At 63.9% G+C, this 57341-nt stretch carries 55 protein-coding genes (2 of these 55 cut by a window edge); 27 read left to right on the top strand and 28 right to left on the bottom strand.

The genetic code is table 11. The features are described from left to right. The 5 genes from AB0I57_RS01950 to AB0I57_RS01970 all read right to left on the bottom strand — a co-directional run. Positions 1–400 carry the start of a S1 family peptidase gene (locus tag AB0I57_RS01950; protein WP_358329057.1) on the bottom strand. 905 nt of this gene lie to the left of the window's left edge, so the window shows 400 of its 1305 coding nt (coding positions 1–400); it begins with the start codon at positions 398–400; its stop codon lies off the left edge, out of view. 197 nt (positions 401–597) lie between these two features. Next, positions 598–1917, bottom strand: coding sequence for a S1 family peptidase (locus tag AB0I57_RS01955; protein ID WP_358329059.1), 1320 nt, complete (start codon positions 1915–1917; stop codon positions 598–600). Positions 1918–2024: 107 nt separating this feature from the next. After that, a complete protein-coding gene (gene galK / locus AB0I57_RS01960; protein ID WP_358329062.1) occupies positions 2025–3227 on the bottom strand; it encodes a galactokinase in 1203 nt (400 codons plus the stop codon). Continuing rightward, positions 3224–4390 (bottom strand): galactose-1-phosphate uridylyltransferase, encoded by a 1167-nt coding sequence (gene galT / locus AB0I57_RS01965; RefSeq protein WP_358329065.1) that lies wholly within the window; start codon positions 4388–4390, stop codon positions 3224–3226. The genes galK and galT overlap by 4 nt, the downstream gene beginning before the upstream one ends. Further along, positions 4377–5183, bottom strand: a complete 807-nt coding sequence (locus AB0I57_RS01970) for a DeoR/GlpR family DNA-binding transcription regulator (protein ID WP_358329068.1) — start codon at positions 5181–5183, stop codon at positions 4377–4379. Before AB0I57_RS01970 ends, galT begins: the two co-directional genes overlap by 14 nt. Positions 5184–5820: 637 nt before the next feature. Here AB0I57_RS01970 and dnaK point away from each other — a divergent pair. The 4 genes from dnaK to AB0I57_RS01990 are packed head-to-tail and all read left to right on the top strand — an operon-like array spanning position 5821 to position 9947. Continuing rightward, positions 5821–7665, top strand: coding sequence for a molecular chaperone DnaK (gene dnaK / locus AB0I57_RS01975; protein WP_358329070.1), 1845 nt, complete (start codon positions 5821–5823; stop codon positions 7663–7665). Continuing rightward, positions 7662–8348, top strand: a complete 687-nt coding sequence (gene grpE, locus AB0I57_RS01980; RefSeq protein WP_358329073.1) for a nucleotide exchange factor GrpE — start codon at positions 7662–7664, stop codon at positions 8346–8348. The genes dnaK and grpE overlap by 4 nt, the downstream gene beginning before the upstream one ends. A gap of 22 nt (positions 8349–8370) precedes the next feature. Next, positions 8371–9540: a molecular chaperone DnaJ gene (gene dnaJ / locus AB0I57_RS01985; RefSeq protein ID WP_358329076.1), complete on the top strand. Its 1170-nt coding sequence runs from the start codon at positions 8371–8373 to the stop codon at positions 9538–9540. After that, entirely contained in the window at positions 9540–9947 is a 408-nt protein-coding gene (locus tag AB0I57_RS01990) for a helix-turn-helix domain-containing protein (protein ID WP_358329079.1), read from the top strand. The genes dnaJ and AB0I57_RS01990 overlap by 1 nt, the downstream gene beginning before the upstream one ends. Before the next feature lie 55 nt (positions 9948–10002). On the opposite strand, the gene AB0I57_RS01995 is transcribed toward AB0I57_RS01990, so the two are convergent. The 3 genes from AB0I57_RS01995 to AB0I57_RS02005 all read right to left on the bottom strand — a co-directional run bounded on the left by AB0I57_RS01995 (position 10003) and on the right by AB0I57_RS02005 (position 11200). Continuing rightward, a complete protein-coding gene (locus tag AB0I57_RS01995) occupies positions 10003–10314 on the bottom strand; it encodes a hypothetical protein (RefSeq protein ID WP_358329082.1) in 312 nt (103 codons plus the stop codon). A 48-nt stretch (positions 10315–10362) separates the two neighbouring features. Then, positions 10363–10644, bottom strand: coding sequence for a hypothetical protein (locus AB0I57_RS02000; protein ID WP_358329085.1), 282 nt, complete (start codon positions 10642–10644; stop codon positions 10363–10365). Between the two features lie 91 nt (positions 10645–10735). Next, positions 10736–11200 carry a hypothetical protein gene (locus AB0I57_RS02005; RefSeq protein ID WP_358329088.1) on the bottom strand — a complete coding sequence of 155 codons (465 nt, stop codon included), beginning with the start codon at positions 11198–11200 and terminating at the stop codon, positions 10736–10738. Positions 11201–11461: 261 nt separating this feature from the next. Between AB0I57_RS02005 and AB0I57_RS02010 the strand changes: the two genes are divergently transcribed. The 4 genes from AB0I57_RS02010 to AB0I57_RS02025 all read left to right on the top strand — a co-directional run bounded on the left by AB0I57_RS02010 (position 11462) and on the right by AB0I57_RS02025 (position 16377). Continuing rightward, on the top strand, positions 11462–12091 hold the full coding sequence (locus tag AB0I57_RS02010) for a response regulator transcription factor (RefSeq protein ID WP_358333043.1): 630 nt from the start codon (positions 11462–11464) through the stop codon (positions 12089–12091). A 1-nt stretch (position 12092) separates the two neighbouring features. Further along, on the top strand, positions 12093–13307 hold the full coding sequence (locus tag AB0I57_RS02015; protein ID WP_358329091.1) for a sensor histidine kinase: 1215 nt from the start codon (positions 12093–12095) through the stop codon (positions 13305–13307). 215 nt (positions 13308–13522) lie between these two features. Continuing rightward, positions 13523–15100, top strand: coding sequence for an AMP-binding protein (locus AB0I57_RS02020; protein ID WP_358329094.1), 1578 nt, complete (start codon positions 13523–13525; stop codon positions 15098–15100). Between the two features lie 113 nt (positions 15101–15213). Further along, on the top strand, positions 15214–16377 hold the full coding sequence (locus AB0I57_RS02025) for an FAD-binding oxidoreductase (protein ID WP_358329097.1): 1164 nt from the start codon (positions 15214–15216) through the stop codon (positions 16375–16377). A gap of 9 nt (positions 16378–16386) precedes the next feature. Here the strand turns inward: AB0I57_RS02025 and AB0I57_RS02030 are convergent, their stop codons facing one another. Next, the gene (locus AB0I57_RS02030; protein ID WP_358329100.1) at positions 16387–17139 is read right to left on the bottom strand and encodes an FAD-binding oxidoreductase; all 753 of its coding nucleotides are present in this window, start codon (positions 17137–17139) and stop codon (positions 16387–16389) included. Positions 17140–17198: 59 nt separating this feature from the next. Then, a complete protein-coding gene (locus AB0I57_RS02035) occupies positions 17199–18350 on the bottom strand; it encodes a globin domain-containing protein (RefSeq protein WP_358333046.1) in 1152 nt (383 codons plus the stop codon). Between the two features lie 369 nt (positions 18351–18719). Here AB0I57_RS02035 and clpB point away from each other — a divergent pair, with 369 nt between their 5' ends. The 5 genes from clpB to pyrE all read left to right on the top strand — a co-directional run bounded on the left by clpB (position 18720) and on the right by pyrE (position 24693). After that, a complete protein-coding gene (clpB, locus tag AB0I57_RS02040; protein WP_358329103.1) occupies positions 18720–21272 on the top strand; it encodes an ATP-dependent chaperone ClpB in 2553 nt (850 codons plus the stop codon). 141 nt (positions 21273–21413) lie between these two features. After that, positions 21414–22385 carry a hypothetical protein gene (locus AB0I57_RS02045; RefSeq protein ID WP_358329106.1) on the top strand — a complete coding sequence of 324 codons (972 nt, stop codon included), beginning with the start codon at positions 21414–21416 and terminating at the stop codon, positions 22383–22385. Between the two features lie 88 nt (positions 22386–22473). Continuing rightward, positions 22474–23316, top strand: coding sequence for a hypothetical protein (locus tag AB0I57_RS02050; RefSeq protein ID WP_358333049.1), 843 nt, complete (start codon positions 22474–22476; stop codon positions 23314–23316). A 26-nt stretch (positions 23317–23342) separates the two neighbouring features. Further along, on the top strand, positions 23343–24143 hold the full coding sequence (locus AB0I57_RS02055; protein WP_358329109.1) for an SDR family oxidoreductase: 801 nt from the start codon (positions 23343–23345) through the stop codon (positions 24141–24143). A gap of 19 nt (positions 24144–24162) precedes the next feature. Then, positions 24163–24693 carry an orotate phosphoribosyltransferase gene (gene pyrE / locus AB0I57_RS02060; protein ID WP_358329112.1) on the top strand — a complete coding sequence of 177 codons (531 nt, stop codon included), beginning with the start codon at positions 24163–24165 and terminating at the stop codon, positions 24691–24693. A 55-nt stretch (positions 24694–24748) separates the two neighbouring features. Here the strand turns inward: pyrE and AB0I57_RS02065 are convergent, their stop codons facing one another. Then, on the bottom strand, positions 24749–25195 hold the full coding sequence (locus tag AB0I57_RS02065) for a hypothetical protein (RefSeq protein ID WP_358329115.1): 447 nt from the start codon (positions 25193–25195) through the stop codon (positions 24749–24751). Between the two features lie 216 nt (positions 25196–25411). Between AB0I57_RS02065 and AB0I57_RS02070 the strand changes: the two genes are divergently transcribed. Continuing rightward, complete coding sequence (locus AB0I57_RS02070) at positions 25412–26104, top strand: TrmH family RNA methyltransferase (RefSeq protein WP_358329118.1); 693 nt, start codon at positions 25412–25414, stop codon at positions 26102–26104. A gap of 56 nt (positions 26105–26160) precedes the next feature. Then, a complete protein-coding gene (locus AB0I57_RS02075) occupies positions 26161–27276 on the top strand; it encodes a glycoside hydrolase family 76 protein (RefSeq protein ID WP_358329121.1) in 1116 nt (371 codons plus the stop codon). Positions 27277–27311: 35 nt separating this feature from the next. Here AB0I57_RS02075 and AB0I57_RS02080 read toward each other — a convergent pair whose 3' ends face one another. The 4 genes from AB0I57_RS02080 to AB0I57_RS02095 form a co-directional block, all read right to left on the bottom strand. Beyond that, on the bottom strand, positions 27312–28199 hold the full coding sequence (locus AB0I57_RS02080) for a cytochrome c biogenesis CcdA family protein (protein ID WP_358329124.1): 888 nt from the start codon (positions 28197–28199) through the stop codon (positions 27312–27314). After that, positions 28196–28915 carry a thioredoxin domain-containing protein gene (locus tag AB0I57_RS02085; RefSeq protein ID WP_358329128.1) on the bottom strand — a complete coding sequence of 240 codons (720 nt, stop codon included), beginning with the start codon at positions 28913–28915 and terminating at the stop codon, positions 28196–28198. Before AB0I57_RS02085 ends, AB0I57_RS02080 begins: the two co-directional genes overlap by 4 nt. Positions 28916–29345: 430 nt before the next feature. Further along, positions 29346–30011, bottom strand: coding sequence for a DedA family protein (locus tag AB0I57_RS02090; RefSeq protein ID WP_358329131.1), 666 nt, complete (start codon positions 30009–30011; stop codon positions 29346–29348). Positions 30012–30037: 26 nt separating this feature from the next. Further along, on the bottom strand, positions 30038–30802 hold the full coding sequence (locus AB0I57_RS02095) for a VTT domain-containing protein (protein ID WP_358329133.1): 765 nt from the start codon (positions 30800–30802) through the stop codon (positions 30038–30040). A 177-nt stretch (positions 30803–30979) separates the two neighbouring features. Between AB0I57_RS02095 and fbaA the strand changes: the two genes are divergently transcribed. Then, positions 30980–32014, top strand: coding sequence for a class II fructose-bisphosphate aldolase (fbaA, locus tag AB0I57_RS02100; protein WP_358329136.1), 1035 nt, complete (start codon positions 30980–30982; stop codon positions 32012–32014). 58 nt (positions 32015–32072) lie between these two features. Here fbaA and AB0I57_RS02105 read toward each other — a convergent pair whose 3' ends face one another. Then, a complete protein-coding gene (locus tag AB0I57_RS02105) occupies positions 32073–32822 on the bottom strand; it encodes a hypothetical protein (protein WP_358329141.1) in 750 nt (249 codons plus the stop codon). A 127-nt stretch (positions 32823–32949) separates the two neighbouring features. On the opposite strand from AB0I57_RS02105, the gene AB0I57_RS02110 reads away from it, so the two are divergent. The 3 genes from AB0I57_RS02110 to AB0I57_RS02120 all read left to right on the top strand — a co-directional run bounded on the left by AB0I57_RS02110 (position 32950) and on the right by AB0I57_RS02120 (position 35497). Further along, positions 32950–33366, top strand: coding sequence for a DUF3151 domain-containing protein (locus tag AB0I57_RS02110; RefSeq protein ID WP_358329144.1), 417 nt, complete (start codon positions 32950–32952; stop codon positions 33364–33366). A gap of 64 nt (positions 33367–33430) precedes the next feature. Beyond that, on the top strand, positions 33431–34498 hold the full coding sequence (locus AB0I57_RS02115) for an FUSC family protein (RefSeq protein ID WP_358329147.1): 1068 nt from the start codon (positions 33431–33433) through the stop codon (positions 34496–34498). A gap of 72 nt (positions 34499–34570) precedes the next feature. After that, positions 34571–35497 carry a cation diffusion facilitator family transporter gene (locus AB0I57_RS02120; protein WP_358329149.1) on the top strand — a complete coding sequence of 309 codons (927 nt, stop codon included), beginning with the start codon at positions 34571–34573 and terminating at the stop codon, positions 35495–35497. Positions 35498–35535: 38 nt separating this feature from the next. On the opposite strand, the gene AB0I57_RS02125 is transcribed toward AB0I57_RS02120, so the two are convergent. Beyond that, the gene (locus AB0I57_RS02125) at positions 35536–36018 is read right to left on the bottom strand and encodes a pyridoxamine 5'-phosphate oxidase family protein (protein WP_358329152.1); all 483 of its coding nucleotides are present in this window, start codon (positions 36016–36018) and stop codon (positions 35536–35538) included. Between the two features lie 63 nt (positions 36019–36081). Here AB0I57_RS02125 and AB0I57_RS02130 point away from each other — a divergent pair, with 63 nt between their 5' ends. Next, a complete protein-coding gene (locus tag AB0I57_RS02130; protein ID WP_358329154.1) occupies positions 36082–37038 on the top strand; it encodes a WYL domain-containing protein in 957 nt (318 codons plus the stop codon). 34 nt (positions 37039–37072) lie between these two features. Here AB0I57_RS02130 and AB0I57_RS02135 read toward each other — a convergent pair whose 3' ends face one another. Next, complete coding sequence (locus tag AB0I57_RS02135; RefSeq protein ID WP_358329156.1) at positions 37073–37855, bottom strand: thioesterase family protein; 783 nt, start codon at positions 37853–37855, stop codon at positions 37073–37075. Beyond that, positions 37852–39258: an MFS transporter gene (locus tag AB0I57_RS02140; protein WP_358329159.1), complete on the bottom strand. Its 1407-nt coding sequence runs from the start codon at positions 39256–39258 to the stop codon at positions 37852–37854. Before AB0I57_RS02140 ends, AB0I57_RS02135 begins: the two co-directional genes overlap by 4 nt. Positions 39259–39312: 54 nt before the next feature. Between AB0I57_RS02140 and AB0I57_RS02145 the strand changes: the two genes are divergently transcribed. Then, positions 39313–39828, top strand: coding sequence for a helix-turn-helix domain-containing protein (locus AB0I57_RS02145; protein WP_358329161.1), 516 nt, complete (start codon positions 39313–39315; stop codon positions 39826–39828). 194 nt (positions 39829–40022) lie between these two features. Continuing rightward, entirely contained in the window at positions 40023–40619 is a 597-nt protein-coding gene (locus AB0I57_RS02150) for a GNAT family protein (protein WP_358329164.1), read from the top strand. A gap of 22 nt (positions 40620–40641) precedes the next feature. Here the strand turns inward: AB0I57_RS02150 and AB0I57_RS02155 are convergent, their stop codons facing one another. Together AB0I57_RS02155 and AB0I57_RS02160 are read right to left on the bottom strand one after the other, a co-directional pair. Then, positions 40642–41415 carry a site-2 protease family protein gene (locus tag AB0I57_RS02155; RefSeq protein ID WP_358329167.1) on the bottom strand — a complete coding sequence of 258 codons (774 nt, stop codon included), beginning with the start codon at positions 41413–41415 and terminating at the stop codon, positions 40642–40644. Between the two features lie 209 nt (positions 41416–41624). Further along, positions 41625–42278, bottom strand: a complete 654-nt coding sequence (locus AB0I57_RS02160; RefSeq protein ID WP_358333052.1) for a hypothetical protein — start codon at positions 42276–42278, stop codon at positions 41625–41627. Between the two features lie 326 nt (positions 42279–42604). On the opposite strand from AB0I57_RS02160, the gene AB0I57_RS02165 reads away from it, so the two are divergent. Continuing rightward, positions 42605–43894, top strand: coding sequence for an adenylosuccinate synthase (locus AB0I57_RS02165; RefSeq protein ID WP_358329170.1), 1290 nt, complete (start codon positions 42605–42607; stop codon positions 43892–43894). 125 nt (positions 43895–44019) lie between these two features. Next, entirely contained in the window at positions 44020–45504 is a 1485-nt protein-coding gene (locus tag AB0I57_RS02170; protein WP_358329173.1) for a PLP-dependent aminotransferase family protein, read from the top strand. Positions 45505–45545: 41 nt separating this feature from the next. Here the strand turns inward: AB0I57_RS02170 and AB0I57_RS02175 are convergent, their stop codons facing one another. The 5 genes from AB0I57_RS02175 to AB0I57_RS02195 all read right to left on the bottom strand — a co-directional run bounded on the left by AB0I57_RS02175 (position 45546) and on the right by AB0I57_RS02195 (position 52915). Continuing rightward, entirely contained in the window at positions 45546–46643 is a 1098-nt protein-coding gene (locus AB0I57_RS02175) for a CaiB/BaiF CoA-transferase family protein (RefSeq protein WP_358329175.1), read from the bottom strand. A gap of 153 nt (positions 46644–46796) precedes the next feature. Beyond that, positions 46797–48098, bottom strand: coding sequence for an MFS transporter (locus AB0I57_RS02180; protein ID WP_358329178.1), 1302 nt, complete (start codon positions 48096–48098; stop codon positions 46797–46799). A 345-nt stretch (positions 48099–48443) separates the two neighbouring features. Beyond that, positions 48444–49916 (bottom strand): carboxylesterase/lipase family protein, encoded by a 1473-nt coding sequence (locus AB0I57_RS02185; protein ID WP_358329181.1) that lies wholly within the window; start codon positions 49914–49916, stop codon positions 48444–48446. Then, the gene (locus tag AB0I57_RS02190; protein WP_358329184.1) at positions 49913–51442 is read right to left on the bottom strand and encodes a carboxylesterase/lipase family protein; all 1530 of its coding nucleotides are present in this window, start codon (positions 51440–51442) and stop codon (positions 49913–49915) included. Before AB0I57_RS02190 ends, AB0I57_RS02185 begins: the two co-directional genes overlap by 4 nt. A gap of 39 nt (positions 51443–51481) precedes the next feature. Continuing rightward, positions 51482–52915 carry an NAD(P)/FAD-dependent oxidoreductase gene (locus AB0I57_RS02195; RefSeq protein ID WP_358329187.1) on the bottom strand — a complete coding sequence of 478 codons (1434 nt, stop codon included), beginning with the start codon at positions 52913–52915 and terminating at the stop codon, positions 51482–51484. Between the two features lie 212 nt (positions 52916–53127). On the opposite strand from AB0I57_RS02195, the gene AB0I57_RS02200 reads away from it, so the two are divergent. Further along, positions 53128–53277 (top strand): hypothetical protein, encoded by a 150-nt coding sequence (locus tag AB0I57_RS02200; RefSeq protein ID WP_358329189.1) that lies wholly within the window; start codon positions 53128–53130, stop codon positions 53275–53277. A 10-nt stretch (positions 53278–53287) separates the two neighbouring features. After that, the gene (locus tag AB0I57_RS02205; RefSeq protein WP_358329192.1) at positions 53288–54652 is read left to right on the top strand and encodes an NAD(P)/FAD-dependent oxidoreductase; all 1365 of its coding nucleotides are present in this window, start codon (positions 53288–53290) and stop codon (positions 54650–54652) included. A gap of 40 nt (positions 54653–54692) precedes the next feature. Here AB0I57_RS02205 and AB0I57_RS02210 read toward each other — a convergent pair whose 3' ends face one another. Next, complete coding sequence (locus tag AB0I57_RS02210; RefSeq protein ID WP_358329195.1) at positions 54693–56069, bottom strand: hypothetical protein; 1377 nt, start codon at positions 56067–56069, stop codon at positions 54693–54695. 104 nt (positions 56070–56173) lie between these two features. Between AB0I57_RS02210 and AB0I57_RS02215 the strand changes: the two genes are divergently transcribed. Further along, a complete protein-coding gene (locus tag AB0I57_RS02215; protein WP_358329198.1) occupies positions 56174–56965 on the top strand; it encodes an FAD:protein FMN transferase in 792 nt (263 codons plus the stop codon). Position 56966: 1 nt separating this feature from the next. On the opposite strand, the gene pgi is transcribed toward AB0I57_RS02215, so the two are convergent. After that, positions 56967–57341, bottom strand: partial view of a glucose-6-phosphate isomerase gene (pgi, locus tag AB0I57_RS02220; protein ID WP_358329201.1) — the 3' portion only. It continues 1278 nt past the right edge of the window; 375 of the gene's 1653 nt are visible here — the last part of the coding sequence; the start codon falls outside the window, past its right edge — the gene reads right to left on this strand; the stop codon is at positions 56967–56969.

The following is a 57341-nucleotide window of genomic DNA, read 5'->3' on the forward strand; positions in this document are numbered from 1 at the left end:
TCTGAGCGTGAAGGCTGCTCTCGCTTTGCCTCGCCTCCTTGACCTGGAAGCCGGCGTCTTCGGCGGCGGCGAGGGCGGCCTCTCGTCCGGTCCCCTCGGTGAGCCCCACGGTCGGGGTGCCGGAGTTGTCGAGCCATGCGCCTGCGAAGACGTCGGGAAACTGGACTCGTGCGATTTTCGCGAACTCGGCCAGCTCTTGACCCAGCTCGGAGTGTTCCAAGTACTGCTCCGGGGTCAGGTTCAGATCGCGCTTCAGGGCGTGGGCAAGTTTCGTCGGCAGGTTGTCGGACCCGCCGGAAACCTCTGACGCTACTGGGTTGGCCGAGGCGTGGACCGGCCCGAGGAGCAGCACCGCAGCGGAACAGAACACGGCGGCACGACTTGCGATCGAGGTTCGCATGGGGGCCTTTCTCTCCTGATTGTTCGCATTCGCATCGCAGTGCATACGACGGCATCGGCGTGTGGGGTGCCGTAGGCAATCTGAGTAACTATACGGAGCGGGTCGTCTTTTTTCGCCGTTTCCAACACTCCACTCGCCGCCGAGGGCCCTTGGAACCGCGAAGGTCGGACGGAGGCCGCCGGCCTCTCAGTGAAGGACTAGTCGGAGATGGTGCGAACGTGCAGTCCGGACCCGAAGGTGGAGACGATATCCGCCACGGGGATTCCGAGGCTGGCCGTGCCACCTTCGGGTGCCAGCACCAGATTCGCCTCCGTGCAGTTGGGGGCACCGCTGGCATTCGAACCACTGGTGATACCCAGTGCGAGGGTTCCCGTGACGATTGCGCCGCCGCTGTCGCCGGCGAGGGTGCATGCGGTACCCGCGAACCCGTTGATCGTCCGACTGACCCCGTCCGCTACGTACAACTGCGTCTCGACATGGTCGGCTGCGACGATGCCGCAGGTGAACGACGAGGTCTGACCCGACTTGCAGATCGGTGCGCCGACCACGGGTCGAGCGATGCCGGTGATCTGCAGAGTGGTGCCGTTCGCGCCTCGGATCGCGGGACGATCCAGGCCGGCCTGCACTCCCGCCTCGTTGAGAGCGATGACCGAGTAGTCGAGCTTGTCGTTCGGGTCGCCCACCGACGAGTGTGCGAACGTGCCGATCTGGGTGCTGTCGTCGATGTTCTGCTCATTGGGGAGGAACACCGGTGACGGCTGGCCCTCGGCTGGGTTGCAATGCCCGGCGCTGATGTTGACGGCCTGGCCACTGCCGTCCACCCCGTTGAAGCCCAGTGAGCAGACACCGATCTCCGAAATCGGAGTTTCAGGCAGGTGGCCCGCGGTAGTGATGTATGTGTCGCCGCCGAGGGGGCCGCCCTCGACCGGACCGCCGTTACCGGGACTCAGCATGACCTTCACATTGGCGAGAAGGGTGGGCAGGTTGAGTGCCTGGCCGAGTGGGCTGTTGACGATATCGATGACGACGCGGTTCTCGAGGACGTCGATGGATGCCGAGTTGACCAGCGAAGCCAGTTCCCTCGGAAGGAGTGCGATCCAGCTGTTCAGCTCGGCCAGTGTCTGCTCGAGGCCGTCTGCCGAGACGGGAGCCATCCGGGTCGCGTAGCCATCATTCCGGGCTCTGTCGGCGGCCGCAGTTGTGGTCACCGCGACGACGGGTTGGCCATCTTCGCTGATCCAGGCGCCGGCGAAGTCTTCTGGATGCTGCGCCCGGAACTCCTCGGCGTAGCTGCCGAGCTCTTGTGCCATCGCGGCACGATCCAGGTATTCCTGTGGACTGATCTTCAGATCGCGGGCGATCGCGTCGACGAGGTCGGTCGGCAATTCGTCGGCGCTGAGCTGGGTTATCTGGGTTTGCGTAACGGGGTTGGCCTGGGCGGGAGTGGAAAACGGAACTAGAAGAAGCATTGCCGAGGCGCCTGCTAGAGCGGCGCGGCGCGCCAACACGTTACGCATGAAATCCCTTCTGCACGGGCCCCTTCACGACGGGACCCTTCTGGGGTGAGTACCAGCGACTACCTTAAGGCACTCGAGGCCGGGGTGTTAGGGAGGATGCAGCTTCTTTATCTCAGAGACAGGCGGTGGGCCGAGCGTGACGGCTCTGCGGCCAGGAACTGTGGTATGGGAAGTGAGGCCTGCGCGGCGGTGTGCATCACGTGCTCCACCACCGCTTCGACGCGGTCGTCGGGTACGAGCGCGAGGGCTGATCCGCCGAATCCGCCGCCGGTCATGCGGGCCCCCCACGCGCCCGCCTCTAGGGCGGCATCGACGGCGTTGTCGAGTTCGACCGAGCTGACTTCGTAGTCGTCGCGCAGTGAGAGGTGAGATGAGGTCAGAAGGGTCCCGATATCTGCGACCCGTCCCAGCGTCAGTAATTCGGCGACTTCGCCCACTCGCTTGATTTCGGTGAGCACGTGTCGGACCCGTTTCACCGATTCCGGTGCGGTCAACGATCCGAGCACGGCGTCCGCATCGTCTATATCCCGCAGAGTTTCCACCCCCAGTTCGGCGCAGGCCACCTCCAGGGCGGCACGCCGTTCGCCGTACTGGCCGTCGACGAGTCGGTGTGGCGCGTTGGTGTCGATTATGAGGAGTCGTCCGTTTGCCGACTCGAAGTCGACGGGCACAGGTCGGGTGTCGGCGCTGCGGCAGTCCAGCAACAGCGCGTGGCCCGGTTGCGCGAGCATCGCCACCGTCTGATCCATTCCGCCCGTGGGGGAGCCCGCGATTTCGTTCTCGGCGCGTATACATGCGTCGATCAGGCGAAGGCGACCGTCCGAGTCGGTCGGATGTCCGAGCAGATCGGCGACGGCCAGCGCAAAGGCGCATTCGAGGGCTGCCGAGCTCGACAGCCCGGACCCGACGGGAACAGAAGAGTGCACCGCCAGGTCGAATCCCATCCCTGCAGAGATGGTTCCCGAGTTACGCATCGCCCACACCACACCGGCGACATATGCCGCCCAACCGTCGGGATGGCCCGGTGCCACCTCCGAGAGGTTGCCGCGCCACTGTTCGTCGGTGTGGGTGGAGACGCAGTGCAGCTGGTCATCGTCTCGAGCGCGTACCGCTACTGTCGTGACGTAGGAAAGGGCGAACGGTAGGACGAGGCCTCCTGCGTAGTCGACGTGCTCGCCGATGAGATTGACCCGCCCCGGTGCGGCCCACACGCCATCAGCGGCTCCACCGAATGTGCTGTGGAACAATACTTCCGCGCGATCCGCAAGGGTATGAACCCCGATAGGGGCTACCCACGGTTGTGTCGTCACGAGGCCACCTCGCGAAGGCGATCGGCGATCTGCTCCGGTGTGGCGTCGTTGATCCATGCGCCCATCCCGGACTCCGATCCGGCCAGGTACTTCATCCGCCCGGGCGATCTCATCATCGAGAACAGCTGCAGGTGCAGACGGCCGTAGCGCCGATCTGCGCCGATCGGGGCTTGGTGCCACGCGGCGATATACGGTACGGCGTCGACCCCGTCGAAGAATCGATCGACGCGCTGTAGCAGTTCGAGGTACACGGAGGCGAGCTCGTCCCGTTCGGCTTCGTCGAGTTCGGACAGGTCACCCACGTCGCGGTGGGGTGCGAGGTGCACCTCGACCGGCCAGCGTGCGGCTGCGGGAACGTAGGCCGTCCAATGCTTTGCGGAAAGGACGACGCGCCGCCCCGAACGGCGTTCGGTGTCAAGCACGTCCGCCAGCAGCAGCCGACCGGTCCGCTCGGCATGCTCGCGTGAACGTCGGATCAGAACGGACGTGCGAGGGGGCAGATATGGGTACGCATAGATCTGGCCGTGCGGGTGTGTGAGGGTCACGCCGATTTCCTTGCCGCGGTTCTCGAAGCAGAACACCTGGCGAATCCCGGGCAGGGCCGACAGCTCGGAGGTGCGATCGGCCCACACGTCGACGACGGTGCGGACTCGGTCCACGCTCAGGGTGGCGAAGGTGACATCCGGGTCGCTGGTGAAGCACACAACCTCGCACCGGCCGGTTCCGGAGGCCAACGGCCACAGTGGTTCCTCGTCGACGTAGGCGGGTAGGTGCTGGTCGTTGCCGATCATCGAGAGCGAGGGGAATCGATTCTCGAAAACCACGACGTCGTAGTCGTCGGCGGGAATCTCGGTGGGCGCCTTGCCTTGTCGACTCGGTGCGAGCGGTGATTCGTTCATCGGTGGGTGGAACGTGCGATCCATCCGCTGTGCGGCGATGATCACCCACTCGCCGGTCAGCGCGTCGAACCGGATCTGCGACTGCGAAACCGCCGGCCGAAGTGGCCGAGAGTCGACCAGTTTCCTGGTGGCGGCACCTGAGACGTACGGTTCGGAGTCGTCGAAGTAGATCAGCTCGCGTCCGTCGGCGAGCTTCATGCGGGTCTTCCGCACTTTGCCGCCTGCCGGGGCATGCAGCGTTCCGGGTTCGTCACCCGTCGTCATCGAGGTTTCTCTCTCGCTCTTCGTGAGCTACCACCAGGTCACCGACATGGTCGGCGAGTGCTTCCTGTGCAGCCCGGTCGAGCCCGGCGTCGGTGACGAGAATGTCCACATCGGACAGGGGAACTGTGTTCGCCAGTGCGGTGACACCCCACTTCGTGTGATCGGCGAGCACGACGACGCGTCGTGACGATGCGACGAGAGCCTGATTTGCCTGTGCCTCCATCAGATTGGGGCAGGTAAGGCCGGTGTCGATGCCCAGTCCGTGCGTCCCGAGGAACAGCATGTCCATGTGAATCCCGCGTAGCGCGGCGACCGTGAGGGGACCGACGAGTGCGAACGACGGCGTCCGCTGGCCGCCGGTGAGCAGCACGGTCTGGTCGTCACGGCCGTCCTCGTGGAATGCGTCGGCGACAGGGATGGAATTGGTGACGATGGTGATGTCGGGGACGTCGAGTAACTCGTGTGCCAGGGCGTGCGTCGTCGTTCCGCCGGAAATCCCCACCGACGTGCCAGGGCGGACCAAAAGGGCTGCGGCGCGGGCGATCGCGCGCTTGGCTCCGAGGTTGAGACCTGACTTCGCCGAGAACCCCGGTTCGTGCACACTCGCGGATCGGGGGAGGGTAACCCCGCCATGCACACGGTCCACCAGGCCTTGTGCAACGAGTTCGTTGATGTCTCGTCGGATCGTCATACCGGAGACGCCGAGAGTGGCGCCGAGATCGGCCACTTTGACGGCGCCATGAGCGGTCACTTCGTCGAGGATCAACTGCTGACGTTGACGAGCGAGCATCATGCGAATGCCTCACCTTTTCGGACGCCGTTTTCGAGGTTGCAGCGGCCATCGAATTGCATGCTCAGCGGGTTCGTTGCAGGCTCCTTCACCGAGCCTCGCCCACTGTCCATGCTCATGATCTGGACTTGAATGTCGGAGAGTCAACAAGAACGAATAATTCTGCACTACCCGTTAGGTTGCCTGCTCAGTGCAACTGACAATACAGAATAGAGCGAATTCTTGTCATATGCGATGCTCCTGTGACGAGCGGCCTTGTCGGAAATGTGATCGAACTTGTTCGAATTCGAGTGAGAAGGAGTTCGGCTGCCGGAACCTCGATTTTGCCGACGAGGAACAGTGTTGCACTCGCCACGGGAGCAGCGTTGTGGCGACTGGTGATCGGTAGGGTTGGACGGGTTGCGCCGCGCCTGCGGCACCTGGATGTCCGCGAGGCGAAGTTTCGGGTGTCGGGAACAAATGCCGACGGCTCTCCGTTGAACTCTTTGGCAACATTGAGCGTACTAGACTCAAGTTGAAATTGACTCTCGACGCGGTCGGGGTGCAAACTTGAGCCGAGGGCGCTCACCAAGCGCAAGACTGCAGCCCAGCTACGGCACCAACTGCCAATCGGACTGCAAAGATGAAAGTGAGGAACACTATGGCTCGTGCCGTCGGTATCGATCTCGGTACAACGAACTCGGTCGTGTCCGTTCTTGAGGGCGGCGAGCCCGTAGTGGTCGCCAACGCCGAAGGTTCGCGCACCACCCCATCTGTCGTCGCCTTCGCCAAGAACGGTGAGGTCCTGGTCGGCCAGCCTGCCAAGAACCAGGCGGTCACCAACGTCGACCGCACCGTCCGTTCCGTCAAGCGCCACGTCGGCACTGACTGGAACGTGGAGATCGACGGCAAGAAATACACGTCTCAGGAGATCAGCGCGCGCACGCTCATGAAGCTCAAGCGCGATGCTGAGGCATACCTGGGTGAGGACATCACCGACGCTGTGATCACCGTCCCGGCGTACTTCGAGGACGCGCAGCGCCAGGCCACCAAGGAAGCAGGCCAGATCGCCGGCCTCAACGTTCTGCGCATCGTCAACGAGCCCACCGCGGCTGCGCTGGCCTACGGCCTGGACAAGGGTGACAAAGAGCAGACCATCCTGGTCTTCGACCTCGGTGGTGGCACCTTCGACGTCTCGTTGCTCGAAATCGGCGACGGAGTCGTCGAGGTCCGCGCAACCTCTGGTGACAACCATCTCGGTGGCGATGACTGGGACGAGCGCATCGTGACTTGGCTCGTCGACAAGTTCAAGGCTCAGAACGGGATTGATCTGACCAAGGACAAGATGGCTCTGCAGCGTCTGCGCGAGGCTGCCGAGAAGGCCAAGATCGAACTGAGCTCCTCGCAGAGCACGTCGATCAACCTTCCCTACATCACGGTCGACGCGGACAAGAACCCGCTGTTCCTCGATGAGCAGCTGACCCGCGCCGAGTTCCAGAAGATCACCTCGGACCTGCTCGACCGCACCCGCGCGCCGTTCCAGTCCGTGATCAAGGACGCGGGTATCAAGGTGTCCGACATCGACCACGTCGTGCTCGTCGGTGGCTCCACTCGCATGCCCGCCGTCACGGACCTCGTACGCGAGCTGACCGGCGGTAAGGAGCCCAACAAGGGCGTGAACCCGGACGAGGTCGTCGCCGTCGGCGCCGCTCTGCAGGCCGGTGTGCTCAAGGGTGAGGTCAAGGATGTCCTGCTGCTCGATGTGACCCCGCTGTCGCTGGGTATCGAGACAAAGGGTGGGGTGATGACCAAGCTCATCGAGCGCAACACCACGATCCCGACCAAGCGTTCGGAGACCTTCACCACCGCTGATGACAACCAGCCTTCGGTGCAGATCCAGGTGTTCCAGGGTGAGCGCGAGATCGCTTCGCACAACAAGCTGCTCGGTTCCTTCGAGCTGACCGGCATCCCGCCGGCTCCCCGTGGGGTGCCGCAGATCGAGGTCACCTTCGACATCGATGCCAACGGCATCGTGCACGTGACCGCGAAGGACAAGGGCACCGGCAAGGAGAACACGATCAAGATCCAGGACGGCTCCGGCCTGTCCAAGGAGGAGATCGACCGGATGGTCAAGGATGCCGAGGCGCACGCCGCCGAGGACCGGGCTCGCCGCGAGGAGGCCGAGACCCGCAATCAGGCCGAGTCGCTGGTGCACCAGACCGAGAAGTTCATCAAGGAAAGCGAGGACAAGGTCCCGGCCGACGTCAAGGAGAAGGTCGAGGCTGCCATCAAGGAAGCCAACGAAGCTCTCGCCGGCAGCGACATCTCGGCCGTCAAGACCGCGGTGGAAAAGCTGGCCAACGAGTCGCAGGCTCTCGGGCAGGCGATCTACGAGGCCGGTGCGGCTGACCAAGCCGCAAGCACCGATGGTTCCGGTCCGAGCGGAAGCGACGACGTCGTCGATGCCGAGGTCGTGGACGAGCCGTCCGACGCGGAGAAGAAGTGACGCCCGACAACACCGAGCAGGAGCCGGTTACTTTCGTGGACAAGCGGAAGATCGACCCCGAGACCGGTCAGATTCGGGACGCTGAACCGGTAGCGGAACCCCTTGCGGGCGACGCTACCGCTCCGCAGCCCGGCTCGGTGGATGAAGGGGCCTCGGTGGACGAGGGGACAGAGTCCGACAAAGGGACACAGCCCAGTGAGGCAGCGCCGAAGTCGGACGAATTGGCCGAGCGTACAGCGGATCTGCAGCGTCTGCAGGCCGAGTACGCCAACTACCGTCGTCGAGTTCAGCGGGACAAGCAGTCCGACATTGCCAACGCCAAGGCGTCTGTCGTCGGCGAGCTCATCGGAGTGCTCGACGACCTCGACCGTGCACGCAGCCACGGCGACCTCGACTCGGGGCCGCTGAAGGCGGTGGCGGACAAGCTCGTCGGCGCCCTCACCTCGCTTGGACTGAGCGAATTCGGTGCCGAGGGCGAGACATTCGATCCGTCGCTGCACGAGGCTGTGCAGCACGAGGGCGAAGGTCACGACCCGGTCGTCGGCACGGTGATGCGGAAGGGCTACAAGTTCGGCGACCGTATCCTGCGGCATGCGATGGTAGCTGTGACCGATCGTGTCGGCGAGACCGACGCGAGCACCTCCGATCAGGCTGCGGAGCCGGCCGAGGCGGAACAAGAATAGGAATGAGAGGAGGAGACGCCCAGTGAGTCAACGGGAGTGGATCGAAAAGGACTTCTACAAGGAGCTGGGCGTCTCGTCCAAGGCGTCCGCGGACGAGATCAAAAAGGCGTACCGCAAGCTTGCACGGGACCTACACCCTGATGCGAACCCCGACACCGAGACCGAGGAACGCTTCAAGTCGGTCAGTGAGGCGTACGCGGTGCTGTCGGATCCTGCGAAGCGCAAGGAATACGACGAGGCCCGACAGCTCTTCGCCAGCGGCGGCTTCGGGCGCGGTGGCGGATTCCACCCCGGAGCCGGCGGCTTCGGCCAGGGCGGCTTCGATGTGGGTGATCTGTTCGGTGGTGGCGGGGGCGGCGACGGCGGCCTCGGCGACATCTTCGGTGGGTTGTTCAACCGTGGCGGAGGCGGCGGGGCGACCCGTACATCCAGCCGCCCTCGCCGCGGAAGCGATGTGGAGACGGAGACCACGCTCGAATTCCGTGAGGCCACCCTCGGGGTCACGGTTCCGCTCCGGTTGACCAGCCCCTCGGCGTGCACCACATGTCACGGCAGCGGTGCCGAACCGGGTACGAGCCCACGTGTGTGTCCGCGCTGCAACGGGACCGGAATCATCACCCGCAACCAGGGTGCCTTCGGGTTCAGTGAGCCGTGCGACGACTGCCGAGGCACCGGCTCCATCATCGATTCTCCTTGCCGGGAGTGCCACGGCAACGGCATCACCAACCGGACCCGCACCATAACTGTGCGCGTCCCCGCGGGTGTCAGTGACGGACAGAAGATTCGACTGGCAGGCCAAGGAGAGGCCGGTCTACGCGGCGCACCGTCCGGGGACCTGTTCGTCACGGTGCGGGTGCGTCCCGACAAAGTGTTCGGGCGCACCGGCGACGATCTCACTGTCGTCGCACCCGTCAGTTACGGTGAACTCGTACTCGGGACTACGGTCTCGGTTCCCACCTTGGAGGGACGTGTAGGTGTGAAGATTCCGGCGGGCACAGCCGACGGCCGGATCTTGCGCGTGCGTGGGCGAGGCGTACCCAAGCGCGACGGTGGCGCCGGTGACCTACTGGTCACCGTCAAGGTCGCGGTTCCGCAGAAGCTCGACGACCCGGCCACAGATGCGCTGAAGGTGTACCTGGAGGCAGAGAAGGCCAGTGGATTCGATCCCCGGGCTGGGTGGGCAGGTGCCTGATGGCCGACAAGACAGAGAGGTCGCGCGAAACCTCGGTCGACCCGGACGCTCAGATCTTCGTGATCTCGGTGGCCGCGGAATTGGCGGGTATGCATGCTCAGACATTGCGCAATTACGACCGACTCGGTCTGGTCACACCGCACCGTACATCGGGTGGTGGGCGGCGTTACTCGCCACGGGACGTCGCGTTGCTCCGAGAGGTGCAACGCCTCTCCCAGGACGAGGGCGTCAACCTCGCCGGGATCAAGCGCATCATCGAACTGACCAACCAGGTCGAAGCTCTACAGCACCGCGTGCGGGAATTGGCCGAGGAGATCGCCCAGATCCATGCCGGTTACCGGCGCGACCTCGTGCCGGTTCCGCGTAGCAACGCGCTCGTGGTGTGGAAACCGAGACACCAGCGCTGATGATCAGACAGCACGGCGGATCTGATCAGCTCAGGTAGTCGTCTCCTAGCTGTACTTAGAACTGGTTGTTCTGGAAACCATCGAACGATCCGACGTATCCACGGTTGAACCTGAAGTGGTTTCCGTCGTCGTTCTTGTAGTATCCGTTGCCGTTGTTTCCATGACCGTACTTCACGGGGACGACGAATGGGTTGGAGAGGTCATTGGGGAGTGGGACCGGCATCGAAACAGTCTGCGTTTGCGCCTGATACGCGCTGTCGCTGTTGACGCCGACCGCACCTGCGACCCCGACGGTCATGCCGGTGATGGCCAGCGCCATGGTGGGCACCGCGATCAAGACCGAGATGCGGCGGCGGGTGGAAGGCATGGTAGTTCCTCCTGGTAGTGACGTTGTGTAGTCGTTTCCGGCCTGCACCTAGTACTGGTTGTTCTGGAAACCACCGAAGAACCCGCCGCCGTATCCGCGGTGTCCTCTGTTCTTGAAGTGCCCGTGACCTCCGTAATGCTTCGCGGGGACGATGAATGGGCTGGCGAGGTCGTTGGAGACCTGCATCGAAACAGTCTGTGTTTGCGCCTGATACGCGCTGTCGCTGTTGACGCCGGCGGCACTTGCGACCCCGACGGCCGTGCCGGTGATGGCCAGCGCCATGGTGGGCACCGCGATCAAAACTGAGATGCGACGACGGGTGGAAGACATGTTTTTCTCCTGGTGAGTTGTTCGCGGGAGACCGCGGTGGTTCTGATCAGCTCCAGTAGGCGTTTCCGGGCTGCACTAGGTACGGGTTGTTCTAGTAACCACCGAAGAACCCGCCGCCGAATCCGCGGCCGAACCTGAAGTGATCTCCGTAGCCGTTCTTGAAATGTCCCCCTTTGAAGTGTCCGCCCCTGAAGTGTCCGCCCTTGAAGTGCCCGCCTCCATAACCGTGCTTCACGGGGACGACATATGGGTTGACGGTGGCTTCCAGGCCGTTCGAGTCGAGGGCGGACGCCGGCACAGTCTCACTAGCGGGCGATGCGATGTACGCTGAAGATTCCGTGACCCACTGCCCGGCCGGATCGGACAACCCGGCGATAACGCCAGCCATGTCGATTTCGTTGGAGACCGGCATCGAAACAGTCTGTGCCTGGGCCTGATACGCGCTGTCGCTGTTGACGGCAGCCACGCCCGTGGCCCCGACGGTCAGGCCTGCGATAGCCAGCGCCGTGGTGGGCACTGCTATGAAAAGTGAGATGCGACGGCGGGTGACAGACATGATAGTTTCTCCTGGATCAGACACTTCAAGAGCTACGGAAGCGTCTCAGATAGGTGAGAGGTTCAAATTTCGATCCTCGATAGATTCGGTATACACCGAATATGCCGTGAGCGCTCGGCCGAGCGCGTCCACCAAACGGATCGAATTCAGGCTGAATCCTCTGTCCCCGAATCGGGGGACACTGTCCGTGGGGACCCGGGTCGGTGAAGAAGTATGCAGAGAACGTTGTCGGAGCCGGGCCGGATAGGAGTGGCTGTGACGATGTTGCGTGTCGTGGTGGGAGACGACCATCCGATATTCCGTGATGGAGTCGTCCGGGCGCTGCTGGCCAGCGGTAATGTCGATGTTGTCGGCGAGGCGGACGACGGTATCGCCGCATTGGAGTTGATCAGGGAACTCGCCCCCGACGTAGCCCTGCTCGACTACAGGATGCCGAAGTTGGACGGGTCCGAGGTAGCTGAAGCGGTACAACGGGATGCGCTGACCACCCGAGTGCTCCTCATCTCCGCACACGACGAGTCCGCGATCGTCTACCACGCTTTGCAGGTAGGGGCCGCCGGATTTCTACCGAAGGAGTCGACTCGCGCGGAGATCGTGAAAGCGGTTCAGGACTGCGCCGGAGGTGAGGTCGTTCTTCCGGCCCCCCTTGCAGTCGGTTTGGCCGGCGAGGTGCGTCGGCGGAGTGAACCGTCGGGGCCGGTCCTCAGTGGGAGGGAGACGGAGGTGCTCGCACTGATCGCAGGTGGTCAGAGTATTCCCGCGATCGCCGCAGAATTGTATCTAGCGCCGTCGACGGTCAAGACGCACGTGCAACGCCTGTACGAGAAGCTCGGGGTGAGCGACCGAGCTGCCGCAGTGGCCGAAGCCATGAGGCGCGGATTGCTGGAATGACATGCACCATCCGTCGCACAGCCGGGTAGTTCGGCGCTACTCCACCGAGGCGGTCCGGGTGACCGCCGTTCTCCGGTTGCCACTGATCGGGCTGATGTCACTCCTCGGGCCAGTGATCCGCGTAACGCACTGGAAACCAGACGTTTTCGCTGGGTTGCTGATCGTGTATGCGGCGGTTGCGTTGGGCTGGATGGTCCTGGTGCTCGTATGGGAGGTAGGGCCATGGGCGGGGTGGATGTCCACCGCCGTCGATGTCCTGGCGGTCGTGTCTTTGTCCATTGCCTCGGGTGGTGCGACTTCCGTGCTGCTGCCAGTGTTCTACCTGCTGCCGATCTCGGTGGCTTTCCAGTATCGACCACGTCTGACCGCGATCGTCGGTATATGCACTGCCGTCGGGTATCAGTTGGCGTGGATCGTCTACTCCAAGCGCGACGACACGATGGGTTTCCCATCTGAGGTATACCTCTACTTCGGGTTCCTGCTGTGGCTTGCGGCGGCGACCACGGCGCTTTCCTATGTCCTGGTTCGTCGCTCGGCGACGGTGATCTCGTTGTTGGACGTTCGCAGGCAGTTGATCGCAGAGTCCATGGGCGCTGAGGAACGTCAGCGCAGACAACTGGCCGAGCACCTACACGACGGCCCGCTCCAAAATGTCCTTGCAGCCCGGATGGACGTAGAGGAAGCGCTGGAGCGGCACCCGGACGAGATGCTTGCCGCTGCCGAGTCCGCGTTACGGGAGACGGCCGCCCAGTTGCGGTCCACCGTGACATTGCTGCACCCACAGGTGCTAGAGCAACTTGGTCTCAGTTCAGCACTCCGCGAACTCGCGGACCTACACGCGAGGCGCTCCGAAATCGAGACGTCCGTCGAAATCGACGAAGTCGGTCACCCGGAATGCCAACAACTGCTGTACCGCGTTGCCCGCGAACTGCTGGCGAACGTGACCAGACATTCGCACGCCACGAAGGTGAATGTGCGGCTGACTCGCTCCGATGGGAGCATCACGCTGGCCGTCGTCGACGACGGTCGGGGGTTCGATCCCTCCGTCGTCACGAAGCGTGTGGCGCAGGGACACATCGGGTTGGCTTCCCAGATTGCGCGTGTCGAGAACGTCGGCGGCACATTCGATATCGCCACAGCGCCAGGTAAAGGCACACGCGCGGTGGTGACGGTTCCGGCATTCAGCGAAACCAAGCCGCACTCGTTGATCGACTGACCGCCTTCTGTCCCACCGAAGGTGTAGTGCGCGCCAATGGTCCGCACGTTCCTCGTCGCTGTTCACGCTCGTCATCGCGTGACCGGGCATTGCAAAAAGGTGGAACAGGTTTCAGTTTCTCGAGATTTCGGGCTATCGTGTCGGTGACCCAGGACACAGGATTTCATGCGACCGGACTGCGCGGCCCGCTGTCGCGGTAGAAGTGAGGACAACAGATGAAAGACGAACTCGCCGATCTGCATCGGCCCGCCTTCGCTGCGGACCTGCTCATCACCGCATTGGACCGCCACAGTGACAAGCCGGCCCTGTACATCGGCGACGTGGTACTGACCGGCGGTGAGATGCGCGATCAGATCAGCCGGTTTGCCCAGGCGCTCGCCTCGCTCGGAATAGGCAAGGGCACCAGCACGGCCATGCTCTCGAAGAACAGGCCCGAGGTCCTCATCAGCATGGGTGCCACCATGGTGTCCGGATGCCGCAACAGTGCGCTCAATCCGATGGGTTCGCTCGACGATCACCTCTACATCGTCAACGATGCCGAAATCGAGACGCTGATCTTCGACCCCAACGCCTTCGAGGACCGAGCAGCGGAACTGAAATCGAAGTCGCCGTCGATCAAGAACGTGTTGTCGTTGGGGCCTTCGGAAGTGGGGGTCGACATCCTTGCTCTGGCAGCCACCTTCACGCCGCAGCGGCTCGTCGCGGCCGACGTGGACATCGACGACAGCAGCAGCATGGTCTACACCGGCGGAACCACCGGTAAACCCAAGGGTGTGATCGGTTCCTATGGGTCGGGTGCCGCGCTCAATCAGATCCAGATGGCCGAATGGCAGTGGCCCGAAGAGCCGCGTTTCCTGATTTGCACACCGCTGTCACACGCTGGTGCAGCCTTCTTCATTCCGACTCTGCTCCGTGGTGGCGCCTTGATCGTGCTGCCGGCATTCGAGCCCGGAGCGGTGCTGGAGGCGATCGAAAAGTACAAGATCTCCGCGACGATGCTCGTGCCCACCATGATTTACATGCTCATGGATCACCCCGACCTGCCGAACCGGGACGTATCGAGTCTGCAGACGATGTTCTACGGGGCATCGACCATCTCACCGGCGAGGCTGAAGGAGGGCATCGAGAAGTTCGGTCAGATCTTCTTCCAGTTCTACGGCCAGACCGAATGTGGCATGACCATCGCTGTCCTGCGCAGAGAAGAACATATCGCGACGGACCCGAGTCGCCTCGCGACCTGCGGGCGGCCTGTGCCATGGCTGAAAGTCGCTCTGCTGGACGATGACCTGAACGAGGTGCCGCAGGGCGAACTCGGCGAAATCTGCGTTCGAGGCCCGCTCATCATGAAGGGTTACTGGAACAAGCCCGAGGAGACTGCCGAGGCATTCAAGGGCGGGTGGCTGCACACCGGCGACATCGCGCGCAAGGACGAGGCCGGATTCCTCACGATCGTGGACCGGAAGAAGGACATGATCGTCACCGGCGGATTCAACGTGTTTCCCCGCGAGATCGAGGACGTCATTTCAGCACACCCTGCTGTGAGTTCCGTCGCAGTGGTTGGCGTTCCGGACGAGAAGTGGGGCGAGGCCGTCAAGGCATGTGTGGTGCTTCGCGACGGACAGTCGGTGGACGCGGACGACTTGGTCGAAAAGGTCAGGGCGGCGAAAGGGCCTGTCCACGCGCCCAAATCGGTCGACTTCGTCGACAGTCTGCCGCTTACACCGCTCGGCAAACTCGACAAGAAGACGCTGCGCTCCCGCTATTGGGAGAGTGCGGATCGAGCTGTCGGATAGAGGCACATGCCGGGTGATGCCTGGGGACCCGTTCTGAGACTTGGCAGAAAGCAACTATAGTCTGCCAAGTAAATCGCGGCTGAGCCGCGTTCAGTCACTGACGAGGATGCGCGGTGGATTCACAGGCAATATCCCTGGTCAAGGCGAGTTTCAAGGCCGTGGCCGCGGTGCAGGACGGGCCAAGTACTCTCGCCCGGAACTTCTATGCCCTGTTGTTCGCACGGCATCCAGAGGTGCGGGACTTCTTTCCGGCAGCTATGGACGTGCAGCGCGAGCGGCTGATCACAGCGATCCAGTACGCCATCGATCGCCTCGAGGATTCCGGCCAGATCATTCTCTATCTCCAACAACTCGGCCGCGACCACCGGAAATACGGTGTCGAGGATGCACACTATGTCGGCGTCAGTGAGGCTCTGATAGCCGCAATCGCGGAGTTCCCATCCGCCGAGCCGTGGACCGACGAACTCGAGCAAGCCTGGCGGGACGTCCTCGCCCTCCTGTCAGCGACCATGATGGATGCCGCCAATGCCGAAAGCGGCCCTCCAGCCTGGGGGGCGACGGTGGTCGAGCATCTTCAGGTTCGAGAGGACGTGTCGATCACTCGACTCCAACTCGACGAGCCGATGGATTACCTGGCCGGCCAGTACGTGAGCGTGCAGGTGCCGTCCCGGCCCAGAATGTGGCGCTACTTGTCGCCCGCGAATCCGGCCAACGATCAGGGCATTGTCGAGTTCCATGTCCGCAAGGTCTCGGGCGGATGGGTCAGTCCCGCAATCGTCAGCCAGACCCTGGAAGGTGAGCGGTGGCTGCTCGGTTCTCCGCTCGGCGATCTCAAGGTCCGAAATGACACAGACCGCGACATTCTCATGATCGGCTCGGGCACAGGCATCGCCCCGTTGCGGGCGCAGATCCTCCAGATGGCGCAGCGTGGCCAAAGCCGCAGAGTCCACGTGTTCTTCGCAGGCCGGTATCCGTGTGATCTCTACGATCTCGGTACCCTGTGGGCGCTTGCGGAGCAGAATCCGTGGCTGACCGTCGTACCGGTTACCGAGGAGGACGAGGACCCGTGGTGGTACCGCGGCCCGAGCAGTGCCTCTTTACCCGGGATGCATCGCCGATTGACCGGCAAGGTGGGCGAGGTTGTCGCCGACTTCGGGACGTGGGCCGAGCGTGATATCCAACTGATCGGCTCGGAGTCGATGGTCAAGACCACCAAGTTCCGGCTTCATGCGGCCGGAACTCCCCCTGAGAACATTCGGCACGACCCGACCTACTGATCCAAGGGCTCAGTAGGGGTCGAATTGGATGTTCTCGGCCGGTGTTCCGGTGTCGCGCAAACGGTCGAGGGTGGCTCGCGTCATCGCTGCGGAACCGCATACGAGCACTTGGTGTTCGGTGAAGGCCCCATAGGACGTAACGACCTCCGGCAGAGTGCCCTCGACCAGATCGTCCTCGGTGAATCCCACGTCCACTTTGATGCGCTCATACCACTCGTCGGGCCAGTCGGGGTCGGCGAAGCTCTCCACCACGGGTACGACGGTAAGCCACGGCAACTCCTGCATCAGCAGGTAGAGCATGTCCGAAGCGTACAGATCTCGTGGGGTGCGGCCACCTGTGAACAGGAATACCTTCGGCGGATTCGGTCGGCGTGCCAGGTCGAGCAGGATCGATCGAAACGGTGCCAGCCCCGTGCCGCCTGCGATCATGATCACATCCGGTCCGTCCTCGTCTACGGACATGGTTCCGCGCGGCTCGAAGATTTGCCATTGGTCGCCGGGCGAGGTGTCTGTGACTATGCCACCGCTCACCCATCCGCCGGGAACTGATCGGACATGGAACTCGAGTTTGCCGTCCAGGGACGGCGGCAGTGCCGGGGAGAGCCGGCGCGGCAGGCGCGGGTTCTGCGGCACGCTGACGTCCACATACTGACCTGGCGTGAATGGGACGTTGTCGCCGATGAGGCGGATCACCGCGAGATCGTGTCGTAGACGATGATGTTCGACCACGGTGGAGGTCCAGGTGGTCTTCGTGGCTTGCATGGCGTGATCGCTCTCTCGAGGTTGTACCGGATTGCAGATGGGTCGGACGAGCGGCGCGACTAGATCAGAGGGTCGTGCCGGATCAAGTTCAATGGCGTCCCACCGCGCTGCAACGCGTAGACGGTGGTCTTGATCATCGACGGCGAACCGGAGACCTGGATCTGCCGATCTGCCCACGAGCCGAACTCCGCGACGACACGACCGGGCTTCCCCAGGAGCCGTCGATGCAGTCCCGGTGGCGGTTCAGGGACGGGTGCGGTGTGCCACCATGGATTCTCGTCTTCCTCGGAGACGGGAACCACGGTGAGCCAGGGATTGCTGAGCGAGATCTGCCACAGAGTTTCGATGTCGTACAGGTCGCAAGGGTACTTGCCTCCGACGAACAAATGGACTCGCGGATTGTGAGCCCGCATTGCCATTTCCATCACTTGCGCACGCAGCGGTGCGATACCGGTACCGGAGCCGATCATCAGGACATCGCGTCCGGAATCCCGGTCGACCTGCAGACCGCCGAGAGGCGAGCCGAGCAGCCAACGATCACCCACCTGAGTCTCGTTGACCATGGCGGGGCTGACCCATCCGCCTGACACCCGTCGCACATGGAACTCGATTTGCCCGGCAGGGTTGGAGGGGATCGCCGCCGACAGATAGCGCCACATTCGGGGTCGCTGCGGAACCTGCACGCTCAGGTACTGTCCGGCCCCATAGGGAATGGGAGAATCCGTCTCGAGTCGCACGATCGCGAGGTCGTCGAGCCGTCGCTCATGATCAACGACGGTGGCACCCCAGGTGGCCGGAAGGTCGTCCTCCGCGGCGGCGGTGGCCATGGTGTCAAGCATGAGATCGATGAATTCTGTCCACGCGGTTGTCAGCGACGGCGTCCAGATGGCCTGGGTGAAGGAGCCTTGCACCGCTTCCAAGAGTGAACCGGCGGCAGCCGAGTAGTGCCTTTCGTCCACGCCGTACTTGCGGTGGTCGCGACCGAGTTGCGCCAGGAACCCCATGACGCGCTCCTCGTCGTCGAGGTTGTCGATGACGAACTTGAGTGCCTGGAACACCCGAGGGCCCAGCTTGTCGAGCGCAGGAGGGAACAGCACGCGGAAGTCCGGGTGCTCGGCGAAAAGGGAGGAAAAGAACAGGGTGGTCAGCCGGGTCGGACCCCGTTCGGTAAGAGCGATCGACGAAAAACTGGCGCGCAGACGCGAGATCACGAACGGATCGAGGCGGTCTCGTGTCAAGCGGGCCCCTGTGTTGAATACGTGTCGGTTCGAACATCAGCAGTCTAACCGCCTTCGCTACCCACTGCCGTTCGCCTGCCAGGACCGTTCATCCACCGAAGGATTCAACGAGGAACGAACCGACAAGGCCGGGTCGTGCTGGGACGAGTCTCGGAAAGGGCAGGTTCGGACGCCGTTGGGGGTGGCGGTGGGCAATGATGAAGTAGCGGATGCCGCAGCACCGAAATATTTCAAAGTTGAGTGGAACAGACTCAACTTTTCATTCGTTGAGAAGATGACAGCGCCGTTCGGGCTCTCGGCCCCAGCGGCGGACCGCTCTCTTTTGTCAGAAGAGGTGACCTAGTGGACTCGTTCAACCCGACCACCAAGACGCAGGCCGCGATGACTGCTGCACTCCAGTCGGCGTCCTCTGCCGGTAATCCCGACATCAGGCCGGCTCATCTGCTCGTCGCCCTGCTCGACCAGACCGACGGTATAGCCACCCCGTTGCTGGAGGCCGTCGGGGTCGACCCCTCTGCTGTGCATCGTGAGGCGCAGACTCTTGTCGACCGACTGCCCAAGACCACAGGGGCCACGGCCACGCCGCAACTCGGGCGCGAGGCTCTCGCCGCGCTCACGACTGCTCAGCACTTGGCCACAGAACTAGACGACGAATACGTGTCGACCGAACACCTGATGGTAGGGCTCGCATCTGGTGATTCGGATGTGGCCAGTCTGCTCGGGCGGCGCGGCGCCACCCCGGAGGCGTTGCGCGATGCGTTCACCACTGTCCGCGGTAGTGCGCGCGTCACGAGTCCTGATCCGGAAGGTACTTATCAGGCGCTGGAGAAGTACTCCACCGATCTGACCGCGGCGGCGCGTAACGGAAAGCTCGACCCAGTGATAGGTCGCGACAACGAGATTCGGCGTGTCGTGCAGGTTCTCAGTCGACGCACCAAGAACAACCCCGTGCTGATCGGTGAGCCCGGGGTCGGTAAGACCGCGATCGTAGAAGGCCTGGCCCAGCGCATCGTCGCCGGCGATGTACCCGAATCACTTCGCGGGAAGTCCGTCATCTCGCTCGATCTCGGCTCGATGGTGGCGGGGGCCAAGTATCGCGGCGAATTCGAGGAGCGGCTCAAGGCGGTTCTGGAAGACATCAAGAACTCGGCGGGCCAGATCATCACATTCATCGACGAACTTCACACCATCGTCGGTGCTGGTGCGACAGGCGAATCCGCAATGGATGCCGGAAACATGATCAAGCCGATGCTCGCCCGCGGCGAGTTGCGGCTCGTCGGTGCGACCACGCTCGACGAGTACCGCCAGCACATCGAGAAGGATGCGGCACTCGAGCGGCGCTTCCAGCAGGTCTTGATCGGTGAGCCCTCGGTCGAAGACACCGTAGGCATCCTCCGCGGGCTCAAGGAGCGGTACGAGGTGCACCACGGTGTCCGCATCACCGACTCTGCGCTGGTCGCGGCGGCAACGCTGAGCGACCGCTACATCACGTCCCGATTCCTACCGGACAAGGCGATCGACCTCGTGGACGAGGCCGCGTCCCGGCTGCGGATGGAAATCGACTCGCGGCCAGAGGAAATCGACTCCGTCGAACGGATCGTCCGTCGCCTCGAGATCGAGGAGATGGCGCTGCAGAAGGAGTCCGACGAAGCGTCGAAGGAGCGACTCGAGAGGCTGCGCAGGGAGCTGGCCGACGAGAGAGAGAAGCTCAACCAGCTCACTACACGCTGGCAGAACGAGAAGCAGGCCATCGATTCCGTTCGAGAAGTCAAGGAACAACTCGAGGCATTGCGCGGCGAAGAGGAGCGCGCCGAACGCGACGGCGATCTCGGCCGGGCAGCAGAGCTGCGGTACGGCCGAATTCCGCAGCTGGAGAAGGAACTCGAAGAGGCGGCTCGCGCATCCGGTGCCGCCGCAGACGGTGATGTCATGCTCAAAGAAGAAGTGGGCCCCGACGACGTCGCGGACGTGGTGGCGGCGTGGACCGGAATCCCCGCTGGTCGCATGATGGAAGGCGAGACCGCCAAGCTGCTTCGGATGGAGTCCGAACTGGGCAAGCGGGTAGTCGGTCAGGAACAAGCTGTCATCGCCGTGTCGGATGCTGTGCGTCGTGCCAGGGCCGGAGTTGCAGATCCCAACCGTCCCACAGGTTCGTTCTTGTTCCTCGGACCGACCGGCGTAGGTAAGACCGAGCTTGCAAAGTCCCTCGCCGACTTCCTGTTCGACGACGAACGTGCGATGGTTCGCATCGATATGTCGGAGTACAGCGAGAAGCACTCGGTGGCCCGGCTGGTGGGCGCTCCTCCCGGATACGTTGGCTACGAAGCGGGTGGCCAGCTCACCGAAGCTGTGCGGCGGCGCCCCTACACCGTCGTGCTGTTCGACGAGGTGGAGAAGGCGCACCCGGACGTCTTCGACATTCTGTTGGCAGTCCTGGACGAAGGCCGATTGACGGACGGCCAGGGGCGCACGGTCGACTTCCGGAACACCGTTCTGATCCTCACGTCGAACCTCGGTTCGGGCGGGTCGCGGGAGCAGGTGATGGATGCGGTGCGCCACGCGTTCAAGCCCGAGTTCATCAACAGGCTCGATGACGTCGTGATCTTCGATCCGCTCTCCGAAGAGCAATTGGAGTCCATCGTCGACATCCAGCTCGATCAGCTCTCGCGCCGCCTCGCAGCGCGGCGGCTGACGCTCGACGTCTCCGACTCGGCGCGGTTCTGGCTTGCCGTTCGGGGCTATGACCCCACGTATGGTGCGCGGCCGCTTCGTCGGCTCATCCAGCAGTCCATCGGTGACCAGCTCGCGAAGCTGCTACTAGCCGGTGACGTCAAGGACGGCGACACCGTTCCGGTGAAGGTTTCCGACAACGGCGATTCCCTGGTTCTCGGCTGATGTCAGATGGGTGGCAAAGGGCGTTCCAATGTACTTTGTCACCCATTGGGATTTCCACAGAGGCGCCTTAATTTGCGCCATTAGGCTGACGGTCCAAGCCCGCAGGAATGGGCAGCTGATGCCTCAGGGAGGGGCCCGAACATGACGAATCCCGACGATCCGCACACCCCGCAGGAACGAGCGAACGACGGTACCGAGCCGTCAACCGGGGACGAGACCACGTCAGCCCAGCCGGAACAGGCTCATCCGACCGAACACATCGGCTCGCCAGAACAGCACACCGAACATGTCGAGGGCCCGGAAGGGCGTGGCGGGCAGTTCTCCACGCCCGATCCGACTGTGGCGTACGGGCAGAACCAACCGAATCCGACTCAGGCGTTCCCGACATACGACCCACGATTCGACCAACAGGCCCCGCCACCCAACCCCACTCAGGCGTACCCGGTGAACGAGGCTCAGCAGTACCAGGGCGGTTATCCGAGTGGGCAGTATCCGCAAGGCCCCTATCCGCATGCCTCTTATCAGGGGCCCCCGTATCCCCCGTATCCACCGGGGCAGTACCCCAACGATCCACCGGGGCAGTACCCCGACGCGAACTATCGGCCGCCCCGTGATGAGGGTCCCGAAGAAAAGAAGTCCCTGCGAATCGGCACCTGGATAGCGGCCACAACGGCCGTCCTGTTGCTGCTCGCAGTCATCGGGTTCAGCATTGCCCTCGTCACGTCTACGCCGAACAATTCGAGCACGACGGTGGCGGGACCGACGACCACCAGTACTGCACCGAGCCCGCCGTCACCGGCACCGGGGCCGAATTCGGAACCGCCGTCCGACCAAATCCCTGGAGGCTCGAGCGGGGCGCTTGTCGTAGGGAGCGCTGCGTTCGGGAGGATCACCGACAACGACGGCTCCACACTCACCCTGGATACGATCGGCGGTGGCCAGCTGACGGTGTATACCAACGCGGACACCAGGGTTTTCTCGCTCGACGGCTCCACGGTCGCCGATCTGCGGCCCGGCGTTGCAGTCATAGTCCGTGGAACGGAGATCAGAAACGGCGAGATGACAGCTCTGACGATTGTCAGCACCCAACTGCCCCGGTACGGAGGGAACTGAAGGGTTGAATCGCGACTCGACACGGGTGTACGGCACCGCATCGCGTCGTTGCGGCGATGACTCGCTAGGCTGAACACCAATGACCGTAATGTGGTTCGTCCTGGCGTTGATTGCACTCGCGGGCGCGTGCGCGCTGCTCTATTTCGATCGCTCACGTCGCGATCGGACGGGTCGCGCGAGGCAGACCTGGGCCAAGTCTCAGGGTTTCACTTACACGAACGTCGAGGATCGGCTCCCCGCGCAGTTCCACCGCGCGGCACTGGCCAAGCAGGGCTACCTCAGTGCGATCGACGTCGTGAGGGGCGAATACCGGGGTGAGGCGTTCATTCTGTTCGACCTGGAGGAGACCGCGACCATCGTCGCCTTCCGTCGTCGGGTCGGTTCCGACGTCGACATCGACCTCCGCCTCAAGTCGACTCCACCGCCGAAGGATTCAGACCTCGAACTCCTGGGTGCCATCGGCCCGCGGGTCGTGTTCGCCACGGATCTCGAGATCGCCCGCAGGGTCTGCGATCAACGGATGGTGGCCTTCACCGAATCGGTTCCACCGCACGTGAACATGCTTTGGAGCGAAGGCGAGTGGACCCTTGGTTCGCTGCCCATAAGCAGCACCGGTCGCGAGTGGGAATCGGCTATCGCGGCCATCTCCCGGCTGTCCGGCATCCTGTATGCACTGCCTCCGTCCACCGGTTCGGACGAGGAAGACCGTGGACCCCACGATCCGAGTCGACCGCGACTGCGCGAGGGCGCTCCCGGCCCCAGTTCAGCGGCGTCCCGTCCCAAGGCCGACGGTCCACCTTCTCCCCGATCCCAACCCGCGCCTGGCCCTCGAACCGCGCCTTCTCCAGGACCGCGAACCCGCGGACCCGGACCCACGCCTTCTCCCGGACCTCGACCGCCCGGACCCAGGCCCGCGCCCGGGTCCCAATAGAGCGGCGCCTTGCTACCGTCACCGTTATGTCGAAGCCTTCCGGGAACGCGTCCGCTCGACCAGTTGCTCTAGTCACCGGCCCGACATCGGGGCTCGGTGCCGGCTTCGCCGAGAAGTTCGCCTCGCTCGGCTACGACCTCGTGCTGGTCGCCAGGGACGAGCAGAAGATGTGTGCACTCGCCGAAGATATGAAGGAGCTGTTCGACACCGATTGCGAGATCCTGCGATCCGACCTGTCGACAGCGTCCGGGCGTGAAGAGGTGGCGCTGCGTCTCGGCAAGGGCGTCGACGTGCTGGTCAACAACGCCGGATTCGCCACCTCGGGCGAATTCTGGACCGTGGAACCGGAACTCCTGCAGGCGCAGCTCGACGTGAACGTGACGGCTGTCATGCAACTGACCCGCGCGGCGCTGCCCGCCATGATCTCCTCTGCCAACGGCACGATCATCAATGTGGCGAGTGTCGCGGGTCTGCTGTCCGGTCGGGGACCCACCTATTCGGCAAGCAAGGCCTTCGTGATCTCGTTCTCCGAGGGATTGTCCGGCGGATTGGAGGGTACGGGCGTGCGAATCCAAGCGTTGTGCCCTGGGTTCATTCGCACCGAACTTCACCAGCGTGCGGGAATCGATATGAGTTCGATCCCGAAGCCGATGTGGCTGAGTGTCGACGAGGTTGTTGCGGCGTCGCTTGCCGACCTCGAAACCGGCAAGGTGATCAGTGTCCCCGGGATTCAGTACAAGGTCCTTACGACTCTCGGGCGTCTGGTTCCCAAGAGTCTGGTCAGGCGGGTGAACAACGTGTTCGGCCGGGGTCGGGCGCGTACTTAGCGGTGGGTAGGGTTTGGGCATGAGTGATCGCGAACATCTCGCCGCGTTGGTGCGCGAGTTGGCCGTCGTGCACGGCAAGGTGACGTTGTCTTCGGGTAAGGAAGCCGACTACTACGTGGATCTGCGCCGTGCCACCCTGCATCACGAGGCCGCCCCGTTGATCGGGAAGCTGCTGCGTGAGCTTGTGTCGGATTGGGAATTCGACGCAGTCGGCGGGTTGACGATGGGTGCAGATCCGGTGGCGATGGCAGTGATGCACGCCGAAGGTCGTCCAATCGATTCGTTCGTGGTGCGCAAGGAGGCGAAGTCGCACGGCATGCAGCGCCAGATCGAGGGCCCCGACGTCGTCGGCAAGCGCGTCCTCGTCGTCGAGGACACCACTACGACGGGTAACTCGCCGCTCACCGCGGTGAAGGCTCTGCGCGACGTCGGGGCGACCGTCGTCGGTGTGGCAACCGTTGTGGACCGGGCTACCGGGGCTGATGAGGTGATCGCGGCCGAAGGCCTCGAATACCGTTCCCTCCTAGGTCTTTCCGACCTGAACCTGTGACCGGGCGGGCCGGAAGTCTCGCCACGCGACGACACGTCCATGGTCTCCGAACGAGTCACGGACAGATCATGATGTGGTCCCGGTCCTTCGGGTCGACGAGGATCGAGATGGTTGCGCCGGGAACGAAGCGGGTGAGGTTCTCGCGCCGCACTTCGTAGAGGACACGCCCGCTGTAGCTCTCCGACCCCGGTACCGTCAGCTCGAGGTCCAGCTCGGTCAACTCTCCGTTGTCGACGGTGCGACGAACCGGGGTGATGTGCTCGATTTTGGCCCAGCCCTCCAGCCCGTGCCGTTCGAGTTTGCGATCCTCGCGGCTGGGTCGCTCGGCGGCCATCATCGAGAACCCGAGCGCCGAACCGAAGGCGGCGAGCAATCCCATGATCTGGTATGGAATGGTGGCTGGAGGCGTGAGTTGGACCAGCCATCCAAGCCAGAGGGCGAGGACGACGACGTAGCCGGCTGTGACATAGCAGACGTTCTTCACGATGCGCTGGTGATTCATCGTTTTCCTCCACTTTCAGGTTAACCGTTGAGGCATGTCGGCGTGCCCGGTCGCCGGCTCCCGTTAGAGTCGAGTGTCGGAAGCACAGAAGAGAGTGTGGAGGCGGGACTGTATGGCGTGGCGTCGGGTGCCGATAGGGTGTGGACACGGGCACAATTCGCCGGACCGCGCACCGATGCGCCGCCGCAGCCGATTCGGACGAGAGGCTCTGTCATCGTGAGCGGAGTCGAGCCGAAAGTGGTTCACGCCCATGCGGCCGAACCGGGACCGACCGAATGGGGCGAGAACCCGAACGGCGTGGGACCGTGGAGCGAAGAACACGACACCCCTGTTCCATCGGATTCCCACTTCGATCCCGAACTGCTTTCCGGCGGCGACCGCCGCAACGTCGTCGACGCGTACCGCTACTGGAAGCGGGAAGCGATCGTGGCGGACATCGACGGACGGCGTCACCCTCTGCACATAGCTATCGAGAACTTCGGCCATGACGCCAATATCGGGACGGTGGTCCGTACTGCCAACGCATTTGCGGCCGCGGCGGTCCACATCGTGGGCCGGCGACGCTGGAACAGGCGAGGCGCGATGGTCACCGATCGATACCAGCACATCTTCCACCACACGGATATCCGCGGATTGCTGGAGTTCGCACACGAGCGAGGTCTCACCGTTGTAGCGGTGGACAACACTCCAGGTTCGGTCCCGCTGGAGACGACCAGTTTGCCACGTGACTGTTTGCTGCTGTTCGGCCAGGAAGGGCCCGGGGTTACCGAAGAGGCAAAAGATGTTGCGGCGATGACGGTCTCGATCGCGCAGTTCGGTTCCACCCGCAGTATCAATGCCGGTGTCGCAGCCGGAATCGCCATGCACGCATGGATTTGCCAGCATGCAGACCTCGGCAAAGCCTGGTAGCGCGACACTCTATGGCCGCAGGCGCAAGATCAACCGAATAGGAGAGATCAACTCCCATGCAGGACATCTGGGCGGGAAGGGCGGACGCCGCCGAAGCAGCGGTGATCAGCAGGCACCTTCGTCGTCTGTGGGCTCTACCGGGTACCGCCTTGGGTGTCGTGGCATGGCCACCGGTAAGACGCGAAAGGCTCTTCTTCAGCTGGCACTACTGGTGGCAGGCGCACCTTCTCGACTGCGCTGTCGATGCACTCGAACGGGATCCGACCTCTCGCCGTCGACGCCGCTTCGTGAGAGTGGCTCGCAGCATCCGGTTGCGTAATCTGTCGGGCTGGACCAACAACTACTACGACGACATGGCCTGGCTCGGGATTGCGCTCGAGCGAGCTCAGCGAATGCACTTCATAGATAACAGAAGTGCGGTGGAGATCCTCGAGTCTCAGCTGTTCGACGCGTGGGCTCCCGGGAGTGGTGGTGGCATCCCGTGGAGGAAGGGATCGGACTTCTACAACGCTCCTTCCAACGGCCCTGCCGGGATCATGCTGGCGCGCACCGGCAAACTGTGGCGCGCCCAAGCAATGGCAGACTGGATCGACGACACGCTCCGGGACACGAACACCAATCTGATCGCCGATGGCATTCGTTCGAGCGGCCGCCTGGAGCGCAAGGTCTACTCCTACTGTCAGGGAGTCGTTCTCGGACTCGATACCGAACTTGCCGTGCGTCTGGGCTCACCGCGACATCGCAACAGGATCCACCGTCTCGTAGACGCCATCGGCGAGCATCTTGCCCCAGCCGGAATCATCGAAGGGGGCGGAGGGGGAGACGGAGGCCTGTTCAACGGGATCCTCGCACGGTATCTGGCACTGACCGCGGTGATGCTGCCGTGGGAGTCGCCCGCAGATATCCGGGCGCGGGAGACGGCAGCCCGGATCGTGCTCGAATCGGCGACCGCGGCCTGGGAGAACAGGCTACAGATCGAGGGCCAACCGCTTTTCGGACATGACTGGGCCAAGCAGGCGCAACTACCTGGAACGGGGTCGGCAATCGCGACGTTCACCGAGGGATCCGTGCGTTCGTCCGCCATCCCGGAACGGGATCTGTCCGTCCAACTGGGTGGCTGGATGTTGATGGAGGCAGCGTTCACGGTCTCGGCTGCGGGATATCCGCGGTAGTAACCGGGGCGGATACGTCGAGCTTGCCCCGGGGGCTATGAGTCCGAGTTCACAGTGGTGGTGTCTGCTTCTTCGTCTGTGGCAACCGACCTCGAACGGGAATCTGCCCGCATCCGCCGGAACAGCCGAATCGATACCACCGCTAGCGCCACAAGCACCACCGCCAGTAGCACGCTGAGATCGGAGAATTTCCGTGCGAGTTCGGCTGCGGCGACCTGCAGGGAGAACTGCTCGTCGACACTCATCACTGCTCCGAGGTTCGCCGTTCCCTCAGTGACCAGGAACAGCACTCCGATGGCGATGAACAACAGGCCTGAGATCAGAGATGTCGAGTGGACCGTCAGTGGGCCGAGTCGAATCGCCCGGCCCCGAAGCCAACTTCGTCGCCCGAGGTCGAATCGGTCCCAGAGCAGGGCGAGTATGAACAAGGGAACCGCCATACCCAAGGCGTATATCCCCATCAGAACTGCGCCGTACCCTGCGGCGCCGCCGACGATGGCGACGGTGAGGACACTACCGAGCAGCGGACCCGAGCAGAATCCCGCGAACCCGTACACGGCGCCGAGCGCGTACACCGATACCGAACCAGAGATGCCTATCGATTTCGACGCTCGCTGGGCCGGAGCGAATGCGAAGCCCTTTCCCAGAATGGCAAAGAGTCCGAGGACGATCAGAACAGTGCCGCTGATCAGGGTTGTGACTGTGCGATGCTCTGTGAGCGCCGAGCCCATCAACCCCACTCCAGCTCCGAGCGGCATGAGGACGGTGGCCAGTCCGGCGTAGAAGACCGCGGTACGCATCGCGAGACGGCCGACTCCGTCGAACGCGTACGCAAAGAAGGACGGTAGTAACAGCGCCGAGCAAGGGCTTACGAGAGAAAGTAGGCCACCGAAGAAGGCACCCAGCAATCCGATGTTCGTCATCGCTGCGCAAGTCCTGCGGCCCGATCAATTACTTGTTCGAAATGCGCAAGGGGCTGGGCCCCGAGAATGGGGTTGCCGTTGATGATGAATGCGGGGGTGCTGGAGATGCCGATCGTTTGCGCGTTCAACACGTCTCGTGAGATCGACTGGTCGTATTGGGTACTCGCGGCATCGCGATCGAATCGTTCGAGGTCGGGCACACCAGCCTCTGCGGCAAAATCGTGTAGGGCTTGCGGGGTCAGGTCAGCACGACCACCGGTCGGTGACTGCGCATACACCGCTTTGTTGAACTCCCAGAATTTGCCCTGTGCGGCGGCGGCGCGACCCGCGCGGGCTGCCGCGATCGATTGCTCACCGAAGATCGGCAGGTCGCGCCATTCGATTCGCAGCACGCCTTCGTTCACGTACTTCTCGACCAACGCCGGTTCGGTGTCGCGGCTGAACACGGCGCAGAACTGGCAGCGGTAGTCCGCATATTCCACCAACACCACGGGGGCGTCCGCGGACCCCAGCGAGAGGGGGTCACCGCTGATGCGGCGTGACTGATCGCCAACCGGTCCCATCACGGCGGCCTCTGGCTGCGCCGCTGTCTCAGATGCCCCTTCCCTGTTCTGGCCGATCAAGAGGAATCCGCCGAGCACGACGGCCACCAGTAGCAAGATGCCGAGCAGCCAAACTTGTCTGCGGATTCCAGGGTCGTAGCGTCTTGATCCCACAGATGACCTCTCGAGCAGATTGGCGTCTACACGCCTCTACACGCCATCAGGATTGCCACTACAACCACCGAGGGATGAGTCTTGTGGTGGGGACTGCCCTCGGTTTGATTGAGGAATAGTCAAATCCTGCCCATCCAGGGTCGTCAGGTACTTCGGACACTGGTACGTCGAGGCGACGGTTCCGGGGCCGATGTCGGCGGGTCGATCGGGAGCTTTCCCTTGTAGAACGCCGTTTCAGCCCGCACCAACGCTACCAGATTCGGCGGATTGGGAGCCTGCCGGTGAATCTGGGCGGATGCGATCAGCTTGTGAGTTGTTGCCATCTTCGTCGTATGGGGCCCGAACTCTCAAGTCGCCGTCGCTCGAGGCGGAAGTGGCTCCGCGCCGCGCCCGAACCAGTCGCCGTAGCAGGTCCGGGCCGGCGAGTGCGCTAGTCCAGTACCTCTTCTACCGTCACATCCTCTACCGGCCGCGCCATCTCCTGGCGGTAGTGCCAGGCTCCGAGGGCAGTGCCGATCAGCAGGAGGGCGACCAGGATCGTGACTACGGCCGGCATCAGCCAGGGCACCTGGTTGAGGAATCCGCCTGCGTAGAAGCCGATCAGCAACAGCACAGGCGCCCACAAGACTGCTCCGATGCTGCTCGCGACGGTGTATCTGGTGTGGTTCATTCGCGCCGCGCCCGCAACCAGTGGGCACAGGGTGCGCACCCACGGAATCCATCGAGCGACGAGAACTGCCCAGAAGCCATGCCGCTCCAACAGAATGTTGACGCGGTGGAGGTTCGTGTAGTTGAGGTACTTGCCGCCCTTGCGCGCGAGGATGTGGTTGCCGCTTCGGTGACCGATCGCGTACCCCACCTGGTTACCGCAGACAGCGGCGATAATCGCCCCTACGGACAGCGCCCATACGTGCCCGGTGCCCGACGCATGATTGGCGAGGATGATCCCAGCGGTGATCAGCATCGAGTCGCCTGGAAGGAAGAGGCCCAGGATCACCGCACACTCGATGAACACGAACGACAGGACAATCAACCAAACCAGTGTGGGCCCGGCCGACGCGACAAACCCGAAACCTTCCGATGCCGAGACGACCATCGTCAGCGAGCTACCCCCGATTGTGTTCAGCTCGAGGAAGTGGGATCAGTCGGTGCGGCGACCGGTTGCGTGTACTCGGCGGTGGAGCCGGCGCCTCGGCGGGACTTCAGGAAGCGCTTCACCACCTCGACGATGATCGGTACCACGGACACGAAAACGATCAACAGGAAGATCACGTCGACATTGGCGCGGATGAACTCGATCTGGCCGAGTAGATAGCCGAGAAGCGTGACACCGGTGCCCCACAGGATGCCGCCCACGACGTTGTAGGTCAGAAATAGCGAGTACTTCATCTTCGACGCGCCGGCAACGACCGGCGCGTACGTTCGCACGATCGGGACGAACCTGGCGAGGATGATCGTGATCCCACCGTACTTCTCGAAGAAGGCGTGAGACTCGTCGATGTACTTCTTCTTGAACACCCGTGCGTCGTTGGTCTTGAACAGGGCGGTTCCTCCCTTGCCGCCGATGAAGTAGCCCACCTGGTCGCCGAGGATGGCGGCGATCGGGATCAGGACGAGCAGCACTCCGATTGGGGCGAAGGGTTCGATCTCCGTCGACTTCGACGCGGCGATGAGACCTGCGGTAAAGAGGAGGGAGTCGCCGGGGAGTAAGGGGAACAGCAGTCCGGACTCGATGAAGACGACGAGGAGGAGTCCGATTAGGACCCAGGTGCCGAAGGAGTTGAGGAGGTTGACGGGGTCGAGGAACCCCGGCAACAACGCCAGGTTGGTCACGGAATCCGATGCTGCCTGCACAATCACGCGTATTAGCGTACCGGTAGTCGACATCTGCTCGGATACGGCGGATCATCGAGGTCGCGTCGTTTCGCTGATCGGCGGAATCGAGGCGCTCGAGAGCCTCTGTGAGGTGTACGACGTTGGTATTGCCATACTGCTAGGACCACACTGTGCGCCGCGCTTGATCGCGCCCGCCCGGAATCAACTCGATTATGGAGGACTGCCGCCGTGCCAATCGCAACTCCCGAGGTCTATGCCGAGATGCTTGGTCGAGCCAAGGAGCACTCTTTCGCTTTCCCGGCTATCAACTGCACTTCTTCCGAGACCATCAACGCCGCGATCAAGGGTTTCGCAGACGCCGGAAGCGACGGCATCATCCAGTTCTCGACCGGGGGTGCGGAATTCGGTTCGGGTCTGGGCGTCAAGGACATGGTGACCGGCGCTGTCGCGCTTGCTGAGTTCGCACACGTGATCGCCGACAAGTACGACGTCACGATCGCGCTCCACACCGATCACTGCCCGAAGGAGAAGCTGGACGGTTTCGTGCGTCCACTGCTCGAGATTTCTCGCCAGCGGGTGAGCGAAGGCCGCAACCCGTTGTTCCAGTCCCACATGTGGGACGGCTCAGCTGTGCCGATCGACGAGAATCTGGTGATCGCGAAGGAACTGCTGGCGTTGTCGAAGGCGGCGAACATCATCCTCGAGGTCGAGATCGGCGTCGTTGGTGGCGAAGAGGACGGTGTCGAAGCCGAGATCAACGACAAGCTGTACACGTCGCGCGAAGACTTCGAGAAGACCGTCGACGTCCTGGGGGTCGGTGAGCACGGCAGGTACCTGCTCGCTGCGACGTTCGGCAACGTGCACGGCGTCTACAAGCCGGGCAACGTCAAACTCGATCCCGAGGTTCTCAACGCCGGGCAGAAGGCTGCTGCCGCGAAGCTGGGTCTGGCTTCCGATGCGAAGCCGTTCGACTTCGTGTTCCACGGCGGATCAGGTTCGCTGAAGTCCGAGATCGATGAAGCGCTGAGCTACGGCGTCATCAAGATGAACGTCGACACCGACACCCAGTACGCGTTCAGCCGTCCGATCGCCGGACACATGTTCACCAACTACGACGGTGTGCTCAAGGTCGACAACGAAGTCGGCAACAAGAAGGTCTACGACCCGCGCAGTTACCTGAAGAAGGCCGAGGCCGGCATGACCGCCCGTGTCATCGAGGCCTGCAACGACCTGAAGTCCACTGGACGCTCCGTTTCGAAGTAGACCGGTCCCGCTGGTTTGCCATATCCGGTGACCACCGCTACCGCGCAACCACCGTCGTTCAGAGAGGGTCGCAGATCTTCCAGGAGCCGTCGACCCTTTCAAGGTTGAATGTGCGCCACGATTGCTCGTTCGGGTCGGCCGTGGTGTGCGCTTCGACTTGCGCGATGGCGGTGTCATCGGTGATCTGCACCGCATCGACGTCGCCGACCACCGGGATGTTCTCCTGGGTCACGGCGACCCGATGGACCTCAGCAAATTCATTATCGGGAATTTGCTGGTAATACTCGGCCAGGCTGCCGCACGTGCTGGTGCGGAGCGTTGCGAGATCGCCCTCAGCGAGTGCCGCGACGAACGTGTCGATTGCTCGCTGCACCTGGGCCTGGGGTGAGTTCGCGACCCGGTCGTTGTAAGCCACCGCGCCGGCGGCGACGATAGCGGCGAGGACGATGACGCCGGTGGTGACCGCGGCGAACAACCACGGCTTTCTGCGTTTCTTGGCGTTGGGGGCGCGCGGGGGAGTGCTTTGCGCGGTGGGCAGCACCCGCTGGGGTGTTGCCCTCGAACGGGCCGCGGTAGTCGGCGGCTGCTGCACGGCGCCGGCGGCCGCGGCCGCCTCGGACTCAGCGTTCGGTTCAGGGGTCTGTGAGGTCGCCTCGAACTTTCCTGGATTCGGTTGCGCCGCCCCGGCCGGTTCTCGTGTCGGCTCTGAGGCCTCATGCCTCGGTTCCGCTTCTGAAGCCTCGGGCAACGGTGTGGCTTCTGAGGCCTCAGGCCTCGGTGTCGATTCGCCCTTCGTCGGATCCTCCACGCGCGCCCCTCGTTCCGCAGAAATGTCTGTTGGGGGCAGCCTATCGACATCAGTCTGTGGTCGAAGGCAGTTCGAAGGACGCGTGGCGGCCGCAGGCTGATTCTGTCGTACAAGGCAGAATGGGCGCATGACGTCTTTCGGTGACCTCCTCGGCCCGCAGCCCACGTTGCTTCCCGGGAACGACGAGGCTGAGTCGGCTTTGTTGAACCATGAGGACCCGGCTGCCGTCGCAGCCGCCCACCCCACTGCATCGATCGCGTGGGCTTACCTGGCGGAGGCGTCGTTCGACGCGGGGGAAACCGTTGCGGCCTACGCATACGCGCGCACCGGATACCACCGTGGTCTCGACCAGTTGCGACGCAACGGCTGGAAGGGCTTCGGCCCAGTTCCCTACAGTCATGAACCCAACCGCGGGTTCCTGCGCTGTGTAGCAGCCCTGGCTAAGTCGGCGAAGGCCATCGGCGAGTCGGACGAGTACGCGCGCTGCCTCGATTTGCTCGAGGACTGCGACCCCCGAGCTGCCGAAGCGCTTGGCGTCGGCTAGCGCCCTCAGCACCGCGAAGGCCCGCAGCCGGAAGGGGCTGCGGACCTCGGTTCAGCGTCTCCGAGTGTCGGCATTGCCGATTCTGCAGTGCGCGGTGGCCGCCGCGGGTGCTTGGTGGGTAGCCACAGAGATCATCGGACACGCCTCCCCGTTCTTTGCGCCCATCGCAGCGGTGGTGTCATTGGGGCTGTCGCTCGGCGCCCGGTTGCGTCGATCGGTCGAACTGGTTGCGGGCGTCACGATCGGCATCGGCGTTGGCGACCTTCTCATCGCGGCCATCGGTACGGGAACCTGGCAGATCGCGCTCGTGGTGGGGCTGGCCATGTCCGCGGCGGTATTGCTCAACAGCGGTCCCATCTTCTCGATGCAGGCGGCCAGTTCGGCCGTCCTGGTCGCGACGCTCTTGCCGCCGGGCGACAGTGCGGGAGTCGACCGCATGGTGGACGCTTTGACAGGTGGGCTGGTCGGTATCGCTGTCGTGGCGGTAATCCCCACGCACCCGATCGGGCGCGCCCGCAAGCAGGCGGCGAACATTTTGGGCACTGCCACCGAGGTGCTACGGATGGTGGCCGACGGATTGGTGTCCAACGACGACAAGCCCATCGAAGAGGCGCTGCAGAAGGCTAGAGCCACGCAAGGTTCCATCGACAGCCTGCGGGCACAGCTTGCGGGTGGCCGAGAGATCAGTCGGATCTCGCCGTTGTACTGGAATACCCGAGGGCGACTCGATCGACTGTCCGCAGCCGCTGACCCGCTCGACAACGCGTTGCGAAATATGCGAGTGCTGGCCAGGCGTTCGCTCACGCTGGTGCGTGACGACGAAATTCTCAACCCTCGTCTGGTCGACCAGGTGGAAAAACTCGCCCACGCGGTGGAAACCCTGAGGCAGATGGCGCTCGCCGATCCTGGTCAGCAACCGGATCAGGCCGAGGCGGCGAGGGTTCTGCGGTCGGTAGCTTCCGGGCTGAAACCGGAACTGGTAGAGAACGCGGGCCTGTCCGCGACGGTGGTGTTTGCGCAGGTTCGCTCCCTGACGGTCGATCTGTTGCGGGTTGCAGGCCTCGAGCGCATCTCTGCCATCGCAACGTTGCCGCCCACGGTCGAGAATCCGGCGTATCCACCCGAACTCTGAACCGCGCACGGTTGAAACATATGCGTAGTTGTGCATATGATCGGGCGGAGTTCAGGTGGAAGGGGTTGCCTAATGGGCGTCGGGCACGGTCATTCACACGGCGGCACGGGCGGTGGCGGCGAGACAGGTCCGTCCCGGGGGCGCATCCGGCGCATGATCGTGGCATTGGTCATCGTCGTCCTGTTTCTGATCCTCGAGGCGAGCGTCGGTCTGATCATCAACTCCCTGGCGTTGATTGCCGACGCCGGGCACATGCTCACCGATGTCGTCGGAATGTCGATGGGACTCGTCGCACTCCTGCTGGCACGCCGCGGAAGTACCGCCGCAGCTCGGACCTTCGGGTGGCACCGCGCCGAAGTGCTGACCGCAATGCTGAACGCCGCGTTGCTGCTCGGGGTTGCGGCCTGGGTGTTCTACGAGGCGATTACCCGGATCGGTGACGCACCCGAACTTCCGGGGCTGGCGCTGATACTCACCGCGACTGCCGGACTCGCAGCGAACATCGTCGTGATGGCGATGCTGCGCGCCGACTCGAAGGAGAGCCTGGCCGTCCGGGGCGCATATCTCGAAGTGTTTGCGGACGCTGTCGGCAGCGTCGGTGTCCTCATTGCAGGTGGTCTGATTCTGGCCTTCAACTGGACGTACGCAGACATCGTCGTCGGTGTCCTCATTTCGCTGTGGGTGGTGCCGCGCGCAATCAAACTCGCGGCGGCGGCGCTGCGGATTCTGACCCAGGCCTCACCCGCCGACGTGGACGTCGAGACGGTGCATGCCGACCTCGCCGCGCTGCCCGGAGTAACCGGAGTTCACGACCTGCACGTGTGGACACTGACGACCGGCATGGATGTGGCGACTGTGCACCTGACCACCGATTCCGACCCCTCCGCAGTGCTGGAGGCCGCCCGTGCCGTACTCGAAGCGCACCACCTGCCCCATGCGACGGTGCAGGTGGAGTCGACCACGAACGGGCGGCACTGCGCGGAGAACGTCACCTGGTAGCGATTCGAGGCTTCGGTGTCGAGATCATCGAGGGACCATCACTTGATGAATCGCTTGATGCCCTTGCCGGGTCGCCAGAAGTCGATGTACATGTGATCTCCGTCGACCGTGGTCAACACAACTTCCTCGAGGTCGAGTTCGAAGACGTCAGCCTCGGGAGCCTCGCCGGGGTCGTGATCGTATCGATCGACATAGTGATCGAGGATCCGCTTCTTCCGCTCTCCGAGAATTTCCTGAGCGCGGCCGGTGATCTTGGCGTCGCCGCCTTCCATCGAGTGGTGGCCAGGGTTGCTGTGGAGCGAGAACCGCGGATCCCGTTGCAAATCTTGCACTTTCCGGGCTCCCACCATCGACCCGAGCAGGAGTGAGCCCTCATAGATCTCCACCTCGGTGCCGCTGACGCGCGGCGAGCCGTCAGTGCGCAGTGTCGCCAGGACGTGGTGCTTGTGGGCCTCGAGGCGCGCTGCGACGGCGCGAGCCAGGTCCGGGGCTTCGGTTGCGAACGTGGTCCAGTTGGTCATGCCGATCAGTGTGTACCGGTATCCCTGACAGGTTGTGTCAGCAATTTTGTCTAGACTCATCACATGCGGTCGAGCCGACTCGTCGAGCTCATGCTGCGGCTCGAAGGCAGCCGGGGTGTCACCGCGCAGCGCCTCGCGGAGGAACTCGGCGTGTCGGTACGAACCGTGTATCGCGATGTCGCGGCACTGTCGGCGGCAGGTGTTCCGGTGTGGACCGAGAGCGGTCCTGGCGGCGGTGTGCGCCTGCTCGACGGCTGGCAATCGAAACTCGGCGCGATGACCGGCGCCGAGACGTCGGCGCTGATGCTGCTCGGGGTGCCGTCCATTGCCGAGGACCTCGGGCTCCGCCACGTCGCCACCGCTGCACAATCGAAGTTGTTGAGGGCCTTGCCTCTTCCACTTCGGGCGGACGCACTCGCGTGGCGTGACCGCCTGTACGTGGATGCACCCGGGTGGTTCAACCGGCCTCGCGATGTCGGCCACTTACCCGATGTTGCCGTAGCCGTCCTCGAAGGGCGGCGGTTGCGCGTGTCCTACCGCACGGGAAGACGGGCGGCGACGCGAACTCTCGATCCTCTGGGCCTGGTCGCGAAGGCCGGCGTGTGGTACCTCGTCGCCCGGCACCGTAGCCGCGCGTTGTCGTACCGTGTGTCGAGGATTGCGGAGGCGATCGTCCTGGACGAACCGGCGACGCGGCCCGACGCCTTCGATCTGCCGACGTGGTGGGCGGACTCGGTTGCCGAGTTCGACCGGGCTCTGCTGCGATTCGACTGCCGCGTGCGCCTGTCCGCCGCGGCGTGGCGGCGGCTCCCACATGTCATCGGCGTCGAGGCGGCCCGTGTCGAACCCGGACCTCCCGACGACGACGGATGGCTGACACTCGACCTGCGGCTCGAGGCTGAGGATGTCGCGCTCGATCAGCTCACCTCGCTCGGATCCGAGGTGGAGGTACTCGAGCCGCAGTCGTTGCGGGACGCACTGCGCGCCGTCGGCGCTGCGATGATGCACCGCAACCGCTGACGCGCAGGTGCTGCCGCCGTGGGGCAGGTGGAGATCAGGATGCGAGGATTCGGCGGAGTTGACGCGCCTGTCCTGCGAGGCGGCCCGTCGAGGTGCGAAGTTCGGATTCGTCAACGCAGAGGTCATCGGTGGCCCAGACCGTGCGGTGGCGAAGATGGTGCCATTGCTCGTCCACCGCTTTGTGCAGTTCGTTGGCGAGAGGTTGAGATGTGCTCACGGGTGGGAAGTACGCACTGAACTCGACGGTAGGGATGGCGACAACCGTGTCGAGTGTGGCGAACAACCCTGGCGGTAGGGCGTCGAGCAACACGGCCGACCGTTCCTGCGCGCTGAACTCGATCGACGACAGCAGGCGAATCCACACCTCGAATTCCGGGTCGGAGCCGCCCGCGAAAGGCCGCGCTGCATTGATCGGGCGGATGTCGAGGTATCGGGAGAATGGCACGAAGTCGACCGGAATCTCCAGCGGGGGAAGCTGTTCCGGATCCACGCTTCCGACGTCCGAGGAGCCGGCGGGCCAGGAGCGTGCGTCGCCGCCGGTGTCGCGGGTAAGGCGGACCAGCGCGCCGGCGGAGTCGGCGATCGACGCCCGGACACTGGGCGTTCTCCCACCGTGCTCGACGTCGACCCGAACGTTCACTGGGCCCGGATCGACAGGCCTGGTGAGGTGGGCTGCCAGGGCGACCGGTGTCGCGGTGGTCTCGGCCGAGGCGGCGTGCAGCATCGAGGCTACGACGAGCCCACCGTGCAGACCGCCGAAACCGAGCCAGCTGGAATCGAACTCGGAAGGGAAGGTGGTTGTGGTCGAGGGAATCATCGGGTCACCTCCATGGTGTGTGGATTGCGGGAACTCATTCCGAGAGAGGTCACGGCCGCACCGACTGCTGCTGCGACGATCAGCCACCAGGCGAGGACGAAGGCGGAATGGGTGTCCTCGTAGCCCACGGCGGTGCCGACCACCGCGACGAGCACGCTGACACCGATCACGGTGCCGATCTGCCGATTCATGTTGACGACGGCACTGCCGGTGGCCGATCGAGCCTGCGGAATGTCCGCGGTGGCAGTCGAGAGGATGGTTGGGAGCGCGAAGCCTACGCCGACACCCGCTATCAACAAGCCGGGGAGGAACTCGGTGACGTAGTCCGGTTGCTCTCCCACCGCGGACAGGATGAGCAGCGTGCCCACCGCCCACAAGAGGCTTCCTGTAGCGGCGATGCCGCTGGCGGAGAAGCGCCGGGCCAGGAGCTGTCCGACGATGGCGAAGAGTGGAACGAGCATCGGCCCGGGAGCGATCGCGAGTCCGGTCCTGAGTGCCGAGTATCCCCAAACCTCCTGAAGCCACAAGATATTGGCCAGTAGTCCGGCGGCGAACGCCGCACTGAATACCACCGCGGTGATGTTCGACCACGCGAACGTGGGCACCTTCAGCAGAGCAGGTTCGATGAGTGGTGACCGGTGACGGCTGTTCCTCCACCAGAACAGAACCAGGGACGCGACGGCGAGTCCGAATGCGAGGGTGACCCGGACATCGCCCCAACCCCATTCCGGCCCTTGGACCAACCCGAGTGACAACGCGCCGATACCAGCGATGAGCACCGCCGCGCCGACGAGGTCGAGGTCGGTGTCGGGTCCGGCGGGTCGGCTGCCGGGCACAGCGCGGGTCGTGACGATCAGCAACGCGATTCCGATCGGAATGTTGATGAGGAACGCCCATTGCCAGGAGGCCTCTACGAGGATTCCACCGACGACGGGGCCGAGTGCTGCCGCTGCCGCTCCCGTTGCCGCCCAGACGCGGACGGCGAGGGCGCGGCGGTTTTGGGGGAGAACCTCGATCAACAGTCCGAGGCTCGCCGGAGTCAAGGCAGCGGCACCGACCGCCTGTAGTACGCGGAAGGCGACGAGGAACCACAGTGACGGACTCAGAGCACAGGCGGCGCTCGCGACTGTGAACAGGGCCAGTCCCAGCGCGAACCCGCGTCGGCGTCCGATGCGGTCGGCCCACCGGCCGAGTGGAACCAGCAGTGCTGCATAGACGATCGCGTAGCCGTTGAGGATCCAGCTGAGGTCGCCGAGCGAGTTGCCGGGGTAGCTCTCGGCTATGTCGCCGAGCGCGACGTTCACGATGAAGAGATCGAGGCTCGCGACGAACGGTGCGCCGCACAGGACAGTGAGGAGAGGGGCGAGTCGAACCGGGTGACCCACCTGACTATGTATGGCCATAGTCAGGACCGTAAGAGCTGGCTATGCATTTTGCAAGTCAGGTAGCCTGGTGTCATGAATGCGGCACGACTCGACGGCCTCCTCGCAGACCGGGATGCCTGGAGCCCCACTCACTGCTCGATCGCCAAGGCGATGGACGTCGTCGGAACGCGATCGGCGATGCTGATCCTGAGGGAGGCCTACTACGGGACGACTCGATTCGACGACTTCGCGCGGCGGGTCGGTATCACCGAGGCCGTTGCCGCCTCCCGACTGCGTGAGTTGACCGCCGAAGGGCTGTTCGAGCGACAGCCGTACAAGGATCCGGGGCAGCGGACGCGGTACGAGTACGTGCTCACCGAGAAGGGTCGCGACCTATTGCCCGCGGTTCTCGCCCTCATGCAATGGGGCGACAAATACCTGCAGGGTGCGCGAGGCGGGCCCATCGGGATGTCGGACGACACGTCGGGCGAACCCGTGCGCGTGGAGGTGCGTAGCCCGGAGCGGGAGGTCCCACTGTCGGACCTCCGGTTGACTGCCAACTTCAGCGAGGCGGACGTGCGACGCGTGCGGGGCGAGGCGTCGCGGTAACCCGACCTCGGCTGGAAGAGTCACCCATTCTGGCGTCGTGACGCCGACAATGCACAGCATCAAGAGCGTCGTCGCTGTCAACGCGACTGGCGTTGTGTCGAAATTCGTTGCGGTGGGATCGAATCGAGGTACGGTCCATTGCCGACCACCGTCAACTGGTGCTGGTCGACGGGGTCTTCGAGAAGGGGGTTCGGATGGAAACCGATCCATGGCGAGAAACGCCGACATTGAGCGGCGAGTTCGTATTGTTGCGTCCGACGCAGATGTCAGACGCGGCCGGGCTTGCCAGAGCACACGACGGCGATACCTTGCGTTACTTCCCATTCGGGATCGAATCGCTCCCGCCGAGTCGAGAAACCCTTCGTCATGCACTGGATTCGGGGCGTCAGACAATGACGCAAGTGGATGCCCGAACGGGCCAGATCATCGGTATGACCGCCCTGTACAACATGAGCGAGCTGCATCGCCGAGTGACGATCGGCTACACCTGGGTTTCACCCAGCGTGCGCGGATCGGCGATAAACCCGGAGTCCAAGCTACTGCTGCTCGACCACGTCTTCGGAACTCTCGACGCCGCCCGCGCCGAGTTCAATGTCGACGATCTGAATGTCCGCTCGCGTCGGGCAGTGACGGCGCTCGGGGCGAGCGAGGACGGAGCCTTGCGGCGACATGCGCGTCGACGAGACGGGACCTGGCGAACGACGATCGTCTTCTCCGTGATCAGTGAAGAGTGGCCCTCGGTTCGCGCCGGACTCGTCGAGCGGATACACAGCAGGTCCACGCGGCAGTAATCCTGGTGGCACCCGCGGCAGGTCAGAGCCAGAAGCGCATCAGCAGGTTGCCGACCTGGGCGTAGATCTCGGGAACCCCGGACAGTTCGAAGAGGCTGTAGATGGCGTCGAAGAACACCACGTTGATCGACGGCACGAAGAGCATCGCCACCAGTAGCAGCAGTCCGTAGGGCTTGAACGGACCGAGCGCCCGCCTGGTCTGCGGCGACAGGAACGGTTCGAGCGCACCGTACCCATCGAGGCCCGGAACTGGGATCAGGTTGAGTACCGTCGCCATCACTTGTAAGAAGGCCAGAAAGCTCAAGCCCGCCCAGAACACTCGATGGTCACTTCCAAGTCCGAACAGCCGGATCACGACGAGGAGGGTCACCGCCGATATGGCGTTGACCATTGGCCCGGCCAGGGACACCCTGGCCTGCACCTTCGGCGAGAACAGTCCGGATCGGACGTAGACGGCGCCACCGGGTAGTCCGATGCCACCGAGGGCGATGAACAGGATGGGCAGGCCGATCGACAGCATCGGGTGGCTGTACTTCAGTGGGTTGAGCGTGAGGTACCCACGCACCTCGACATCGGTGTCGCCGTTCCGCCACGCGGTGAAGGCGTGCGCGAATTCGTGCAGGCACAGGGTCACCACCCAGCCCCCGACTACCAGCAGGAACACACCGGTGTGGCCGAGCACTGAGTCGAGTGGGGCGCGCCAGGCGATCACCCCACCGATGACGGCGACAGCGACGACCACGAGGAACACCGGGCTCGGGCGCACGGCTGTGGATCGCGCTCCGGGAGAACTCATCGCCCACCGCCGGAGAGGCCCTCGACATCGGCGAACAGACGCTGTCGGCGGGTGTTCGGGTCTGTGTGGTCCGAAACAAACCTGCCGCCCCGGGAAGGCGATATCGGGGGCAGGAGCCCAATCTGTCGTTCGACCACCGGCTGCTCCCCTCTGGGTCGGTTCTCGGTGTGATCCGTGTCGGAAATTGTCCGGATTCGCCGGCGTAAGCGCTACCGGACCAGCAACCACTCCTCGTGGTGCCGATAGAACGTCGAACGCGCGAGTTCACGTGGGTGGGGAATTTCGTCCCGGGTCACGACGGCAGCCGGAGATCCGAGTTGGACGGCACGGCCCTCGACCCAGCGGCGCGGCCGCCACCGACTGCGAGGTGCGACCGAAGCCCGCAAACCTGGCATCTGTGGGGTCGGGATGATCTTCATCTTCGCTGTCGTCCCCGAGAACAACAGGGTGTCGTCGGCGTAGGCCTCACCGACCAGGGGACCCCCATCCGGGCCGGTCACGGTGGCACACCCGACCAAGGCTATTCCGGCGTCGTCGCGAATGAGGGGGACGCGTTGAGCGGTTCCCTTGAGTGCGGTGCGGGCCCCGCGGGCCCCGGAGGACAAGTGGTAGGCGTCGGTCGCGTCCGAGTGATGCTCGGCGACGTACGCAACTTCGATGTGCAGGCGTTCGGTGCGCATCAACCGGGTCAAGGTGGCAGCCAGCGCGGCGTCGCTTCCCACCACGATCAGTCGTGGATCCGATACCACCTGCAGTTTGGAGAAGACCTCGTCGAAGTTGTCTTTGTCCGGGACGGTGGGTGCATTGGAGGTCGGGATCGAGCCCAACGGTAGGGGAAGCGGCACATCACCGCATTTGAGCACTACGGGTGTCACGCCACTCCTCGCCCGGTTTCCCGCCGCGATTGCCGCAGCTTCCCTATTCTTTTGGTCATCCTAGCGTCGACTCTCACGCGTGCGGCGAGGGGTTTCAACTGCTGCCACGGTTAACTAATTGTGTGTGGGGGCGGGTCGGCCGGCCAGGTTGGTCGCGACAACCGCCGGGCGCGGTGGCCTCCGATTTCGCATCCGCCGTACCGTGAGGTCTGCCCTGTCCGCACTCGGCTAGACTGTTCCTTCGGCCCACTGCCTGGAAACTGCAGGACCACGCAGTCGGATAAGACTGCACGTCGATCGTAGGAGACAACCTCATGCCGGCAATCGTCCTCATCGGCGCCCAATGGGGCGACGAGGGCAAGGGCAAAGCGACCGATCTACTGGGCGGACGCCTGCAGTGGGTGGTGCGGTACCAGGGTGGCAACAACGCCGGGCACACGGTGGTTCTCCCGAACGGCGACATGTTCGCCTTGCACCTGATTCCGTCCGGAATCCTCACCCCGGGCGTGACCAACGTCATCGGAAACGGTGTGGTGGTCGATCCGGGAGTACTTCTGAATGAACTCGCCGGGCTCGAAGAGCGGGGTGTCGATACCGGTCGACTGCTGCTCTCGGCTGATGCGCACCTGATCATGCCCTACCACGTAGCCATCGACAAGGTCACCGAACGCTTCCTCGGGGCAAAGAAAATCGGCACGACAGGCCGCGGAATCGGGCCCTGCTACCAGGACAAGCTTGCTCGAGTCGGCGTTCGCGTCCAGGACGTGCTGGACGAGAAGATCCTCACCCAGAAGGTGGAGGCGGCTCTCGAGTTCAAGAACCAGGTACTCGTCAAGATTTACAACCGCAAGGCACTGGACCCGCAGCAGGTGGTCGACGAGGTGCTAGAGCAGTCCGACGGCTTCAGGCACCGAATTGCCGACACCAGGCTGGAACTGAACCGGGCGCTCGAACGCGGAGAGACCGTTCTGCTGGAAGGCTCGCAGGGCACGTTGCTCGATGTCGACCACGGCACCTACCCCTATGTCACTTCGTCCAACCCGACGTCCGGCGGGGCGGCGGTCGGTTCGGGCATCGGCCCCACCCAGATCACGACGGTGCTGGGAATCCTCAAGGCGTACACCACCCGTGTCGGATCGGGTCCCTTCCCCACCGAATTGTTCGACGAGAGTGGCGAGTACCTCGCGAAGGCCGGCGGCGAGGTAGGCGTCACCACCGGACGTGCCCGACGCACGGGGTGGTTCGATGCCGTGATCGCCCGCTACGCGACGCGTGTCAACGGCATCACCGACTATTTCCTTACCAAACTCGACGTGCTCAGCAGTCTCGAGACGATCCCGATCTGCGTCGGCTACGACGTCGACGGTGTCCGGTATGACGAGATGCCTATGTCGCAGAGCGACATTCACCATGCCAAGCCCATCTATGAGGAGATGCCTGGCTGGTGGGAAGACATATCGCACGCTCGCACCTTCGACGAATTGCCTCAGAACGCACAGAACTACGTGCTACGCCTCGAGGAACTGTCCGGTGCCTACATCTCCTGCATCGGTGTCGGCCCCGGCCGTGACGAGACCATCGTCCGCCGCGACGTGGTGCGGTAGGCCGTTCTTGCGCCGACGGTGGCGGCAACTATTGCGGTCCAGTTGAGAAAATCTGGTCTGCACGATCCTCAATTGGCCTGAAATTGGCTTTGAAATGAGTGGCCAACCAGTCGATACTGGACTGCATGATGACTCGAGCGCTCGGTGCCCACTCGTTGGCCAGGGACCTGGGCAACTGGCAGGACGACAGCAATCGGCGCTCGGCGGCGCGGCCGGCTTACCGGGCGCTCGCCGAGGGAATCCGGCTCCTCGTCCACGACGGCCGAATTCCACTGGGTGTCGCGTTGCCGAGCGAGCGTGAACTGGCATCTGTTCTGGAACTGAGCAGGACGACGATCACGTCTTCCTACTCGGTGTTGCGAGACGAGGGGTACCTGATCAGCCGTCAGGGGTCGCGGAGCACGGTGGCTCTGCCGCACGGCACGCGGCAGAACGGGCTGATGTTCCGTGCCCATCTGCCGGACTCCGACAATTCCGTGGTCGACCTCAGCTACGCCGCGATGGCTGCCCCGGCAGAGGCGGTAGAACAGGCGTATTCTGCTGCGCTGCAGTCTCTCCCGCAGTTCTTGCCCACACACGGTATGGAGCCGGTCGGGATCGCAGCCCTGCGGGACGTAATTGCCGAACGGTATCGGCGACGCGGCTTGGACACTGCGCCGGAGCAGATCATGGTCACCTCGGGTGCGCAGCACGCCCTGCGACTGCTGCTGTCCGTGCTGACGGCGCCGGGGGACCGAGTGCTGATCGATCACCCCACCTATCCCAACGCACTCGAGGCGATCCGTCGGGTCGGCGCCCGTCCGGTTCCCGTTCCGATCCGCCCTGAAGCCGGCTCGTCCGGGGCCTGGGATCTCGACGGTGTTCGGAGCGCGGCCCGGCAGACTGCCGCCCGGATGGCGTATCTCATCCCGGACTTCCACAATCCGACTGGGCTGTGCCTCGACGAGTCCGGCCGGGAGGAGTTGTCGAAGATCGCGCGCGAGACCCGGATGATGCTGGTCGTGGACGAGACGATGGTGGACCTGTGGCTCGACGCGCCGTCACCAGGTCCGGTGGCCGCGTACGGCCCTGGCAAGGGGAGCGCGGACGTCGTCACGATCGGTTCGGCCGCGAAGTCTTTCTGGGGTGGATTGAGGGTGGGCTGGATCCGTGCGGATCCAGCGTTGATCACGCGTCTGGCCGGGGCAAGGGCCGCGGTCGATCTCGGCACCCCGGTGATGGACCAGTTGGCCGCCGCTCACCTGTTGGCCGACGACGAATTAGTCCTCGCCCGACGTCGCGCCGAGCTGCGGGAACAGCGGAGTGCGATGCTCGATGCGCTCGCAGACCGACTTCCGGACTGGGTGCCGACCATCGGATCGGGCGGCATGTCGCTATGGCTGCGAATGACGGCACCGGTATCCACGGCGCTGGCGGCGACGGCCCCCAATTATGGGGTGCTGCTCGCGGCCGGACCCAGGTTCGGCGTCGAGGGGGCTTTCGAACGGTTCGTCCGGCTCCCCTACGCCCGGGTCGCTGATGACCTGCGGCGCGGAGTCAACGGTGTCGCGATGGCGTACGAGACTCTGGCCGTCGATCGGGACCTCGGCGAACCGCGCCTCGTCATCTGATGTGAGTGGCGAAGCGGGCCCACTTCGCCACTCACGCAGGGTCAGGTCCAGACGGAGTCGATGTCGACGGCCTCGCGGGCTGGGGGTGTGGGTGTACCGGCGGGGGTTCGCGAGAACCGGGGTGCGGGGGCGTGCTGCGTGACCCCGTCGAGTTCGATCAGCGAACCCCGCGCGGCAAGGTGCTCGTTGGAGGGCGCCTCGGCGAACGTCAGGACCGGGGTGACGCAGGCATCGGTTCCGAGGAAGATCGCGGCCCACTCGTCACGCGTCTTCGAGGAGAACTTCTCGGCAAAGACCTTCTTCATCTGTGGCCACGCCGACCTGTCCATCTGTTGCGGCAGATCGGCCGGGTCGAGTTCGAGTCCCTGCAACAGTTGCGCGTAGAACTGAGGTTCGATCGAACCGACGGCCATGTACTTGCCATCCGATGTCTCGTAGGTGTCGTAGAACGGGGCGCCGGTGTCGAGGAGATTGACGCCGCGCTCGTCCGACCAGATTCCCCGTCCGCGGAACGCCCACATCATGTGCGAAAGCGCCAGGGCTCCGTCGACCATCGCCGCATCCACGACCTGTCCCTTGCCGGATGTCTGGCGTTCCACCAGCGCCGACAGGATCCCGAAGATCAGGAACATCGATCCGCCACCGAAGTCACCGACCATGTTCAGCGGAGGTACGGGCCTTTCACCCTTGCGACCGACGGCGTTCAGGACGCCAGTCAGCGAGATGTAGTTGATGTCGTGACCCGCGGCAGAAGACAGAGGGCCTTCCTGCCCCCAGCCGGTCATCCGGCCGTACACCAGTCGTTCGTTGCGGGCGAGACAGACGTCGGGGCCCAGACCCATACGTTCGGTGACGCCGGGACGGAAGCCTTCGATGACGACGTCCGCGCGCTCGATCAGCTCGAGAACCTTTTCGATCTGCTCGGGGTCCTTGAGGTTCGCTTCCACGACACGGCGGCCGCGTTGAATCTGGTCGTACGGGCCGTTCGGCGGGATGATGCCTGGGCGTTGGACGCATACGACGTCGGCACCGAGGTCCGCAAGGAGCGCGCCGGCGTGAGGACCTGGTCCCAGGCCGGCGAATTCGACCACGCGAATGCCCGCGAGCGGGCCCTTCTTCTCTGGAGCTGGATCAGACACGCGAGTTCCTCATTCCGATACGAGACAAACCTGTCGAACAGACGTTAACGCGCTGGGCCGGACCTGTGCCCGGAACGCGAAACGGGCTTTGCATGGCAGTGGGGCGGTCGGTCGTTGATTCGCCGCGCCCGCTGGGTACGCGATCTTCGTCGGTCAAGAAGGTTGCGGCTTCATGGGGTTCGATGAATTCGGCACGATATCAGGGATGTCGGCGGTTTCGGGTACGCCCAGGACGAAGACGAGCAGTGCCAGAGCTGCGATTCCCGAGAGCACGAGCAGTGACAATTGGAAGCCTCCGGTGTCGGCGACGAATCCCGCCAGTGCGGGACTGAGGGCAGCCCCGATGCCCTGGATGGTGGTGGCGGCCCCGAGTGCGAGGTTGAAGTGGCCGGTGCCCCGCGTGAGGTCGGCGACCACCAGAACGAACATCGCGCCGTAGATTCCGGCGCCGATGCCATCGAGGATCTGGATGGAGATGACGTACAACGGAGTGACTCCCAGGGCGAACAACACGCCGCGCACCGGAAGAACGAGGAATGCGGCGAGGAAGATTGGTTTGCGGCCCCAGTCTTTTCCGTGTTTGGCGATCATGACCGCCATCGGGATCATCACCAACTGGGCGACGATGATCAGCGCCGCCTGGAACAGTGTGCCCATCCGCGCGTTGTTCAGGGCGAGTTCCTGACCGGTCAGCGGCAGCATGGCACCGTTGGCGAGCTGCCACAGCATCGTGGCCGAGCCCAATGCCAGAAGTGGGCGTGACTGAACCAGGACACCGAACCCGGATGGCTTCTTCCGGCCGCCTCGCGCGGCTGGATCACTGGGAGCGAGCCCGCGTGCGACATCGTTGTTGATGAGGCGGGGGTTGATCAACAGTGTGACGGCGGCTACCAGGACGGTGACGATACTGGCGAACCAGAATCCGGCTCTGATCGTGATGAGATACCCCGCAGCGCCGAAGACAACCGCACCGACCACGTTTCCGGCGTGATTGAACGCTGCCATTCGCCCTGTGCGGTAGGTGTAGGCGGCCGAGCCCACGAGCCCGAGAGCGATCGCGGCGATAGCCGGCGGAAACACTGCGCCGGCAATTCCGGTCCCCACTTGCGCGGCGGTGATGACCGAGAAGCTCGGATTGACGGTGACTGTGAAAGCGCCGATCCCGGTCGTCAATGCAGCAATGATGAGCAGGCTCCGCTTGTGTGGTGTCTTGTCGATCAAGCCGCCGATCGGTGTCTGCACTACCAGGCCGACGAGACCACCGATCGTCAGGACCAGCCCGATCTCAGAGGTACTCCAGCCGGGGACGCTCAGCAGATAGATGCCCAGGAACGGGCCGAGCCCGGACTGCACGTCTGCGAGGAAGAAATTGAGCCCGTCCAACGCCGCCAACGATTGGCCCAACGACGGTGAATGACTCCCGTGGTCCCGGCCTCGAGCCAGCCCGTCCGTCATAGCTCTTCCCACGTCTCTTTTCAGCCGGAGCTGCAGACCGGCAGTGGTGGCTCTGGTGCCGAACTTGGCGGCTACGGGCCCTGAATCGGAGGACTTGCTCCGCTGAGAGCGGCGCGATACGCCGAGAAGTTTTGCGACGAAAAAGTACCCGACACGGACTGATGCGCGATGAAGGTGGAGGGCGGGCGGTGTGGTATTTCGGCGTCACCGAAGGGCGATACTGCCGCACCCTGACGTCGGGGGTTTGCCACGAAAATGATTCCGCCCGCGCGCACGGTCGGCTTCGTGTCGGTGTCCTGCATCCACCGTGACAGTATGCCGCGAGGTCCGGTTTCAGGCCATTGCCTATCGCGGATGCCGGTATCCCACCCAGTCGCGTCGACGTGCACCCTGAGGGTCACTCTCGATCCGGCACGTTTCGTCGATGATCAAAGTTTCCCGGCGCTCGAGCGAGTACCGTGGCCATCCCGGACCGGGTGTCCCGTGCCTGGCGAAGTGCAGCCAGTGGGATTGGACGGTGTCGGTGACGGCCCGCAACCCGCGCCGTCCTCCGAGCGCCGTGAGGACGCGCATCGAGGGGCCGGTGGAACCGAACACCGCGAACAGCTCCGTCGCATGGGTTGCGCCCACGCCGAGGACGTGGAGCAACCGGGGCGCGAAGTCGTACCGGTAGCTGTAGGTCGGTGCCACGGCGGTATTGCCCTGGGCGCACAGAATCGACGGTTCCCAGAAGGACACGTCACCACCGAGTTCGGTGGCCGCCCGCCGACCGGGGTAACCGGGGTAGGCGGCGATGACGCGGTCCTTCACCGACCGGTCCAAGCGCGAGAACATCTTGTCGATCCGGTCGGGATTGGTGGGCAGGATGTCGTGTAACCAGGGAAAAACCGTGGCCTCATGGCGGTTCGTGCCGATGATGAGCGCAACTGGATGCCCGGATCCGGACGCAAAACTGTCGAGCGGGTGAGAGGGGAGGAAGGACCCGTCGACCACGGGAGCGAAAACCCTGGTTCCCGGTTCCTCGTCCGCGCCCCGATTCGCCAGCTTCATACCGGTTTTGACGAACTCGGCGCAGTCCGCAGTCTCGAGCCAGGTCGCGGCTCCGGATCGCGAAACCTCGGCGAGGGCGAGGAACTCGCGCGACCAGCGTGCGGCCCGCTCGGAGGAGTAGGCCGATGCGGCAGGAGCGCTCTCCGCGATGGCCCGGGCGAACAGGCCCTTCGCGGCCGGTGTGGCCATCAGTGTGGTGACGGCGTTGGCGCCCGCGGATTCGCCGAAGACGGTGACGTTGTCGGGGTCGCCGCCGAAAGCTGCGATGTTGCGGCGCACCCATTCGAGGGCGGCTACCTGGTCGCGGAGTCCCAGGTTGGAGTCGAAAGGTCTTTCCGGGGTGGAGAATTGGGTGAAGTCGAGGTAGCCCAGCGCGCCGAGGCGGTAGTTGATGGAAACGTAGACGATATCGCCGCGGCGCACGAGAGATTGGCCGCCATACAGCGGTGAGGCAGAGGACCCGCTCGAGTAGGCGCCACCGTGGATGAACACCATCACAGGTCGAGGCGTGTCCGACGGACGTGAGGGTGCAAGCACGTTCAGCGTCAAGCAGTCTTCATCCGAGGACGACACACCGCGCTGAGGCGCGCGGAACCCGAAGTCGGCGGCCTGTCGGACCCCTGACCACGACTCGGCCGGGTGTGGGGCCCGAAACCTCAACGCCCCGACCGGCGGGGCCGCATACGGAATGCCTCGCCACGCGATCAGGTCGTCGAGACGGCGGCCGCGGATGGTACCGGTATCCAAGTCGATCTCGAGTGCGCTCACAGTCCTCGCCCGTCGTAGCCCGCGTACCCCTCCCAGGCCAGTCTCCGCTCCCGTCGTGGGTCGTCGTGGACCGTGGTTACGGTGTCGAATATGAGCGTCGCTCTTCTATTCGTGTCGTACTGGGGCCAAGACGCCAAAGGCGTGCCAGTCGCTGCGAAATGCAACCAGTGACGCTGAACGGTATCTGTGACATTCCGCAGTGCGCGACGACCGCCGGGAAGGGTGAGCCCGCGTCCGATGAGTGTTTCGGCGACATCGAACACGGCAAACATCTCGAACCCGTGAGTGGCTTCCAGTCCGAGCCACTTCATGGCGCGGGGCGCGAAGTCGAAGCGGTAGCTGTACGTGGGGGCGTACTCGCAATGTGCTTGGGTCAGGTCCAGCGACGGTTTCCAGAAGGTCACATCGCCACCCAGGTCGACGGCCGCGTCCGGCGCCGGATATCCGGGATATGCCGATGTGATTCGAGCTTCGGCTCCAGGGTCGGTGAGCGCGAACATTTTCGTGATCTGGTCGGGGTCCGTCGGCAGCCCGCCGAGGAACCTCGAGAACAGTGTGCCTTCACGTTCGTTGGTTCCGATGATCATCGGCACCCGATGCGCGGAACCCTCGGTGAATGCGCTCAGGGGTGATTGCGGTAGGAAGTCACCGTCGATCACAGGGCCGAACGGGTGCAGTCCCGGTGTCTCGGACCCAATCTTCATTGCGAAGCGATCACCCGCCTTGCCGAGTGCGGCTGCAGGAAAGGTACTCAGGGCCTCGGCGGCGTGTGCGGGTTCGGCGCCGAGCTGAGACATGTAGTCGGCCGCCCACTTCGCGGCCCGGTCGGCCGTGGTGACGAGTCCTGGGGCAGAACTCTCCGCGATGGCCCGGGCGAACAGGCCCTTCGCGGCCGGTGTGGCCATCAGTGTGGTGACGGCGTTGGCGCCCGCGGATTCGCCGAAGACGGTGACGTTGTCGGGGTCGCCGCCGAATTCGGCGATGTTGCGGCGCACCCATTCGAGGGCGGCTACCTGGTCGCGGAGTCCGAGGTTGGAGTCGAAAGGTCTTTCCGGGGTGGAGAATTGGGTGAAGTCGAGGTAACCGAGCGTGCCGAGGCGGTAGTTGATGGAGACGTAGACGATATCGCCGCGACGCACGAGCGACTCGCCGCCGTAGATTGTGGTGGCTGACATTCCCATCGCGTACGCGCCGCCGTGGATGAACACCATGACCGGTCGTGACCCTGACTTTCCGGGCTTGGCCAGCACGTTGAGTGTCAGGCAGTTCTCGCTACTCGGCTGGTATCTGCCGGGCCGCAGCATGGTGAACTTCTTATTCTGAACCGCAGCGTCGCCGAATTCGCCTGCGTCGAGTTCTCCCGACCACGGCGTGACCGGTTGTGGGGCCCGCAGTCGCAGGGGACCGACGGGAGGAGCCGCGTAGGGAATCCCCCGCCAAGCGACCAGGTCGGCTATGCGACGGCCGCGCACCAGTCCTTCGGTCGTCTTCACCACAGTGTCGGTCCGCAGAGTGCTGGAAGTCATGAGTGAGACTCTACGAAAGGGGTCGGGGTCTGCGAGACTTCACCGTCTTTCTTCCAACAACCGCAACCACACCTCGCTGACGGTCGGAAACGACGGAACCGCGTGCCAAAGGGTCTCGAGCGGAACCTTCCCTACCAAGGCGACGGTTGCGGCATGGAGAAGTTCGGCCACCTCCGTGCCTGCGAACGTCGCCCCGACCAGGGTGTCAGTCGGCCGATCCACCACAAGTTTGGCGTGACCACTGAAGTCGTCCCGGGACAAAGATGACCCGGCAACAGCGATGTCGACCTCCACCGTCCCTACGTCGCACCCCGCGTCCCGTGCGTCCTTCTCGGTGATCCCGACAGCCGCGACCTGCGGGTCGGCGAACACTACCTGGGGCACCTGCCCGTTGTCGGCGGATGCCTGGAAACGGGCACCCTCCACGGGTCGGGACTCGGCACGCGCCGCGATCACGTCGCCGCAGACTCTGCCCTGGTATTTGCCCATGTGGGTGAGCAGTGCCCGACCATTGACGTCGCCGACGGCGTACAGCCACCCGTTCGCCGTCGTCAAATGGTCGTCTGTGACGACGTAGCCGCGAGAGTCGAGCAACCCCGGGTCAAGGCCGAGTTCGGAAGTTGCGGGGGTGCGTCCCGCCGCCACGACGATCTCGTCGACCACTATCGGGTCGTGGCCCGCCACGTCGAGGGTTGCCGGACCACCGTGGATCGAGCCGATCCCGGTGTCTCGGGAGTCAGATCGATCGACACGGTCGAGGGCCGCACCGAATAGAATCCGGGCGCCCTTCTGCTCGAGCGACCGCGCCACGAGTTCGCCGGCGAAGGGTTCGTTCTTCGAGAGCAGTCGTGGGCCGCGCACCACCATCGTCAGTTCCTCCACGCCCAGGTCGAGCAGCCAGGTCGCGCTCTCACACGCCACCACGCCGCCGCCGATCACCGCGACTCGGCGTGGGATCTCCTTCAAGTTCGTAGCGTCCCTCGAGACCCACGGCAGCGCCTCCCGTAGGCCGGGGACGTCGGGGATTGTTGCGGTCGTCCCGGTCGCGACGACGACAGCGTGCCGAGCGCGAAGAGAGCGCGACCCGTCGACCGTGACGGTCCTTTCCCCGACGATGCGCGCGGACCCGCGGATCACGTCGATTCCCTGCGCGTCCGCCCACATCACCTGCGACGAGTCGTCGTGGTTGCTGGTGAACGAGTCGCGACGAGCGAGGACGGCGTTCACGTCGAGTGTGTCTGCCCACACGCCCGGCATGTTGCGGGCTGCCCCGAGAACCTCGCTCGGACGAAGTAGCGCCTTGCTGGGAATACACGCCCAGTAGGAGCACTCTCCGCCTACGAGTTCGTGTTCGATCATGGCGACCGTTCGGTCGCTGCCCTCGATGGCGTAACTCGCGGCGTTCTCGCCCGCGGGCCCGCCGCCGATCACGATCACGTCGAATTCGTCCATGCTGCTCACCGATCCGGTCATATCTAGAACGGTATTCCGGTCGGCAACAGTGCCGCAGAACTTCCGGCCGGCGCTCTCGCCCGGTTACTTGGAGGTAGCTGCGGTAAAGCGGGCGTGTGGGCCCTAGGTGAGGCGTTGACGGCGGAGTCCGCGAAGAGTCCGATCAAGGTGACGACTCTGCTACCCGGCTTCATCGCACAGACATGTCTGGCCAGGTGGGGAACAGTGCGAAGATGATGGCGTCCCTCGACGAGGGCGTTACCGCGATGGTGTCGGCTGTGGAGAAGGAAGCGGACCGCGTCGCGCTGCCGGGACTCGAGTGGCAGGGAATCGACCTGGTGTTGCGGTTCCTTCCTCACACATGGACATCGAGGTTGGTGTAGGACTGAACCCATGGCGACCGCGCAGGAGTCCTCACCCATCGATGTGAAGCGGCCGCGGCCGCGGGTTCTCATCATCGGGGGAGGATTCGGCGGGATCTATGCGGCGCGGCGGCTCCGGGGCGCGGACGTGGACGTCACCTTGCTCGATCGTGGAACCAGCCACGTCTTCCAACCCTTGCTCTATCAATGTGCAACCGGGCTTCTCTCGGAAGGTGAGATCAGCAGCCCGTTACGCCATTTGCTGCGTGGGCATGGCAACGTGCACGTCGCACTCGGCGAGGCGCGCTCGATCGACCCTGACGCCAAAGTGCTCACGGCGAGCCGATTCGACGGGTCCGACTTCGATCTGCCCTATGACTACCTGATCGTCGCTGCCGGGATGCGTCAGGCATACCACGGCCACGACGAGTACATCCAGTGGGCGCCCGGCATGAAGACAGTCGACGACGCCCTGGCCATTCGACGAAAGTTGATCTCCGCCTTCGAAATGGCCGAATCGCTGCCGACGGCGAAGGAGCGTCGACCGTGGCTCACGTTCGCCGTCGCAGGAGGCGGGCCGACGGGAGTCGAGATGGCAGGCCAGATCCGGGAACTCGCGACACACTCCTTAGCTCACGAATTCCAGGCGATCGATCCGAGCGAAGCTCGTGTGCTCCTGTTTCACGGCGGCGATCGTGTTCTCCAGTCTTTCGACAGGAGACTGTCCGCAGGTGCCCAGAGGACGCTCGACAAGGTCGGAGTAGAAACACATCTCGGCGTTCACGTCACCGATGTCTGCGAGACCGGCATCGAAACCACGTCCGGCGACCAGGCCGGTATCAAGAAGTTCTACGAGACCCGCACGGTCCTATGGACGGCAGGTGTGGAGGCTGTGCCATTTGCCGCCGTTCTCGCGGATGCCCTTGGCGTGACGCAGACTCACGGTGGTCGAATCACCGTCGAACCCGATCTGACCGTGCCAGGTCATCCGGATATATGGGTGATCGGTGACCTGATGTCGCTGAAGGACCTTCCCGGTGTCGCCGAGGTGGCCATGCAGAGTGGCAAGCATGTCGGTGGCTGCATTGCCCGGATGGTTCCTGGGGGCTCACCCGACCGGAGACCCTTCAAATACCGTGATTTCGGAAGCGCGGCCTATATCGCCCGCAGACAAGCCCTCTTGCAGGCCGGTCCGATTCGGATTTCCGGGTTCGCCGGCTGGGTGGCATGGGGAGTCATCCACATCGCGTTCCTGGCCGGATACCGCAACCGATTCGGCACCCTCCTCAACTGGGCCGCTACCCTGGCCACCGGATCGCGCCGCGAGCGCGCAATTACCTATGGCGATCCGGAGTCAGCACGTCAGCCTTATGCGGATCCGTCGCCCGAATCTTGACGGGCTTGCACGATGGCGCGGTTCGGTAGCCGAGGGTGGGTCACCAACTCCGCGTAGTGAGCCCGTGCCGGACGAGTACGCGCTCTACTTGGTCCCGTAGTGCCGCTCGGTTAGGGCTGTCGAGTGATTCGAGTGCGAGGGTGTAGACGCCTCCGAACCTGCTGAGGTAGGCGGACATCCGGGTCCGCCCGGTAACTACACCCGGGTGTACCGCTCGGGTAGCGATCCCTGTGGTCCGGTGACCTCCGATCGAGCTGAGGACATCAGGCAGCGGGCCGATGTTGGAACACAATACGTCCCGTTCGCCAGGGTTGCCCGTGAGGGCGTACGCCACTCGGTCAGGAACCAGCTGGAGCATCTCCTCGGGAAATCCGGCAGGGCTGGTCATCGACGGGGAGGAGAACGCCGCGCGACTCGCGGCGCGCAGGTCCGCGACGCTGTCCTGTGGGAAAGTGGTTATCTCCACCATGGCGACGGAGTTTGCGGTCGCGTCGCAGTCGTCGCGGGACCTGAGATCCATAGGCACACTGAGTGTCAGTGGTCTGGATTCGCCGACGCGCCTGGCCGACTCGGCCACCACCGACAGGAACAGACTGTTCGCAGTTCCGCCCGCCTGCTCGGCGGCGGTATCCCACTGCTCGGCGTCTACCTCCAGCACCGCTGACACGGGCGAGTTGCCAGATGGTCTCGAACTGCTCTCCATTTCGGGATGTGTCTTGCCACGCTCCTTCATGTACCGGCGGAGTTCGGCCCTGCGGCGCCTGCTCACCAACAGGCCGGCAACTGCGCGTGCCGTTCCCACAGCCACCCGGCGAGTGAGTTGGGCGGCATCGCGAAGGTCGGCGGTGGTGGAACGGGCGGAGGATCCACCGCCCGGCTCTGCGGTGCCCTGCAGCGCCGCTGCGGTCGCGTCCTGCAGCCCCGCTGCTGTGGAGTCCTGCAGCGCCGCTGCTGTCGTCTCCTGCAGCGCCGCTGCTGTCGTCTCCTGCAGCACCGCTGCGATGGCCTCCGACAGACCCCGCGCGTCCGCGATGACGTGCGAGCACACCAGAGACAGGACGGTGCCCCCGTCGGCCAGGCGCGCACAGGTGAGTCGCCAACCGGGACCTCGCTCGGGGTTCACTTGTAAGGAACCCTGTTCATCTGCCCATGCCGTAACCTCCGCAGAATCGATTTTGGAGTACTCGACGGGAAACGCGGTGGTACTCCGCTCGAAGCGCGGTCGCGCACCGGGGATCCGCGCACGCACGACGCGCACGCCCAGCGCGCCCCGTGCAAGGGCCGTGCGCAGGGATTCGAGGGTTGAGTCCTCGACTCGCTCGTCGGTTCGCCATAGTCCCTGCATCACAATCGGCGTTCCCAATCCGCGGTGGGTGCGAAGGAACATTTCGTCGATGACGCTCAAACGGGCGCTCACCCGCGAAGTGTACGATCTGCCGGGGTGATCGCGCAGTTCAGTCCACGACAAACGGGCGCATACTGGAACTGCAGGTCTGTTCGGAACCGCACACGGAGCACACCATGGTTCGCGTCCAAAAGTGGAAGGTTTGGGGTTCCGTCGTGGAGGTCGACGTCACCGAGGCAGCTGCTCTCCCCGAAGCTGCTGCTCTGATCGCGGACGTCATCGACGAGGCCGAATCGGTGTGCGATATCCACCGTGGCGACGCCGAGATTCATGCCGTCAACCTCTCTCAGGGAGCTCCGGTCAAGGTCAGCCGAAGGATGTCCGCTCTGCTGCGCTCAGCCCTGTGGGTGGCCCGGATGACGGACGGTGCTGTGAACCCCTTGATCTCCGAACCGTCCGACGACTCGGTTCCGACCGTGCATCCGGAACCGAGTTTTCTCGACGTCCAGATCGACGACGATGTGGTGTTCGCTCCGTGGGGCGCATCGTTCGACATCACCGATACGGCCAAAGCCGACACTGTGGGTCGAGCTGCCGAACTGGTCGCCGGGGAACTCGAATGTGGGGCGGCCGTACGGATCGATGACGTGATCGCGACGGCCGGACATTGTCCCGCAGGCGGATGGCAGATTCCCGTCCCGGGTGACGACGAGATCGAATTGGCGAACGGGACCGCGATGGCGACGGCCTTCGCGCTTTCCGATGAACCGTCTGCAGCCACCGATGCTGATGCAGTTCCTGAATGGGAAGCGGTGACGGTGATCGCGGATGATGCACTCTGGGCGTATGGCGCCGCCGCGACGGCGCTCATGCGCGGGGGCGGCGCGATTCGCTGGATCGAGCAGCATGAGCTGCGCGCTCGATTGGTAGATCGTTCGGGTCGGGTCTATACCACGGGGAACTGGTGAGTCAGGCCCGTCCGCGCTGACGGCGGTACCATCGCACCAGACTGTCTGTCGACGTATCGCTCTGTGCGGCAGGAGCATCCGCAGACGTGAGTACCGGTTGCAACTCCACTGCCTGGGTCTTGCCGAGTTCTACGCCCCACTGGTCGAACGAGTCTATTCCCCAGATGACCCCTTCGACGAACACCTGGTGTTCGTACAGTGCGATCAGTTGTCCGACAACAGATGGCGTGAGCTTGGGCGCGAGGATCGTGGTGGACGGCCGGTTGCCGGGCATCACCTTGTGCGGCACGAGACGGTCTTCAGTCCCCTCTGCGGCGATCTCCTCGGCGGTTTTTCCGAACGCCAGGACCTTCGTTTGGGCGAAGAAGTTGCTCAT

The sequence above is a fragment of the Rhodococcus sp. NPDC049939 genome (assembly GCF_040656415.1).
Classification (GTDB): domain Bacteria; phylum Actinomycetota; class Actinomycetes; order Mycobacteriales; family Mycobacteriaceae; genus Rhodococcus_F.

What these genes read in the sequence shown, in the direction of transcription:
- AB0I57_RS02125 (WP_358329152.1), bottom strand. Translation starts at nt 36,018, where the DNA reads ATGACCAACTGGACCACGTTCGCAACCGAAGCCCCGGACCTGGCTCGC.
- AB0I57_RS02180 (WP_358329178.1), bottom strand. Translation starts at nt 48,098, where the DNA reads ATGACGGACGGGCTGGCTCGAGGCCGGGACCACGGGAGTCATTCACCG.
- AB0I57_RS01990 (WP_358329079.1), top strand. Translation starts at nt 9,540, where the DNA reads ATGGCCGACAAGACAGAGAGGTCGCGCGAAACCTCGGTCGACCCGGAC.
- AB0I57_RS02170 (WP_358329173.1), top strand. Translation starts at nt 44,020, where the DNA reads ATGATGACTCGAGCGCTCGGTGCCCACTCGTTGGCCAGGGACCTGGGC.
- AB0I57_RS02130 (WP_358329154.1), top strand. Translation starts at nt 36,082, where the DNA reads ATGCGGTCGAGCCGACTCGTCGAGCTCATGCTGCGGCTCGAAGGCAGC.
- dnaK (WP_358329070.1), top strand. Translation starts at nt 5,821, where the DNA reads ATGGCTCGTGCCGTCGGTATCGATCTCGGTACAACGAACTCGGTCGTG.
- AB0I57_RS01955 (WP_358329059.1), bottom strand. Translation starts at nt 1,917, where the DNA reads ATGCGTAACGTGTTGGCGCGCCGCGCCGCTCTAGCAGGCGCCTCGGCA.
- AB0I57_RS02065 (WP_358329115.1), bottom strand. Translation starts at nt 25,195, where the DNA reads ATGAATCACCAGCGCATCGTGAAGAACGTCTGCTATGTCACAGCCGGC.
- AB0I57_RS02200 (WP_358329189.1), top strand. Translation starts at nt 53,128, where the DNA reads ATGATGGCGTCCCTCGACGAGGGCGTTACCGCGATGGTGTCGGCTGTG.
- galT (WP_358329065.1), bottom strand. Translation starts at nt 4,390, where the DNA reads ATGACGACGGGTGACGAACCCGGAACGCTGCATGCCCCGGCAGGCGGC.
- AB0I57_RS02140 (WP_358329159.1), bottom strand. Translation starts at nt 39,258, where the DNA reads ATGGCCATACATAGTCAGGTGGGTCACCCGGTTCGACTCGCCCCTCTC.
- AB0I57_RS02150 (WP_358329164.1), top strand. Translation starts at nt 40,023, where the DNA reads ATGGAAACCGATCCATGGCGAGAAACGCCGACATTGAGCGGCGAGTTC.
- pyrE (WP_358329112.1), top strand. Translation starts at nt 24,163, where the DNA reads ATGAGTGATCGCGAACATCTCGCCGCGTTGGTGCGCGAGTTGGCCGTC.
- AB0I57_RS02110 (WP_358329144.1), top strand. Translation starts at nt 32,950, where the DNA reads ATGACGTCTTTCGGTGACCTCCTCGGCCCGCAGCCCACGTTGCTTCCC.
- AB0I57_RS02120 (WP_358329149.1), top strand. Translation starts at nt 34,571, where the DNA reads ATGGGCGTCGGGCACGGTCATTCACACGGCGGCACGGGCGGTGGCGGC.
- AB0I57_RS02090 (WP_358329131.1), bottom strand. Translation starts at nt 30,011, where the DNA reads ATGGTCGTCTCGGCATCGGAAGGTTTCGGGTTTGTCGCGTCGGCCGGG.
- AB0I57_RS02145 (WP_358329161.1), top strand. Translation starts at nt 39,313, where the DNA reads ATGAATGCGGCACGACTCGACGGCCTCCTCGCAGACCGGGATGCCTGG.
- AB0I57_RS02190 (WP_358329184.1), bottom strand. Translation starts at nt 51,442, where the DNA reads ATGACTTCCAGCACTCTGCGGACCGACACTGTGGTGAAGACGACCGAA.
- AB0I57_RS02095 (WP_358329133.1), bottom strand. Translation starts at nt 30,802, where the DNA reads ATGTCGACTACCGGTACGCTAATACGCGTGATTGTGCAGGCAGCATCG.
- AB0I57_RS02075 (WP_358329121.1), top strand. Translation starts at nt 26,161, where the DNA reads ATGCAGGACATCTGGGCGGGAAGGGCGGACGCCGCCGAAGCAGCGGTG.
- AB0I57_RS02215 (WP_358329198.1), top strand. Translation starts at nt 56,174, where the DNA reads ATGGTTCGCGTCCAAAAGTGGAAGGTTTGGGGTTCCGTCGTGGAGGTC.
- AB0I57_RS01995 (WP_358329082.1), bottom strand. Translation starts at nt 10,314, where the DNA reads ATGCCTTCCACCCGCCGCCGCATCTCGGTCTTGATCGCGGTGCCCACC.
- AB0I57_RS02015 (WP_358329091.1), top strand. Translation starts at nt 12,093, where the DNA reads ATGCACCATCCGTCGCACAGCCGGGTAGTTCGGCGCTACTCCACCGAG.
- AB0I57_RS02080 (WP_358329124.1), bottom strand. Translation starts at nt 28,199, where the DNA reads ATGACGAACATCGGATTGCTGGGTGCCTTCTTCGGTGGCCTACTTTCT.
- AB0I57_RS02205 (WP_358329192.1), top strand. Translation starts at nt 53,288, where the DNA reads ATGGCGACCGCGCAGGAGTCCTCACCCATCGATGTGAAGCGGCCGCGG.
- AB0I57_RS02165 (WP_358329170.1), top strand. Translation starts at nt 42,605, where the DNA reads ATGCCGGCAATCGTCCTCATCGGCGCCCAATGGGGCGACGAGGGCAAG.
- AB0I57_RS02000 (WP_358329085.1), bottom strand. Translation starts at nt 10,644, where the DNA reads ATGTCTTCCACCCGTCGTCGCATCTCAGTTTTGATCGCGGTGCCCACC.
- AB0I57_RS02055 (WP_358329109.1), top strand. Translation starts at nt 23,343, where the DNA reads ATGTCGAAGCCTTCCGGGAACGCGTCCGCTCGACCAGTTGCTCTAGTC.
- AB0I57_RS02135 (WP_358329156.1), bottom strand. Translation starts at nt 37,855, where the DNA reads ATGATTCCCTCGACCACAACCACCTTCCCTTCCGAGTTCGATTCCAGC.
- AB0I57_RS02195 (WP_358329187.1), bottom strand. Translation starts at nt 52,915, where the DNA reads ATGACCGGATCGGTGAGCAGCATGGACGAATTCGACGTGATCGTGATC.
- AB0I57_RS02155 (WP_358329167.1), bottom strand. Translation starts at nt 41,415, where the DNA reads ATGAGTTCTCCCGGAGCGCGATCCACAGCCGTGCGCCCGAGCCCGGTG.
- AB0I57_RS02010 (WP_358333043.1), top strand. Translation starts at nt 11,462, where the DNA reads ATGTTGCGTGTCGTGGTGGGAGACGACCATCCGATATTCCGTGATGGA.
- AB0I57_RS02045 (WP_358329106.1), top strand. Translation starts at nt 21,414, where the DNA reads ATGACGAATCCCGACGATCCGCACACCCCGCAGGAACGAGCGAACGAC.
- AB0I57_RS01970 (WP_358329068.1), bottom strand. Translation starts at nt 5,183, where the DNA reads ATGATGCTCGCTCGTCAACGTCAGCAGTTGATCCTCGACGAAGTGACC.
- AB0I57_RS02020 (WP_358329094.1), top strand. Translation starts at nt 13,523, where the DNA reads ATGAAAGACGAACTCGCCGATCTGCATCGGCCCGCCTTCGCTGCGGAC.
- AB0I57_RS02030 (WP_358329100.1), bottom strand. Translation starts at nt 17,139, where the DNA reads ATGCAAGCCACGAAGACCACCTGGACCTCCACCGTGGTCGAACATCAT.
- AB0I57_RS02050 (WP_358333049.1), top strand. Translation starts at nt 22,474, where the DNA reads ATGTGGTTCGTCCTGGCGTTGATTGCACTCGCGGGCGCGTGCGCGCTG.
- AB0I57_RS02005 (WP_358329088.1), bottom strand. Translation starts at nt 11,200, where the DNA reads ATGTCTGTCACCCGCCGTCGCATCTCACTTTTCATAGCAGTGCCCACC.